The organism is Halorubrum sp. Hd13, assembly GCF_002252755.1.
In the GTDB taxonomy this organism is placed as follows: domain Archaea; phylum Halobacteriota; class Halobacteria; order Halobacteriales; family Haloferacaceae; genus Halorubrum.
Genome location: NZ_NHOY01000020.1, coordinates 1 through 54,584, shown reverse-complemented (window position 1 = coordinate 54,584; position 54,584 = coordinate 1). Strand labels below are relative to the sequence as shown.

Here is a 54,584-nt window from a genome sequence, read left to right as displayed (position 1 = left end):
GTCGACGTCCGCGTCCGCGAGCCCGACGTCGAGTCGTTCATCGACTACGTCGCGCCGGAGACCGACGAGGGCCGGCCGGTCGATCCCGTCCGGGAGTACGGCGACCGCGTCGAGCCCGACGAGGGCGACTACTGAACTCCGAGAAAACGACCGACCGCTCTTTCGACACTCTCAGTCGCTCAGCAGCGTCGCGCCCGCGCCGCCGATCGCGCCGAACGCCGCCGGGTACACCGCGCCCGCGAGCAGCACGGCCGTGAGGAGGTCGGGGGCGATCGTCGCCTCTCGGACCGCGTGCCGGAAGAGGAACGCGCCGATCACGGCCAGCGGGAGGTACCCGACGAGGACGGACGCGCCGGCCTGCGCGCCGTCGACCGGCTCCGTCGCCCCAGCGATCCGGCTCGCGACGAGTCCGGCGACGACCAGCAGGACGGGCGGAACGACGAACAGCAGCGTCAGCGAGCCGCCGTCGGCCTGCGAGATGATGTTCGTCATCTGCGAGCCGCCGACCAGCGACGGTACTCGGGTGTCGGCGAAGTGGCCGTTGTAGAACACCCACCCGACCGCCTTCCACGTCGGAATGGGATCGCCGCCGAACAGGTCGGCGAAGACGTTGAACCCCGCCAGCTGGTCCTCTATCGCGCTCCCCTGCGTGACGTACGCGAACAGGTAGCCGAGGACGTAGGCGGCGGCGCCCGCGGCCGCCCCGCCGACGATTCCGCTCGTCCCGCTCGTTCGGTCGGTGACTGACATGCACCCGCAGTCGTTTCGGCCGTGGTAAGTGTTTGTTGGCTCGCGATGAGCAAGTAAAAAACTCGTTTCAGGCGCCGAAACACCCGATGCGCGTCAGCTCGTCGCCTCGCGCCACTCCGCCTGTGAGATCGTGTAACGGACTTCGTCGTGGACGCTCCCGTCGAGGAAGGTGAGGGTGTTCCGCAGGCGGCCCTCGCGGCGGCCGCCGAGGCGCTCGATGTACTTCTCGATCGCCCGCCGCGAGTTGTCGTTGTCGGGGTGGTGGCCCACGGCGACGACCTCCAGGTCGAGGTCGTCGAAGGCGACCTCGACGAGCGCCGCGGCGCGCTCGCCCGAGTAGCCGCGCCCCCAGAACCGCTTGCGGAGCCACGTCCCGAGCTCGGCGGTTCGCCGCTCCCAGTCGACGGAGAAGCCGCCGAAGCCGGCGATATCGCCGGCGCCCTCCTCGCCCTCGCGGGGGCGGATGACGTAGCTCGCGGCCTCGTGGTCTTCCCAGCGCTCGCGGCCGCGTTCGAGGAACTCGCGGGTCTCCTTCTTCGTCTCGTGGGGGTCCCACGTGACGTGTTCGGTCACCTCGTCGATCGCGGGGTCAGACGAGCAGATCCGGTAACAGGCGTCGAGGTCGACGTTCTCGGGCCGTCGGGGCTCCAGTCGCAACCGGTCCGTCTCTATCGTCTCGGGGAACATGGCGGCCCGTCTCGTGGGAACGCCTAAAAGGATCGCCGAGTGTGAGGGCTGTTCGCATCCCCCGGCGGCGGGCGGGAGAGCGGCCGGGAGCGCGACCTCACGCGGCGATCCTGTACTCGCGGAGCGCCGACCGCAGCGCCGCCCGCTTCACGAGGGCGAACCCGACGCAGATGATCAGGAAGCCGGCGACCGTGTTGACCGTGATCCCCTCGCTCAGGAACACCCACCCGGCGAGCGCGGCGAAGATCGGGGCGACGTAGGAGACGAGGTTGATCTCGATCGGTCCGAGCCGGTCGAGCAGGTCGAAGTAGATGAGGAAGCCGAGCCCGCTGGCGGCGACCGACAGGTACGCCAGCGCCAGTACGCCCTCCCTCGTCCACGCGACGTCGGCGACCGACTCGCCGAGCCCGACCGACAGCAGGTGCATCAACAGCGCGCCCGCGAGCATCGACCACGCCTCCATCGTCTCGATCGGGAGGTCGGCGTCCGACGCCCGGGTGAGCACCGATCCGAGTGCGAACGAGGCCGCCGCGAGCAACACGAGGAACTTCGCGACCGTGCCGCCGCCGGTCAGGTTCGCGGGGTCGGGCGCGGCCAGCACGACCGCGCCGACGAGGCCGACGAGGAGGCCGATCACCCCGACGACGGTCAGCCGCTCGGACGGGAGGAAGGCGCGGGCGAAGACGGTCGTCAGCACGGGCGAGAGGCTGACGATCACGGCCGCGACGGCGCTCGTCACGGCGGGGTCGCTCTCGCCGACGAAGAGGAACGCGTGGTAGCCGGCGATGATCAGCGTCGCGCCGACAGCGACGACGGCCCACTCGTCTCGCCCGCGAGGGACCGGGTCGTCGACGGCGTACGCGGCGTACGCGAGCATGACGACGCCGGCGATGTCGTACCTGAGCGCGGCGAACAGCACCGGCGGGAAGTACGCCAATCCGGCCTTGATCGCCATGAACGCGGACCCCCAGACGGCGGCGAGGACGAGGAACAGCGCGAGGTCCCGTGCTCGGCTCACACGCCCCCTCCTCCGGGCGCGGTTCAAAAGGTTCCGGAAGCGGCCGGACGTGCAGGGAGAGCCCGAAACGCCGACCCGCTACCGGACTCGGTACCGGTCGTCGTCGCCGGCGGCCTCGCGGGCGAGGACGCCGACGTCGGCGAGGCGCCCGAGCGCGTCGTCGACGGTCTCCTCGCGGGCGCCGACCTCCTCGGCCACGGCCGCGGGCGTGCCGTCCGTCTCGATCACCGCGGCGAGGATCGCGGCGTAGAATCGGCTGTCGGCCTCGGTGCCGAGCCGCTCGTCGATCTTCGCGAGCGTGTCCTCGACCCGCCCCTGCACCCACCGCTGGGCCAGCGAGAGCTCGCGGTCGAGGTCCTGAAGGCGGGCGTACTCCCCCGCGAGGTCGCCGATGTCGTTCGACGCGCCAGACCCGTCGGGCGCCTCGATGGTGAGGTGGGGACACCGGCCGGACATGTCGAGGCTGTTCTTGGCGGGGTACGCGCTCTTCGCGCCGAACCCGTACGGGGAGACGCTCACCTCCAGTCTGAGGCTGCGGGTGATCCGGAAGTACTTCCGGCGTTGGTCGTCCGTCGTCGACTCGATCAGGCCCGCCTCCTCCAGCTTCCGCAGGTGGTCGATGACGGCCTTCGGGCTCACGTCGAGGTACTCCGAGATCTCCGTGACGTAGCAGGGCTTGGTCGCGAGCAGCCGGAGGATGCGCCGCCGGTTCTCGTTCCCGAGGAGATCGAGCAGTACCGCGGAGTCCATTAACGTATAGTTAGCGTCGAGAGCGTAAAAGGCTGACTTACGGAGGGCGACCCGACCGGGTCGCCTCCCGGGGGTCGTTCCCCGCGGCCACGTTGTCGCCGACGGGCGATCGCCACGGAACAGTCGCCGCCGAACCGTCGCCGCCGGCCGGTCGCCGCCGGGAGTTCGCCCGGAGCGAAGGGTAGTTACCCCGCGGAGCGGAACGGGGGGTATGGAGACGGCACTCATCGTCCTCGACGGCTGGGGACTCGGGAGCGGCGCGGGAGGCGGCGACGGCGAGGACGGCGAGACGGTCGATCCCTCGGGGCGACCGGCCGGCCGAGACGCGGTCGCGGCCGCCGACACCCCGGCGTTCGACGACGCGAGCGAGCGGGGCGCGGACGGGCGACTCGTCGTCCACGGGCGGCGCGTGGGGCTCCCCGAGGGGCAGATGGGGAACTCGGAGGTCGGCCACTTGAACATCGGCGCGGGGCGGGTCGTCAAGCAAGCGTACACCCGGATCACGGACGCGCTCGCCGAGGGGTCGCTCTCGGACAACGACGCCATCGCGGGGGCGCTGGAACACGCGAAGTCGACCGGCGGGCGCGTCCACTTCATGGGGCTCGTCTCCGACGGCGGGGTCCACTCCGACGTCGAGCACCTGCTCGCGCTGATCGACGCCGCGGCCGACGCCGGGGTGCCGGCGACCAGCCACGCGTTCACCGACGGCCGCGACACGGCCCCGGAGATCGCCGACCGCTTCCTCGCCGAGGTGGAGGCGAAGGCCGAGGAGCGGGGGACCGGCCGCGTCGCGACCGTCACGGGCCGGTACCACGCGATGGACCGCGACGAGAACTGGGAGCGGACGAAGAAGGCGTACGACGCGATCGTCGAGCGCGAGGCGCCCCACCGGGCCGAGACGGCGGTCGAGGCCGCGACCGAGGCGCACGCGCGCGGCGAGACCGACGAGTTCATCGAGCCGACGCTCGTCGACGAGGAGCCCGCGCTCGCCGACGGCGACGCCGTGATCTTCTTCAACTTCCGGGCGGACCGCGCCCGCCAGCTCGTCCGGCTGCTCACGGACACCCGGCCCGAGTGGGGGTTCGAGGTCGACCAGCCCGACGTCCGGATGACGACGGCGACCGAGTACGACGAGACGTTCGAGTTCCCGGTCGCGTTCCCGCCGGAGATCCCCGAGAACACGATCGGCGAGGTCGTCGCCGACGCGGGGCGCACGCAGCTCCGGATCGCCGAGTCGGAGAAGTACCCGCACGTCACCTACTTCCTCAACGGCGGACGCGAGGTGGCGTTCGAGGGCGAACTCCGAGAGATCGTCGAGAGCCCGGACGTTCCAACGTACGACCTGCAGCCGGAGATGTCGGCGCCGGAGCTCACCGACGAGGCGATCGCGATCATCGACGAGGATGACCCCGACCTGATGGTCCTCAACTACGCGAACCCGGACATGGTGGGCCACACCGGCGACTTCGACGCCGCCGTCGAGGCGGTCGAGGCGGTCGACGCGGGGCTCGACCGGCTCCTCGACGCGGTCGCCGACGCGGGCGGGCACGCAGTCGTGACGGCCGACCACGGCAACGCCGACGACATGGGGACGCCCGAGGACCCCCACACCGCCCACACATTCAACCCGGTCCCGTTCGTCTACCTGACCCCCGACGGCGACGACGGCGGGCGCGCGGTCCGCGAGGGCGGGTCGCTGTGCGACATCGCCCCGACGCTCGTGGACCTGATCGGGCTCGACCGCCCCGCGGAGATGACCGGCGAGCCGCTCCTCTCGGAGTAACTCGGGGCCGTTGAACGCGGCTCAGTCGTCGTCGGCAGCCTCCGCGCCCGAGGAGTCGCCGGCGGAGCCGTCGCTCGGATCGAACGTCGGTCGCTCGACGCCGAGCAGTTCGTACGGATCCGCGTCGTCCGGCATCGGCGACTCGTACTCGTCGGCGCCGCCCTGCCGCTCGAACTCGTCGACGACGTCGGCGAGGAGCTCGGGGCCCGTGAGCAGTCGGCCCAGCGTTCCGCCGATCGACTTCGCGGCGTAGAGCATGCCGTCCACGCCGGTCGAGCCGCTGGCGGCGACCGCCTGCCACGAGTGCGCCGGCGTGCCGACCGGCCACGTCGCGGTGCGCATCCGACCGAGCGGCACGACTTGGCTCACGTCGCCGGAGTCCGTCGAGTAGGCCCCGACCTCCCCGGCGTCGGGCGCCTCGATCGGCTCGGTGAAGTACGACCGGTCCGCCGCGCGGTCCCGGACCTCCGGCGGGAGCTCCTCGAGCGCGTCGGAGACGTCCCCGAGCGAGTCGCGCAGGTCCGACGCGAGCGCCTCGTCCGAGACCGAGAAGGAGCCGATGTCGGCCATCGTCTCGTAGATGGCGTCGCCGAGCGTCTCGTTCGCTCGCACGCCGTACACCCCGCTCGTCTTCGTTATCTCGACGTCGACGTCGGCCATCAGGGCGGCGCCCTCGGCGGCGCGGCGGAACCGCTCGGTCACCGACTCGACGAGGTCGCGGCTCGGCGCGCGGACGAGGTACTCCGCGGTCGCGTCCGGCGGAACGACGTTGGGGGCGTCGCCGCCGTTGGTGATCACGTAGTGGAGCCGGACGGGGTCGGGGACGTGTTCGCGCATGTACTCGACGCCGGTGTTGAGCAGTTGGATCCCGTCGAGCGCGCTTCGCCCGGCCTCCGGCGCGGCGGCGGCGTGCGAGGAGGTCCCCTCCATGGTCACCTCGAAGGCGTCGACCGCGAGACACGACGCCTTCGTGGGCGCGTTGAACCACCCCGGGTGCCACGAGACGACCGCGTCGACGTCGTCGAACGCGCCCGCGCGGGTCAGGTACGTCTTTCCGGCGCCGGCCTCCTCCGCGGGGGTTCCGACGTACACCACGGTTCCGTCGACCCCCTCGTCGATCAGGTCGGCGACCCCGACGGCGGCCCCGAGCGATCCGACGCCGAAGAGGTTGTGTCCGCAGCCGTGGCCGTTCCCGCCCCGTTCGACCGGCTCGCGGGTCGCGCTCACGCGCTGGGAGAGCCCCGGGAGCGCGTCGTACTCGCCCATCGTTCCGACGACCGGGTCGCCGTCGCCGTACCGGGCGACGAAGGCGGTCTCGATACCGCCGACGCCGACGTCGACGTCGAACCCTCGCTCTTCCAGTGCTTCGACGAGTCGACCGGCGGCGTACGTCTCCTCGAAGGCGGTTTGCGGGTGATCCCAGATGTCCAGCGCGAGGTCGGTGAGCCGGTCCCGGCGGCTTTCGACCGACTCGACGATCGCGTCAGTTACCATGGTAACTACTTGCGAACGTAAGTAAAAAAGGCTCTGTCGAGTTCGGTCGGCGGCGTTCGGTTATCGGTCGTGCTGAATGTGTTCAAATATCAACAGATGCGATAAACCGTAAACTCCGGGTATATTTCCGCCGGTTCCATGACCATTTAAGAGCGTTACCGGTCTGTGATCGTTCATGACAGATGAGACCACGCCGGTGATCGCCGCCGCATATCGGACGCCGCAGGGGAGAGACGGAGGCGTCTACGAAGACGTCCGGAGCGAGGACCTCTCGACGACGCTCATCGACCACACGCTCGACGAGACGGGGTTAACGAGCGACCACGTCGACGACCTGATGTGGGGCGTCGCCCAGCAGCGCACCGAGCAGGACAACAACGTCGCCCGCGTCATCGCGCTCCTCTCGGAGCTCGGCGAGTCGGTGCCCGCCACCTCGATCAACCGCTGGTGCGCCTCCTCGATGCAGGCGATCATCTCGGCGTCGGACGCGATCGCCGCCGGGAATCGCGACTGCGTCGTCGCCGGCGGCGTCGAGAACATGAGCCGCGTCCCGATGGACGGCGACTCCTACCAGCACCTGCACCCCGAGCTGTCGGAGCAGTACAACGTCTTTCAGCTCCAGATGGGGATGACCGCCGAGAAGGTGGCCGAGGAGTACGGTGTGAGCCGCGAGGCGCAAGACGAGTACGCCGCCCGGAGCCACCAGCGGGCGGCCGAGGCGACCGACTCGGGCCGGTTCGACGACGAGATCGTTCCGGTCGAGACGGACAACGGACTCGTCGAGGCGGACGAGGGGATCCGCCCGGACACGACGGCCGAGAAGCTCGCCGATCTCTCGCCCGCGTTCACCGGCGACGGGACGGTGACCGCGGGGAACTCCTCGCAGATCTCCGACGGCGCGTCGCTGACGCTGGTGACGAGCAAGGCGTTCGCCGAGGACCACGGGCTCGACGTGCTCGCGGAGGTCGGCACGAACAACGTCGCCGGCGTCGACCCGACCGTGATGGGGATCGGTCCGGTACCCGCGACGCGGGGCCTGCTCGACCGCGCCGGGACGACCATCGACGACTACGACCTGGTCGAGCTCAACGAGGCGTTCGCCTCGCAGTGCGAGTACTCCCGGCGCGAGCTCGGCGTCGACGAGGAGCGGTACAACGTCAACGGCGGCGCCATCGCCATCGGGCACCCGCTCGGCGCCTCCGGCGCACGGCTCCCCGTCACGCTGCTCCACGAGATGGAGAAGCGCGACGCCGACCGCGGACTCGCGACCCTCTGCGTCGGCTTCGGGCAGGGCGCCGCGATCGAGTTCTCGCGATAGCCCGACGCGGCAGCGGTTTTTTCACCGTTCGGCGCCGTAAAACGTGTATGAGCGATCCCGACGCCGACGCGCCCGACGCGGCGGACGCCGACGACGGTCCCGCCGCCGTCCTGCTGGACGTGTTGCCGAACGGGCGGCCGGACGACGACCGGCCCCCGTCGCGGAAGTCCCCTATCGCGTACGGCCTCGGGACCGACTCGTTCCGCCTGTACGAGCTCTCGGTCGACGACGACACCGACGTCTCCGTGAGCGACCGGGTCGCGCTCGACGGCCCGGCAGTCGGCCGGTACCGCGAGGTGTCGTACGACGACCTCACCAGGAACGCGGCCGCGGAGGTGGAGTACGCCGTCGAGGCGATCGTCGAGTCCGACGAGGAGCGCTTCGTCGACTTCTACAACGAGGCCGGACCGATCACGCTCCGGCTCCACCAGCTCAACCTCCTTCCGGGGGTGGGCAAGCAGCTCCGGAACAACGTCCTCGACGAGCGCAAGCGCGGTCCCTTCGAGAGCTTCGACGAGGTGTCCGAGCGCGTCTCGGGGCTCCACCGCCCGCGGGAGGTGATCGTCGAACGCGTCGTCGAGGAGGTCCGCGAGGACGACCTGAAGTACCGGACGTTCGCCGGGCGCGAGGAGTGAGCCTCGAAACGGGACTTTTACCCGGAGCGCCGGCCTATCGCGGCCATGACCGACCTATCGACGGGTGAGGGCGCGGCGTACGGGGACCGCGACCCCGACGCCCTCGCGCGGCGCGCCGGGGAGCGCGCGAACCCCGACCGCGACCAGCATTTCCTCGTCGACGACCGCGTCCTCGACCGAATCCCGGGGTACCTTCCGGACGACGCGGACGCGAGCCACCTGCTGGAGATCGGCGGAGGCGCCGGCGCGCTCACCGACCGACTGCTGGCGGCGGCGGTCGCGGCTGACGGTGACCGTGTCGGCGACGGCGACCGCGCCGACCGCGACGGCAACGCTCCCGGCCGCCTCTCCGTCGTCGAGCGCGACGGGACCTTCGCCGACTTCCTCCGCGAGGAGTTCGCGACCGCGGTCGACGACGGTCGCCTCGACGTGATCGAGGGCGACGCGCTCGACGTGGAGCTCCCGCCGTTCACCGCCTGCGTCGCCAACCTCCCGTACGGCGTCTCCTCCGAGATCGCCTTCCGGCTGCTCCCCGAGGGGAAGCCGCTCGTGTTGATGTTCCAGGCCGAGTTCGCCGACCGGATGGTGGCGTCCGCGGGCGAGTCCGAGTACGGCCGGCTCTCCGTCTCGGCGCAGCATTACGCCGCCGTCGAGATCGTCGAGCGGGTCCCGAAGGAGGCGTTCGACCCGCAGCCCGCGGTCGAGAGCGCCGTGGTCCGGTGTACGCCCCGGGACCCCGACTACGCGGTCGGCGACGAGGCGTTCTTCCTCCGGTTCGTGAAGGCGCTGTTCACCCAGCGGCGCAAGACAGTGCGGAACGCGATCCGGAACACCGGCCACATCTCCGGGCTGGACGACCCGGACGCGGTCGTCGAGGCCGCCGACGAGGAGCTGCTCCGCCGGCGACCCGGGACGCTGGAGCCGAGCGCGTTCGCCGCGCTGGCGGAGCTGGCCCGCGAGCACGGCGCGCCGACCGAGGTGTGATCGCGGGGATGGCGCTCGTAGACGCCGTCCTGGCGGTCGGCTCACTTCCCGTTGACCCGCTCTCCGTCGGCCCGCTCTCCGTCAGCCCGCTCTCCGCCGCGACCCTCCCGGAACTGCTGACCGCCGGCGGCGACGCCGCCGGTCCGGCGGGGGGCGTGTACGACGCCCTGACCGAGAACGTCAAGCGCACTCTCGCCTCCGTCCTCATCATCGCGGCCGTCCTCGGCGTGCGGCTGCTCACCGCGTGGGCGAAGCGGCGCGACGGCGAGCTCACCTCGACCCAGCGCCTGCTGCTCTCGGCGTCGGTCGGCGCCGCCACCGCCGTCGGCGCGATCTCGCTGCTCGCGGTGTGGGACCGCAGCGGCGCGCTCCTCGACGCGTTCGAGGCGGCCGCGATCACGGACCAGCTGTCGAACGTCGTGATCGCGGTGGTGCTGCTGGCGAGCGCCTACGCCGTCACCGACTTCCTCGGCGGCGTCATCCGCGAGATCTCCGCCGACAGCACCGTCCTCACCGACCACCAAGAGGAGGTGGTCCGGCGGCTCACGCAGCTGACGGTGTACACCCTCGCGCTGCTCGTCGTGGTCGGCCTGTTCACGGACAACGTCGGCGGGCTCCTCGTCGGCGCGGGGTTTCTGGGGATCGTGGTCGGGATGGCCGCCCGCCAGACGCTCGGCGCGGTGCTCGCCGGGTTCGTGCTCATGTTCTCCCGCCCCTTCGAGGTCGGCGACTGGGTCGAGGTCGGGGACCACGAGGGGACGGTCACCGAGATCTCGATCATGAGCACGCGCCTCCGGTCCTTCGACGGCGAGATGGTCACGCTGCCGAACGACGACGTGCGGTCGGGCTCGATAATCGACCGGTCGCGCCGGAACCGCCTGCGGATCGAGGTCGAGGTCGGCGTCGACTACGCGACCGACCTCGAGCGCGCGGCGGCGGTGATCGAGGAGGCGATCGCCGGCGTCGACGACATCGCCGCGATGCCCGAGCCGGATGCCGTGACGAAGCGGTTCGACGACTCGGCGGTCGTCTTCGGCGCCCGGTACTGGATCCGGAACCCGAGCATGCGGAAGCGCTGGCGCACCCAGACGGCCGCGATGGGCGCGATCAAGTCCGCGCTGGAGGCCGAGGGGATCGTCATCCCGTTCCCGCAGCAGACGCTCTCCGCCCGGGAAGAGAGCGCGTCCGGCCCGCAGCTCGACGCGTCGGTCGAGGGGCGGGCGGCGACCCGAGGTGGCGGCAACCGAAGCGACGGCGGCGAGCCGGCCGACGGGTCGAGTGACGGAGGCGACGACGCGAGTGCAGGGTCCGGCAACGCCGCCGAGGGGGCAGACGAGTGAGCGACGGGAGCGTGCCGGACGGGGACTCCGATCCCGGGCCCGACCTCGCCGCGCGGCGCGGCGTCGACGACGCCGTCGTCTACCAGCCCGCCGAGGACTCCGGCCTCCTCGCCGAGGCCGCGGTCGAGGCCGCTCGCGGCCGCGTGCTGGAGGTCGGCACCGGCTCCGGCTGGGTCGCGGCGCGGATCGCCGCGGAGCGCGACCTGGACGTGGTCGGCACCGACCTCAACCCGCACGCGGCGCGTGAGGCCCGTAAACGCGGCGTCGAGGCCGTCGTCGCCGATCTCTGTGCCCCGTTCCGCGCGGACGGCTTCGACACCGTCTGTTTCAATCCCCCGTACCTCCCGACCGACCCCGACAACGAGTGGGGCGACTGGATGGAGCACGCGCTCTCCGGGGGCGAGTCGGGGCGGGAGCTGATCGAGCCGTTCCTCGACGACGTGGGGCGCGTCCTCGCGCCCGGCGGCGTCGTCCTGCTGCTCGTCTCCTCGCTGACCGGCTACGAGGAAGTGCTCGGGCTGATCGACGACGCCGGCTTCGACCACGAGGTCGCCGTCGAGGAGTCGTTCCCGTTCGAGACGCTCTCCGTGCTGCGGCTCGACCGACGGGAATAAGCCGCGCTAGCCGCTCGTCGAGTTCCCGACGGCACCCGAGCCGACGCGCCGCACCTTCTCGCCGTACTCCCCGAATCGGTCCGGGTGGATCACGGCCGCCAGCGCCTCCAGCGTGTCGACGACGCGGTGGCTGTGGCGGTTCAGGTAGGCGGTGCCGTCCATCGCGTACACCCGCCCGTCGCGCACCGCCGTCACGTCGCCGATCGACTCGCGCTCCAGCAGGTCGGCGGCCGCGCGCCGGGCCTCGCCGACGTCGGCGCTACAGGGACCGATCACGACGACCTCCGGGTCGAAGGCGCGCAGTTCGTCGAGCCCGATCTTCCGCGACCGTTCTCCGGCCGCGACGGGCCCGGCCTCCCCGCCGGCGATCCGTATCAGGTCGGGGACCCAGAGCCCGGCGTGGCGCAGCGGGTCGGTCCAGTCGAGGACGGCGACGCGGGGGCGGGAGGCGGTCGACGGGGTCGTGCTGGCCGAGGCGGTCGCGTCGGCCCGGGGGACCGCGCCGGCGACGGCGTCGATCCGGGCGTCGAGGTCGTCGCGGAGCGCGGCCGCGGCCGCCGGACGGCCGACGGCCTCGCCGACCCGCTCGACGTTCGCGAGGACGTCGGCGAGGTCGTCGGCGTGGACGTCGAGCACCGCCGCGTCGAGGTCGAGCCGCTCCACCGCGCGGCGCGCGAGCCCGGCGTCGAGCGCGCACACCGCGCAGACGCCCTGCGTGAGGACCGCGTCCGGGTCGGCCGCGGCGAGTCGGTCGCCGTCGAGGTAGTAGGTGTCGTCGTGGGCGGCGACTCGGTCGAGGTCGGCGGGGTCGGCATCGAGGTCGCGGACGAGCCCGGTGAGCGTCGGCCGGTCCTCGACCGCGGGCGGGCGGTCGCACTGATGCGAGACCGCGGCGGGCGTCGCGCCGAGCGCGGCCGCCAGCTCGGTCGCGGAGGGGAACAGGGAGACGACGGTCATGGGTACCGATCCCCGACCGTCGGCTTAACCGTTCGGCCGACCGCCGCTAATAACTATCGGGTATAATACGCATTAGCAAATATTATACGGCGGCATATCGAACCACTGGTGATGACTGAACGTGTCGCGGCCACGCCGGGACTGTACCCGCTCCCGGACTGGGCGAAAGAGACGCTCTCGGACCTCAAGGGTCACCAGAAGGGCGACCTACTGAGCGGCGACGAGAGCGAGGCGATCGTCGAGCAGTACGACGAGGTCCGCGCGGAGTTCGTCGACGACCAGCTGGACGCCGGCCTCGACCGGGTCGTCGAGGGGCAGGGCCGCTGGGACGACATGATCGCGCACCCGCTGACGGTGCACGACGGCGTCGAGACCGGCGGTATCGTGCGGTACTACGACAACAACAACTTCTACCGCGACCCCCGCGTGGTCGCCGACCTCGACTTCTCCGGCGACGTGGCGCGCGAGCTGGAGTCCGCGGCCGACCTGATCGACGGCGAGGCGCCCCTCGCCGCGACGCTGCCGGGTCCGTACTCGCTGGCCGACCTCGCGAGCGACGAGCACTACGGCGACGAGGCGGCGTTCCAGGCCGCGATCGCCGAGTTCCTCGCTGGCGAGGTCGAGGCGTTCCCCGCCCACGAGACGCTGTTCCTCCTCGAACCATCGCTGGTGACGAACCCGCCCGCCGAGGGAGCGGAGTCGACCGCGACGGACGCCATCGCGACGGTCGCCGACGCGACCGACGCGGACGTCGTGGTACAGACCTCGTACGGCGCGCTCGGCGAGAAGCTGTACGCGCACCTCGTCGACGAGGCCGGCGCCGACGCGCTCGGGCTCGACCTCGTCGCCGGCGACCGCGACGACACGGTGTACAACGTCCAGGAGTTCGGCTCCACCGACTCGCTCGCGCTCGGGCTCGTCGACGGGCAGAACACGCTCGTCGAGGAGCCAGAGACGGTCGCGGAGCGGGTCGAGTGGTTCGAGTCGCAGATCCCCGCCGAGGGGTTCGACCGGACCTACCTCACCCCTAATACGGAGCTGTTCTACCTGCCAGCGAACAAGTACCGCGCGAAGCTGAACGCGCTCGCCGCCGCCGCGGAGGTGCTCGACTAATGGTCCGAAACCCAGACGCCAACCGCGAACAGTTCCGCCCGAACGACCACCCGAACGACGCGTTCCTGCTGACGACCGTCGTCGGCTCGTACCCGAAGCCGAAGTGGCTGAACCGGGCGGACGAGCTCGTCGACGACCCGGACTCGAAGTTCGACGCCGCGGACCTCGAGGAGGCCCACGACGACGCCTGTCGGCTCATCACGCACGAGCACGAGCGCGCCGGACTCGACACGGTCGTCGACGGCGAGATGCGCCGCAACGAGATGGTGGAGTTCTTCGCCGACCGCATCGACGGCTACGAGTTCAACGGCCCCGTGAAGGTGTGGGGTCACAACTACTTCGACAAGCCGTCGGTCGTCGAGGAGGTCGAGTACGACGAGCCGTGGCTCGTCGACGAGTTCGACTTCACCTCGAACGTCGCCGAGCGCCCCGTCAAGGTCCCCATCACGGGGCCGTACACGCTCGGCTTCTGGGCGTTCAACGAGGCGTACCCCTCCACCGAGGAGCTCGTCTACGACCTCGCCGACCTCGTCAACGAAGAGGTCGAGAAGCTGGTCGAGGCGGGCGCGCGCTACATCCAGATCGATGAGCCCGCGCTGGCGACGACGCCGGAGGACCACGCCATCGTCGGCGAGGCCTTAGAGCGGATCGTCTCGGGTATCGACGAGGAGGTCCGCATCGGGCTCCACGTCTGTTACGGCGACTACTCGCGGATCTACCCCGAGATCAACGACTACCCGATCGACGAGTTCGACGTCGAGCTGTGTAACGGCGACTTCGAGCAGATCCCGACGTTCACTGACCCCGAGTTCGAGCCCGACCTCGCGCTCGGCGTCGTCGACGCGCACACGGCCGAGATCGAGTCCGTCGAGGAGATCAAGGAGAACGTCCGGCAGGGGCTCCGCGTCGTCCCGCCGGAGAAGCTCACGATCTCGCCCGACTGCGGGCTGAAGCTCCTGCCCCGGGAGATCGCGTACGGCAAGATGGAGAACATGGTGACCGCGGTTCGCGAGGTCGAGGCCGAGATCGATTCCGGCGAGATCGACGTCGACAACCCGCTCGACGACTGAGGCGGGGATCGATCCGCGACCGCCTCGACGACTGAGGCGGGGATCGATCCGCGACCGCCCCGGCGACACCGCCGGCCGCACCGCCAGCGCCACTACTTATAAATCTCCGCCGCACCCACCGCCGACATGGAGATCGGTCTCACCGTCGGCGACGACCTCGACCGGCTCGCGGCGTCGCCGTCGCGGTTCGACTTCTGCGAGCTCGGGGTCGGCGAGCCGACGCTCGTCCCGGGAGAGATCGACCGGGGGCGGCTGACCGACGCGCTCGCCGGCCGCGACCTGCTCGTCCACCTCCCGTACAGCCAGCGACTGGCCAGCTACGTCCCCGAGGTCAACGACGCCATCGTCGACTACCAGTGGCGCCTCCTGGAGGCGGCCGGCGACCTCGGCGCGGAGAAGGCGGTGCTCCACGCGACGTCGGCCGACCGCGACGACATCGAGTTCCGGCAGACGGCCGCCGACCAGCTCCGACGGGTCGCCGACGCCGGCCGCGAGGCGGGCGTCGAGGTCGTCGTCGAGAACGTCGGCCACCAGCACGCGGGGCTCCAGCTCTCCGTCCTCGGCGACATCGCCCGGGAGACTGACACCCCGATCTGCTTCGACGTGGGACACGCGTACATGGAGGGCGACAACAGGGCGATAACGCGGTTCCTCCGCGCCCACGGCGACCGGGTCTCGCACCTCCACTGTCACGACGTGCGCCGCCGCGGCGACACCCACCTCCCGGTCGGTGCCGGCGAGGTGGACTACGGGGCCGTCGCGGCCGAACTCGACGAGTTCGACGGCACCGTCGCGCTGGAGGTGTTCACCGACGACGACGCCCTGCTCGTCGACTCCGCGGAGCGCGTCGCCGACCGGCTCGGCGTGGACTTTTAAAAACGAACGGCGAGAGCGGCGCGGGAGGCGAGCGGGTCAGTTCGCGTCGCGGCCGTCTCCGTCGCCCTCCTCGGCCGCGTCGTCCCGGTCGTCATCGGTGGAGCCGTCGGCGTCGGTCGGGTCGCCGGCGTCCGAACCGGCACCCGCGTCATCGCTCGCGTCCGCCTCGTCAACGGCGTCGGCGTCGTCCGCCTCGTCGCCGTCGATCTGTCGCTTGATCGACTCAAGCTCGGACTCGACGTCGACCTCGGGCGCCGGGTCGTCCTCCGTCTCCTCGTCGGCCCCGCTCGCTTCGGGCTCCGCGTCGGGGTCGGTCACGTCGATCCGAACGCCGCGGTCCCGGCCGGGGGAGTCGTCGTCGCGGGCGCGGCCCCCGTCTCGGGCGTCGGACTCGGGGCCGCCCGCCCCGCGGTCCTTCCGGCGGTCGTCGTCCCGCCCGGGTCGCCGCGCGGCGTCGGCCTCCCGACGGCCCTCCTCGATCCGCGACTCGATCTCGGCGGTGAGGTCGCGGGCGTCGGTGATGATCGAGCGCGAGGCGGCCTCCTCCGGGAGGTCGGCCTCCGAAAGCGCGGTCCGGAGCTCCGAGAGCGACCGAGCGAGGCCGGCGCTCGCGCCGTCGCGGACGTCGGCGAGGCGGTCGGCAGTCGCGCCGGACTCGTCGGCGAGGCTCCGGCCGGGGTCGGCGAGCCGGAGCGTCCCCCGGAGCAGTTCGAGCGACTTGATCGTCGTCTCCAGGAGCGCGATGACCGTCGGGATCGTGTACTGCTCGGTGAACCGGAGTAGCTCGGAGAGGCGGGGCGGTCGCGGCGGCCCCCGTCGGTCCCGCTCGCTCTCCCCGAGGTCGCGCCGCAGCTCGGTCAGGACGTCTTCGAGCTCGTCGAGCCGCTCCTCGAGCTCGTCGTCGCGTCGGTCGTCGCGGGAACTCATACCACCGAGTACGCGGCGCGCGGATAAAAAGCCCGGCCGGCGCTGACGGTCGCGTCCCGGCGCGTGACGTCGCCGACGCGGCGACTCAGAACCCCTCGCGGAGGTGCGTCGTCCGCGGCGGGAACAGGCCGCGGAGCGCGGCGGCGACGCCGTCGTCGAAGTCGGTCCCGTCGCCGGCCGCGAGTCTCCCGGCACGGACCGCCTCGTCGACGGAGCGGTAGCCGACGTACAGCTGCGAGAGGGCGCCGACGTCGACGGTCGCGTCCGGGCTCGCGGGCTCGGCGTCGAACGGCTCGACTGCGACGTCTCCGTCGACGACCGCGACCCGGAACGTCGCGTCGTTCCACGCCGCGAGCGGGTCGACGACCGCGAGCGAGAGCGTCGCCTCGACGGCGGGGTCCGGGTCGAGCGCCTCCACGGCGCCGGCGACGTCGACGAGCCGGACCATCGGCCCGGTCCGGACCTCGCAGTCGACGGCGCGGGGGTCTTCGACGAGGTCGAGCAGCGGGGCGTCCGGCGGCGCTCGGACCCGGACCTCGGCGACCTGCGAGTCGTGGTTGCGGCAGAACCGCAGCAGCTGGAACCACGCCTCGTCGTCGACGGCGGCGGCGTCGGAGACGCGCATGACGGTCTCCCCGGCGTCGTCGGGGTCGTCGTCGAACTCGTACCGACAGAGCCCGCGGAGGTCCCCGTCGCGCTCCCAGCCGTAGACGAACGGGTCGGTCGTCCAGCCCGAGAGGGTCCGCTCGCGCCACCACTCCTCGGTCCAGTCCATGGTGAGGTCGTAGCGGTCCGCCGTCGCCGCGAGCACCGGCTCGACCGCCGCGAAGTCGCCCTCGTCGAGCGGGCGGAAGGCCCCGGCCGCGTCGCCCGTCGTCGCGACGAGGTCGTCGACGAAGCCGAGCTGTTCGGGGGGCGCGGTGAGATAGCGGTAGCGGCTCGCGGTCGCCCAGCCGTAGTTCGCGTAGAACGCGTACTCGAAGGGCCACAGCACCGAGACGTCGACGCCGCGGTCGCGGTACTCCGCCAGCGACTCGCGGAGCAGCCGGGCGACGTGTCCCCGGCGGCGGTGCTCGGGCGAGGAGGCGACCGCGGAGAGCCCGGCGACCTCGCGGTCGGCGCCGCGGATCCGCAGCGCGAAAAGGTGGTGCGCGCAGACCGCGACGGTGTCGTCGGCCGCGTCGAAGAGACCGCGCCGCTCGGCGATCGTGTCGTGGTCGTCGGCCTCGTCGGGGTCGTAGGGGCCGTCCGCGGGAGCGAAGGCGTACCGCATGAACGCGCCGAACTCGTCGGCGCGCTCCTCGGGAAACGGTCGGTACTCCATACGCGGTCGGCTCGCGGGAGCGGAATAAGTCTTCCCGGAGCGTGAGAGGGGGCCTCAGTCGAATCGGCCGCGACCGATCGCAGTCGACCCGGTCGGACCCGACCTCAGTCGAACCGGCCGCGGCGGTACTGCACCGGCCACTCGACGTCCGCGCCGAGCTCGTGGGCGGCCTCCAGCGGCCAGTACGGGTGCCGGAGCAGCTCGCGGCCGAGCGCGACGAGGTCGGCCCGACCGTTCCGGACGAGGGCGTCAGCGTGGGTCGGGCCCGTGATCCCGCCGACGGCGGCGACGGGCACGTCGGTCTCCTCGCGGATCGCCTCGGCGTACGGCACCTGGTACCCCGGTCCGGTCCCCGGAATCCGCTGGTCGGGGTGGATCCCGCCGCCGGAGACGTCGATCAGGTCGGCGCCGGCCTCGGCGAGCAGCGGCGCCAGCCGCACGGAGTCGTCGACGTCCCACGAGTCGCGGTCGGGGAGCCAGTCCGTCGCGGAGATCCGGACGAAGACGGGCTTCTCCTCGGGCCAGACGTCTCGGACGGTCGCGACGACCTCCCGGAGGAGTCGGGTCCGGTCCTCGAAGCTCCCGCCGTACTCGTCGTCGCGGTCGTTGGTGATCGGCGAGCAGAACTGGTGGAGCAGGTAGCCGTGGGCCGCGTGGACCTCGGCGATCTCGAAGCCGGCGTCGAGCGCGCGCGCCGCGGCGTCGGCGAACGACTCGGTCACGTCGGCGATGTCGTCACCGTCCATCCGGCGGGTCGCCGCGGATTCGCCGGTCTCGGAGCGGTCGCCGTCTGGGTACGGCTCGTCGGTCGCGGATATCGTCTCCCAGCCCGCGGGGTCGTCCGCGGGGATCGGATCGCCGCCCTCGGCCGGCGGGCGGTGGGAGGCCTTGCGGCCGGCGTGGGCCAGCTGGATACCGGGCGTCGCGCCCTGCGACCGGACGAAGTCGACGATCGGCTCGATCGCGTCGGCGTGTTCGTCGGACCAGATCCCGAGACAGCCCGGGGTGATCCGACCGCGCTCCTCGACCGCGGTCGCCTCGGTCATCACGGCGCCGGCGCCGCCGACCGCGCGGGAGCCGAGGTGGATCCGATGCCAGTCGTTCGCGAACCCGTCGTCCGCGGAGTACTGGCACATCGGCGACAGCATGACGCGGTTCCGGAGCTCGGTGTCGCGTAGCGTGAGCGGCGCGAAGAGCGAATCCGTCATCGAGACACCGGAGTGCCGCCGGCTGGTAATGCGCTCCGATTCCCCGCGCGGATCGCCGCGATCGCACCGGTGCGGGGATCGCCCCGATCGCGGCGAGGGTTTAGGCCGACCGAAACCTATAACCACCCGTGCCTCTGACAGACTGGTAATGAGCACTGGGGACCGGATCGGGCGCAGCGCCGAAGACCGGATCGAAGACGGCACAGAGGAGTCGACGGACGCACGGCCGATCGTCGCGGCGAGCCGCTGCTCGCCCGATCGAACCGTCTTCACGGAGCAGGGGAACACGGACGCGTGGATCGCGACCGACCTGACGGTCGAGTTAGAGCGGTAGCGCGGCGCGAACGACCCTCTCTCGTCTTCTCTACTCCGCATCGAGCGTCGAGTCTCTCCTTCGAAAGCGGTCGGCTCCGAGCGCGGTTTCAGCGCACCGAACGCCGCGCGGCGACGTGCGGTGGGCCGCGTCGCCGCCGACGGCGACGCGGCGGTGACGAGCCCCCGACTACTCGATGTCCGGTGCGCGCTCCCCGGCCGGGACGACGATCTCCAGCCAGTTCTCCTCGGGCGGGAGCGGGCAGGCGAACGTCTCGCTGTACGCGCAGAAGGGGTTGTACGCGAGGTTGAAATCGAGGACGACGACGTCGCCGTCGGCGAGCTCTCCCTCCGGTTCGAGCTCCATGTACCTGCCTTGGTAGTACGTCTGCTGGCCGGTCGTCTTGTCGCGGAACGGGACGAATATCTCGCCGTCCTCGCCCTCCTGTCGGTAGCCGGCGAGCGCGTGCTCCTCGCCGTCGACCTCGAACGCGAAGGTGACGACTCTGAGGTATCGGACCGGGTTGCTCGCGGTGGTCTCCATCTCGACGGGCTCGGGGTCGCCGTGGACCGTCACGGTCGCCTCGACGCGGTAGTCCTCGTCCGGCGGGAAGTAGTCGAGCCCGTCGAACCCGTCGCGGTGCTCGAGCGGGATCGGCGACTGCGGGTGCTCGGCGAAAAACTCGTCCTTCTCGCGGCGGTTGGCGCGGAGCCGCTCGGCGTACTCGTCGGTCATACGCGGTCGAAGGAGCGCCGGCGGTTTCAGGCCCGCGGTTCGGGCGGGTCAGGTCCCGAGGCCGGGAGACAGCTCGCCGGGGCGCTCAGAGCGCCTGCAGGTCGGCCAGGCAGTCGTCGAGGTCGCGCGTCGACGTCGCCAGCGAGAAGCGGTCGACGCGGGCGAGGTCGGCCGCGTGCTCCCAGAGGTCCTCGGACTCGATGCCGTGGAGGACGACCGCGTTCGGCGTCGGGCTCACGACCCGGAGGGCGACCAGCGGCGACTCGCCGCGGGTCACGCCCGTGAACACGAGCGCGCGGTTCGTCGACTGACCGTACAGCCGGTAGAACTCCTCGCTGGAGAGCCGCGTGATCGCCTCGATAGAGTTGATGACGGTGTGACCGTTGACGTGGTCCTGGTCGCCGCGAACGACCTCCGTGGCGTCCATCGCCTCGTAGAACTCCTCGACCGGCACCGCGGTCGAGTACTCGCGGAGGGCGTGGACGATGTCGCTCTCGAAGCCCGCCGAGAGCACGCGGGCGTACTGTCGGAGGCGCCCGCCTCCGCGCCGCTCGTCGATATCGAGGAGGCCGTCGACGATCCGGCGGACGATGCCGATCCCCGGGCTCTCCCGACGCCCGCTCTCGTAGTCGGAGATCACCGACGAGGAGACGTCGAGCTGCTCGGCGAGCTCGGTCTGTGAGACGTCGAAGTCGGTCCGCCACTTCCGGAGCGTCGCTCCGGGGTCGTCGCTGAGCGTTATCTCGCCGGCGATCCGGCGAGAGAGCTCCTCGCGTGCGTCGCTCATTAGGCGGTCCGAGGGCGGAGCGCCGCAAAAGGCTACCGAAAGCGGGGTTCGTCGGACGTCGACACCTCCCCCGGGATCGACGTCCATCTGGCTCGACGTCCACCGGCCCCACTTCTCCCGGCTCGACGTCGAATCCGGAGCGGCCCCGCGAGCGGGGTCACTCCACGTACAGCGAGTAGACGATGACGCCGAAGCCGACCGCGGTCAGCAGGCTGTTGATCGCGATCCCCGCCGCCAGAGACGCGCCGATGATCTGGTGAGAGACGCCGCCGATCAGCGCGCCGATCGTCACGATCCCGAAGCCGAGCCCCAGCGCGCGCAGCGAGGGGTCGCCGGTCCTGCCGTACGCGCGGAGCGCGTAGTAGGTGATGCTGCCACCGAGCACGAGGATGGCGGTCTTTGCCACGATGATGGCGAGGTCGATGTGCGTTGTCATGTTTCCTCTCGCAGTTCCGACCACAGGTCGGCCAGCCGTTCGTCCCGCGTGCGCTCCGGACGGGAGAACTCGACGGTGAGATCGCGCGACTCGTCCGCCTCGTCGTCCGCGTGGTCGATCGAGACCGTCACGGAGTCGAACGAGACGGAGTAGCGCGTCGTGTGTTGCCCGTCGCGGCGGATGTCCGTCGACTCCCGGAGCAGGGAGGCGTCGGTGAGCTTCTCCAGCTTCCGATACGTCGTCGACAGGGGGATGTCGCACTCCTCGGAGAGGTCGCTCGCCGTCTTCGGCTCGGTGAGTGCCGTCACGATCCGGCGCGCGGCGTCGTCGGCCAGTGCGTCCAGCACGTCGTCGACCGACGGCGGATCCTCCTCGCGCGACGGGTCCCGCACCATGTTCCCCAGTTGGGCCCCCCCGTGTCTTAAACCATCGAACTTCGGCCCGGCCGCGGTCGCGACCGCAACCGCATCCGTCACGCGGCCGGACGCGGCCCGTTTTTGTGGGTGGGCGGCGTACAACGGACCGATGGACTCGTGGAAGCGCCGCGTCGTCGGGTACTTCGCCTTCGTCCTCTTCGTGCTGATCTTCACCGCGATCGCCTACCGATACGGGATGCGGGTGTACGAGGGCGACCCGCGCACGATGATCGAGGCGCTGCGCTTCTCGATCGAGATGTTCACCACCACCGGATTCGGCGGCGACGCGCCCTGGGAGAGCCAGCAGTTGAACGCGTTCATCGCGGTGATGGACCTCGTCGGGATGGTCCTCCTGATCGGCGCGCTGCCGGTCGTGGTGACGCCGCTGTTGGAAGAGGCGTTCTCGACGAGCGCCCCCACGTCGGTGGACGGAGCGCTGTCGGGTCACGTCGTCGTCTGTTCGGACACCTCCCGGTCGATGGCGCTCATCGAGGAGTTCGACTCCAGGGACATACCGTACGCGATCGTCGAGCCGGACAACGACCGAGCGGTACGGCTCCACGAAGCGGGGCAGACCGCGATCCGTGCCGACCCGGAGTCGACGGACGGGTTGGCGGCCGCGAACCTGCCCGACGCGCGGGCGCTGATAACGGACGTCTCCGACAAGGTCGACGCGAGCATCGTGCTCGCCGCGAAGGAGCTGTCGCCGGAGGTGCGGGTCATCAGCATCGTCGAAGACCCGGAGCGCGAGCGGTACCACCGCCTCGCCGGCGCGGACGAGGTGCTCTCGCCGCGGTCGCTGCTCGGCGAGAGCCTCGCCGCGAAGGTGACGACCGCGCTGCAGACCGATCTCGGCGAGGCGGTCGCCATCGGCGACTCGCTGCAGCTCGCGGAGGTGTCGGTCCCGCACGGGAGTCCGCTGGCCGGGTCGGCCCTCGGCGATAGCGGGATCCGCGAACGCGCCGGCGTCAACGTCATCGGCGTGTGGTTCAACGGCGAGTTCGACGCGGCGCCCCCGCCGGACGCGACGCTGTCGGCCGGGACGGTCCTGCTCGTCTCCGGGCGGCCGGATCAGCTGGAGCGGCTCGTCGAGCTGACGAACTCCGCCACGCGGCGATTCGGCGCGGGCGAGACCGTGGTGATCGGGTACGGGCAGGTCGGCCGGACCGTCGCCGAGACGCTCGAAGACGCAGACCTGCCCGTCACGGTCGTGGACCGGGCGGACGCCGAGGGCGTCGACGTGGTCGGCGACGCCACCGAGCCGGAGACGCTGCGGGCCGCGGGCGTCGAGTCGGCGCGGACCGTCGTGCTCGCGCTGCCCGAAGACACCACGACGGAGTTCACGACGCTCGTGATCCGCGATTTAGCGCCGAACACGCAGATCCTCGCACGGGTCGAGGAGGCCGCGAGCGTCCGGAAGATGCACCGCGCGGGCGCCGACTACGTGCTCTCTCTCGCGACCGTCACCGGCCGGATGTCCGCCTCGACCGTCATCGAGGGACGCGACGTGCTCTCCCTGGACCAGCAGGTGGAGGTCGTCAAGAGCCGCGTGCCGCGGCTCGTCGGGCGGACGGTCGGCAGGGCGAACGTGCGCGAGGCGACCGGCTGCACCGTCATCGCGGTCGAGCGCGACGGAGAGACCCTGACCGAGATCGGTCCCGACACGCGGATCGGCGACGGCGACGAGCTCGTCGTCGTCGGCACCGACGAGGGGATCCGGGAGTTCGAGCGCCGGTTCGCGTGACCCCGCTCGCCGGTTCGCGCTGACTCGCGTGCCGGTCCCCGCGGCCGCGTTCGGCGCTCCCGGCGAATCCGTGCGCGGGGCCGTCGCGTCCCGTCCGACCCGTCACGCGCCGCCTCGGGACCGAGTCGAGTCGAACGGTTCAAGTATTCGCTGGCTGTTCGTACCTGTATGAAAGACCAGGGACGCTCCACGCGCAAGCGGACGGGCGGCCGACTCAAGCACGCCTCGAACAAGAAGCGCCACCAGCTCGGCCGAGAGCCCGCCGAGACCACCGTCGGCGAGACGCGGGTCCAGTACATCGACTCCCGCGGCACGGAGCGGAAGGTCCGCGCGCTCTCGACGAACGTCGCGCAGGTCGCCGACGGCGGCGAGGTCAGCGAGGCCGAGATCGAGAACGTCGTCGACAACCCCTCGAACGTCAACTACGCCCGACGGAACATCGTCACCAAGGGCGCCGTCATCGACACGTCCGCCGGCCGCGCCCGCGTCACCTCGCGTCCCGGCCAGACCGGGCAGGTCAACGCGGTCCTCATCGACTGAGCCCGTTCGCTTTCTGAACGTATTTACCGTTCGACGACGACGAGCGACGCGTGTACCTCGGCGTCGACGAGGCCGGCAAGGGGCCCGTGCTCGGACCGATGGTCTCGGCGGCCGTGTTCGCCGACCCGGCGAGCCTCCCGGCCGACGTCGACGACTCGAAGCGGCTCTCCCCCGAGCGACGCGAGGCGATGGCCGAGACGATGCGCGGAAGCGACCGCGTCGCGGTCGGGGTCGCGTTCGTGGAGCCCGCGGAGATCGACCGGCCCGACACCGACATGAACACGCTCACGGTCCGCGGGCAGGCGCGGGCGGTGCGGGCCGCGCTGGGCGAGATCGAGGGCGTCGCCGGCGGGGAACGTCCGGCGGAACCGGTCCGCGTCGTCGCCGACGCGGGCGACACCAGCGAGGCGCGGTTCGCGCGTCGGCTCGGCGAGTTCGTCGAGAGAGGTGACGACCCCGGCGGCGACGGCTCCGCGGCCGACGGGAGAGGGATCGACGACCCCGCGGTCGGCGAACGCGCCGCCCTCCCTCCGGTCGACGTCGAGGCCTTCCACGGCGCCGACGAGGACGACCCGGTCGTCGGCGCGGCGAGCGTGGTCGCCAAGGTGGCCCGCGACGCCCGGATGGCCGCGATCGACGACCGGTACCCGACGTACGACGGCGTCGGGAGCGGCTACCCGAGCGACCCGACGACGCGGTCGTTCCTGCGGGCGTACGTCGCCGACACCGGCGACGTCCCGGACTGCGCCCGTCGGTCGTGGGCGACCTGCGACGACGTGTTGGCGGCCGCAGAGCAGTCGGGGCTCGACGAGTTCTAGACGACTTCCTGGACGACGATTAAACGAGCGCCGAAGCCGCCCCGCTCACGGCGCCGATGAACGTCTCCCATACGGAGACGTTCGCGACGATCGAGAGGACCGTGTCGGCCCCGAAGAAGGCGAACAGCGCCGCGGAGGCGATGTGCGCGCGCCGCACGTCGAAGCGGTGGGCGAACGTGTGGAAGAAGTACGCGTTGGCGAGGCTGATCGGAACGATCGCGAGCATCTCGCCGACCCATATCGCGGAGGTCGCCCCGTACTGCACCGCCAGCCCGATCGTGACCAACTGCGTCTTGTCGCCGAACTCGCCGGTGGCCATGAGGGCGAATATCGGGAGGAAGCCGCCGAACGACCCCCCGTACCGGTCGAGCGGACCGGGAAGCGAGACCGAGTCGAGGTCGGCGTAGTCGGCGTCGACCGCCGGGGGGTCCGGCGTCTCGGCGCCGGCGGTCAGTGGCTCCGTGCCGCCGTCGCTGGACGCGACCCGTCCGGCGTCGCGCTCCGGCATCGACCGGTACAGGAGGTACGCGAACGCGAAGAACAGGGAGGCGGTCACGGCGTCGAGGACGACTCCCGGCAGCGCCGACTGCAGCGCCTGCCCGAAGGCGATCTCGACCGCGGTCCACCCGGCGAACGCCGACGCGGCGGCCGCGACGACGACCTTCGGGTCGTACCGCGTCGACAGCGCGGCTATCATGAACTGGACCTTCTCGCCGGGGAGCACGGCGATCTGGGCCGCGAACGCGACGATCAGTATCTCGGTGTAGGTCATTCGGTTCCGTCCCCTCGACGCTCGTCGGTCGAGCTCTCCGCCTCGAGGCGGCCGCCGGTCGTCATGGACGGTTTAGAGGACTCTAAATTAAGAATTTGTTGGCTTTTCACTCCACACGAAAGACCGAACGGCGCGGCGGAAAGGCGGTCGCGAGGCGGCGAGACGGGGGGATCGGATCGCCGCCGCGTCGTCTCACCGGATCGTCAGCAGGCGACGGAGGATGTCGCCGTAGGCGGGTCGGGTGATCAGGACGCCGATCAGGACGCCGAGGATGGTGAAGATCGCGAACCCGGAGAGGTCTCCGAGCGAGAGCACCATCAGCGGCGACATCGCGACGATCGTCGTCGCGGCGGCGGCGCCGATGACCCAGAAGGCCCGACGGAACCGGGAGTTGAACACCTTTCGTGAGTTCACCTCGCCCTCGCTCATCACCTCGTCGGCGATGATCACCAAGTCGTCGACGCCTGTCCCGACGACCGCGATGAAGCCGGCGATGACCGCCAGCTCTATCGGATAGCTCACGAGCGCGGCGAAGCCGAGCAGGGCGTACACCTCCGCGAGCGCCGTGACGATCATCGGCAGCGCCACCGCGGGCTCGCGGTAGCGCAGGAACACCATCCCCGCGACCGCGAACACCGCGAGGATCCCCGTCACCAGCGAGTAGTTCTTGTAGTTCTCCCCCTGCGCGGCCGAGATGGTGCTGGAGGTCCCCTCCCCGCTGATGTCGAGCTCGGCCGGCAGCGCGCCGGCGCGCAGGTTGACCGATATCTCCTGCGCCGTCGTGAATTCGGGCGTGGTCAGCTCGAAGTTCGGGGTGTCGGCCCACGAGCCGCTCGCCATGCTGTCGGCGAGCCCCGGGTCCATCCCGAAGGAGTTGACGACTTCGCCGTCGACCGTGAGCAGGAGGCAGGGGTTGGAGTTCCCCAGTTCGCCCGTCTCGGGGTTGTACTCGCAGCGGTCCGCCTGGGACTGGTACGCCGAGGCGAAGCCGCGGTCGGCGACGGCCTGCTGGAACTGCTCCGCGGGCGACGGCTGGCCGTCGGAGGCGGTGTTCCTGACCGTCACGGGGACGTACGATCCCGTGCCGCGGTCCCGCTGCGACGCCGTCCCGATGTTCTCGAAGTCCTCCTGCGTGAGCACCGCTTCATCGACGGCGGTGCCGTTATCGCTCGGATACGCGATGTCGATCTGGACCGTCCCCCGCTCCTGCAGCAGCGAGACGACGTCGCTCCGGCCTTCGCCAGGCACCTCGACGAGCATGAAGTACTCGCCGGTGAGCGACTGGACCTGCTGGACGCTCCCGCCCGAGAGCCCCGCCTCGTTGATCTTGCCCTCGATGATGCTCTGGGTGAGGTCGCGGGTCTCTGCGGTTACGCCGGGGCGGATGCTCTCGTAGGAGTAGCCCGAGGCGTCCATCGCCGCGCGGAACTCCTCCTCGCTCACGGACGGGTCGGTGACCTCGACGGCCTGCTCGTCCTCGCCGAAGCTCGATCCGACGTCGCGGAGCTGCACCCCGTCGAGCTCGTCGGCGACGGCCCGTTCGACCGCCGGGGGATTGTCGCCGGCGAAGTCGACGCCGGTGGCGGTGTACCCCTTCAGGGGGGCCCGGACGCGGGTGCCGCCCTCCAGGTCCAGCCCGTACTGGAGGTTCGTGATTCCCTGGCTCGCCTCGCTCTGGTTCTCGCCCGGCGCGGTCTCCGGGGCGAACTGCGGGGCGAACAGCGCGACCGACGCGCCGACCACGACGACGACGAGCAGCAGGATGCGCCAGTTGTTCTTGATCGGTTCCAACATCAGCGCTTCACCCCCTCGAACTTGTACCAGCGGAGCAGCGAGACGTTCAGCAGGTACGTGTTCATCAGGTCGGCACAGAGGCCGACCGCGAGGATGATCCCGATGTTACGCAGCAGGTCGACGCCGAAGAGGGTCGCGACGATCGCCATCACGATCATCGCGGCCATCGACGTGAGCGTCATCGTGACACCGGTCCGCATCGCGCGGCTCACCGACTCGTAGAAGTCGCCCGTCCGGCGTAACACGGAGTTGTTCAACAGGATGTCGGAGTCGACGCTGTACCCGATGATCATCAGGAGCGCCGCGATCGTCCCGAGCGTCATCTGGATCCCGAGCAGGTTCATCACCGCGACCGGGATGACCAGGTCGGAGAACGCCGAGGCGACCACCGCGAGCGAGGGGATGAACGTCCGGAACAGTGCGAACACGAGCACGCTCATCCCGAGGAACGCCAGCGCGACCCCGAACACCGCGGTCCGGGCCGTGTCGCTGGCGAAGCTCGGCGACACCTGGTCGACCGCGGTCGTGGCGAGCCCCGCGTCGTCCGCCTGTTGCGCGAGCTCCTCTGCCAGTCCCTCGGGGTCCTCGTCGGCCGCGCGGAAGGTGACGACGTACACGTCGTCGGCGGGGATCGACCGGATCGAGTCGGGCCGTCTGTCGAACTCTGTTTCGATGCGTTCCTCGACGTTACCACCGTCGTCGGCGATCCGGAGCTCGACGCCGCCCGTGAACGCCAGTCCCAGGTTCGCCGGCGCTCCCGTGACGAGATACCATCCCAAGATGATCGCGAGCGCGAGAACGAGGACGGCGAGCGGGATCGCCACGAGCTGCCGGTTCGAGTACTCGGTGTAGTTGACCTCCGGTGCCTCGATCGCTACCATAAATACCGGTTCCTGCGCGGGCGCGAATAAGCCTTCTCACTCGGCCGCGAGCCGGCGCGTTCGGTCGGTCCCGCTCGGGCGAGCGCGGCGCGGATCGCCGAAACAAACTAACCGAACGGCGTGTTACCATCACCTATGAGTACACCCGAAGCGGCCCGCGTCGTCCTCTCGTATCCCGAGGGGCTCAGCGACTGGGGCCGCGACCAGATCGAGACGGACCGCTACCGGTCGTACTTCGCGCGGGTCATGGACGATGTCGCGGTCGGCGACGTCCGCGAGGAGTTCGTCGACGTCGGGTGCTGCGGAGACAGCCTCGACGTGCCGTTCCGCGTGGAGCGGATCGAGGTCGACGGCGACCCGGTCGACGCGGCGGCCGTGACGGCCGAGACGACCGTCGACTACGAGGCGCGTACCGGCGACGTCGACGGCGGCTGGCGGGTGCAGAGCGCCGCCGGTCCGTCGGACCCGGCCGCCGGAGTCGACTGAGTCAGGGCATGTAGCGCACGCTGACCACGCCCGGCTCCGACCGGATCTCGACGCGGTTCACGCCGAGCCGGGCGGCGCGGGAGAGCGTCGCCTCGCGGTCCTCGATCACGTCGGCGACCGCGCTCTCGGTGTCCGACTCGGGCGGCGTCAACACGTGGACCTCGCCCTCGCCCGCGCGCGGCTCACGGGCGAGCTCTCCCGTCGGCGTCTCCGCCGCGAGCTCGCGCTCGTGGACGGTGGGCGGCTCCTCGCTCTCCTCGATCGAAAGGCGTCGGCGCTCCGCGACGTCGATCACCCGATACGTGACCTCCATCGGCGGATCGGGCGCGACGGTGGCCTCGACCGCATCGTCGGCCTCGAGTCCGGGGTTCGAGCTCAGCGTGTGTACCTGTCCGTCGTGGACGTCTTTCAGCACCGCCGAGCCGCTCTCGACGTGCGTGACGAGGAACGTGCTCTCCTTGCCGTCCGTCGGCTCCGTCCCGTCGGCGTCGTCCGGCCCATCCGCGTCGGTGCGCTCCGGCTCGTCGGTCATTGCTCCGTGGTAGGTGGCCGACCCTTTTCGGGGTTTCGAGCCGCGTCAGTCGTCGTCGACCGGTGGGTCGTCCGCCGAAGTCGGGGATTCGCCCGCGCTGTCCGCGTTGTCGATCGCGCCGTCGCCGGTGACACGGAGCCGGTAGTGGATCGCGAACACGGTGACCGCGGCGGCGGCCGGGGGGACGAAGCCGGCGAGCCGCGGGAGCGCGTAGAGGGCGTTCACGACCGCGGACTCGGTCGGGTCTCGCAGCGCCGCCGGCGCGGAGATCACCATGCCGACGTACAGCGACAGGAGGAACAGGAAGCCGCCGTACGCCATCTTCCGGTCGTATCCCGACCGCACGGGGTCGCCGCGGCGGTGGCGACGCGCGACGAACAGCAGCGGCGCCAGCAGCGGCGCGACCGCGGCAAAGCCGGCGATCACGTACAGCGACCGCGAGAACAGGAACGTTCCGCTCTGCACGTCGGCAGTCTCCGCCATCCAGACGACGAGCGCGAGGGTGACGACTGTCGCGATCAGCCCGGCTGTGAGCGCGCCGACCACCCCGTAGACGCGCATGGTCCACGACTCGGTGTGCCGGATCGCGTAGGGGATCGCGCCGAACACCCCGCGGTAGCTGTCTGCCATCGACGCAGATAGGGCCGACGCCGAATTAAACCCCTCGTCGGCGGACGTGGGATTTTAAATTCTCGCGACGGAAGCGTCTCACGTGGGCCTGTACGACGCGTATCTCGCCGTCCGCCACCGACTCCACGACGGGGACCCCCCCGAGCACGTCGCGATCGTCATCACGGAGCGGGACCTCCTCGCCGACGGCGCGTTCGACACCCTCTCCGAGGCGCTCGGGTGGGCGCTGGAGTACGGCGCCCGGCGCGTCACCGTCTCGGTCTCGGTGCTCGACGAGTCAGTGGTCCCGACGCTCGCGAGAGAGCTCCGGCGGCTCGACGCGCCCGCCCCGTTCGTCGTTCGCGGGCCGGACGACGCCGACGGGGAGCAGAGCGCAGGCGGCGAGGCGAGTGGCGCGGACGGCGCGGCGGGTGGCGCGGACGGCGAGGCGGGTAGCGCAGACGGCGACGACGCCCCCATCAGAATCACCGTCGGACTCGGCGGAAAGGCCGAGTTCGCGGCCGCGGTCCGCGAACTCGCGAGCGACGTCGACGTCGGCGAGCTCGATCCGGCGTCGATCGACGCGGACGACGTCGCCGACCGGCTCGTGTTCCCGGAGGAGCCGGACCTCGTTATCAAGACGGGCGCGGAGCGGCTCTCCGACTTCGCGATCTGGCAGTCGGTGTACGCCGAGCTCTACTTCACGGACGTGAACTGGCGCGACTTCAGGCGCCGCGACTACCTGCGCGCGGTCCTCGACTTCCAGGACCGACAGCGGCGGTTCGGACGGTAGCCGGGTCGGCGCGGGAAGAGCGGTCGAGCCCTACCAGACGAAGCGGAACAGGATCGTGAACGTGACGAGCGCGCCGACGGTCGAGAGGATCGGAACGACGTTCTGCATCAGGACGACGCGCGCGCTCGTGCTCGGGTTGAACAGGTCCGACGCCGAGGGGATGTCGGTCGGGTCGCCCTCGCCGATCTTGCCCGTCCCGTCCGCCTTCAGCGCGCCGACGGACACCTTCGGCTCCTTCTCGCCGCTGATCCCCTGCCGCACCGTGACGGTCCGGGTCGCGCGCCCCCAGCCGAGCCCGACGATCGACATCGTCGCGATGATGACGAACGACGCCGGGATCCCGACCGCCGAGAGGCTGATGACGATCCCGGAGGAGACGCAGGCGACGACGATCGCCGCGGTCAGCGGGAGGTCGGTGATGTCGTTGCCGAGCGTGTCGAGCGTCCGCCGGGCGATCGTGAACGCGCCGACCGCGACGGCGGCGCTCCCGAGCAGGATCATCGGCGTCATCTCGACGTTGTCGAGCGCGACGAGGGGCGCGATCGCGTTCGCGATGTTCGAGGTGCCCGACGAGAACGCCATCAGACAGCCGATGGCGATGACGACGAATCCGCCGAAGAGCTCGCGCCGGGTCGTGTTCGGGCCCGCCACCGGCTTCGGGACCAGCCCGGAGCGGTCGAACTCGAACAGCGCCCCCTCGGTGCTGTCTATCGCCACCCAGTTGTCGATGGCCGGGTAGAAGTAGCGCCCCACGACGCCCGACACCCAGAAGCCGATGATGGGCGCGACGATCCACCAGATGGCGATCTCGCCCATCACCGCCCGGTCGAGGGTGCCCGTCGCGAGCCCGAGACCCGCGATCGCCCCGACGGCCGTCATCGACGTCGACGCGGGGACGCCGGCGAAGTTCCCGACGAACAGCGCGCCGCCGATGAAGAAGAGGACCACGATGCTCGTTTCCAGCGTGAACACGTTCCCGCCGGTGACGAGGTCCTCCCCGAGCGTCGTCACGACGCGCTGTCCGAGCGTCCCGGCGCCGATGAAGAAGAAGATCGACATCAGCGCCGCGGCGCCCGACTTCGAGAGCACTCCCGATCCGACGGCCGGCCCGAAGGCCGGACCGGTCGTGGCGCCGCCGATGTTGTACCCGACGAACGCCGCGACCACGAAACCGACGAGAAGTAAGACCTCAATCATATACTCGCTACAACGACACACGTCCGGTTAAGCGGACAGGTTCGCGCCGCCGGGAGCCCCGGGTGACCGCGGGGTCGATTCGCTCGCGTAGGAGACCGAACGCTAGCTGACTGAGTTGGTGATTTCTCTCACTTCGTTCGCGAGTTCGCTGAACGGAGTGAAGCGAACGCTAACTGACGGAGTCAGTTAGAAAATGCACCGGCCGAGACTCCCCGCGAGCAGGGAGGGACCGGAGGTCCCTCTTGCAGCCGGCGCGTAGCGCCGGCGACAGCGCGAGCGGGGAGTCAGGGCGGTGCACGACCGGAGGGAGTTCGTCGAACGAAGTGAGACGAACGTCGACTGACGGAGTCAGTCGGAAGTGCACCGGCCGAGATTTGAACTCAGAATCAGACGTGCTCGCTCACTCCGTTCGCTGCGCGCGACTGATAGCGTTCAAATCACTCGGCGATTTCTCTCACTACGTTCGAGAAATGCACCGGCCGAGATTTGAACTCGGGTTGCAACCATGGCAAGGTTGCGTGATACCACTACACTACCGGTGCGTGCTTCGCACTTACAGATTGGTCGGAGGTTCACTTAAACCTGTCACATCGGGACTGCGCCGGGGTCGGACCGCTTCGCCCGCGCGGCTCACTCCGTCCGCGATGCCGCGATGTTCGCCCCGTGCGACCGGACGAGGGCGGCGAACGCCTTCGCCTCCGCGTCCGCCTGCATCGCGTCGTCCTGCCGGTCACGCACCCGTCGCTTGACCGTCCGCAGCGCGTCCGGCTTTCCGTCCGCGATGACGTCGGCGACCGCGCGCGGGTCGTCGACGACCCGGGAGACGAGCCCGGTCCGGAGCGCCTCATCGGCGTCGAGGACGCGGCCCGAGAGCGCGAACTCGAGGGCGTCGCCCTCGCGCATCACCCGCGGGAGTCGGACCGTGCCGCCCCACGCCCCGAACAGGCCGAACTCGACGCCCGGCTCGGCGAACGTCGCCGCGGGCGTGGCGGCTCGGACGTCGGCCGCGAGCGCGAGTTCGACGCCTCCGCCGCGGGCCGCGCCGTCGATCCCGCAGACGACGACCGTGTCAGCCGCCGCGATCGCCGCGGCGGTGCGCTGTCCCCGCCGAGCGAACGACGCCGCGTCGGCCTCGTCGTCTCGGTCGAGGCCGGCGACGGCGTCGAGGTCGGCGCCGGCACAGAAGGCGTCGCCGGCGCCGCGAAGGTACGTGACGGGCGTTTCGGCGCGGTCGACGGCCCGCCGGAGCGCGTCTAGGTCCTCGGGACGGAGGGCGTTTCGCCGCTCCGGGCGGTCGATCGTGACGACGCGGACGCGGCCGTCGGTGCTGGTGCGGATCACGCCGTCGTATCCCGGCGGTTTCCAAAGGTCTTTGCCCTTCGCTCGACTACCTCATGGCAATGGACGATGCCGCGCGAGCGCGTGAGGCCGCTCACGAGGCGCTCGCGGACGTCGAGCCCGAGCAACTGCGCGAGGCCCTCGAGAGCCGTATTCTGGACGCCGCCGTGACGCCCGGTGTTCTGGCGCTCGTCACGGCCCGGGCGGTCGACCCCGACGTGCGCTCCGACGAGCTCGTCGACCGGGCGGCGGGCGTGCAGCTCATCTACGAGGGACTGCGGCTCACCCGCACGGTGGCCCACGAGGAGCCGTGGCTGACCGCGCCCACCAGCGAGACCGACATCGACGCCGACATGGACGTGCTCACGGCCGACGTGCTCGTCTCGCGCGGCTTCTCGCTGCTGGCGTGTACCGACGCGGCCGGCGCCGCGGTCGAGGTCGTGCGCGCGTTCGGCCGAGACCAGACGCTCCGCGACCGCGATGGGACCGACCCCGCCGCGGCGGCCGCGCTCGACCGGAACCTGGAGGTCGACGCCCTCGAACTGGCGGTCGTCGCCGGCACCACGGCCGTCGGCGGCGACCCGCCGGAAGAGCTACTGACGTACGCCCGCGAGCTGGCGGCCGACTACGACGGCGAGTTCCCGCCGCCGGGGCGTGCGCTCCCGGACGCGACCGCCGACCGGATCGCCGACATCTCGGACCGCGCCGTGAGCGCGACGGACCGGTAAGACGGACCGGGAAGGCGGACCGGGAAGGCGAATCCCGACCCCGCGACGGCGTCGCCGGCGTCCCCTCGGATCGGGCGACGACTCGGCGGCGGATCGAAACCCATAAAGTCGAATCCGGTCAACGACTGATTGCGTGCCTGGGTAGCTTAGCGGTAAAGCGCGTCCTTGGTAAGGACGAGACCCCGAGTTCAAATCTCGGCCTAGGCTCTTTCTCCGGTCCGTTCCCGCGCGAACACGGTCCCGTCCGCGACGCGGTCGGCCCCGCTCTGCCCCGCGGCGACCGTGCGACCGTCGTCGTGGCGGGATTCACTACGGTTATGATGTGGGCCGCAGTACCACGACCATGGACCTCGACTCCGTCTCGACCGTCACCGTCGACTCGTACAGCACGCTCGTGGACATCGGCTCGCAGGAGGCGGTGCTGGAAGCGCACGTCGACGGCCTCGACGACGCCGAGAGCGTCTCGCAGCTGTGGCGCGCGCAGTACCTCCAGTACTCGATGATCGCGAACGACATCGACGCCTACCGGCCGTTCTGGGAGCTCATCGGACAGGGCCTCCGATACGCCCTCGAAGCGAACGGACACGACGTGCCGGAGGCGACCCGCGACGAGATCCGGCGCACGGTGTACGAGGACGAGCTGTCGATCTTCGACGACGTTCGGGACGGGATCGGGCGGATCACCGACCTGGGGTACGAGGTGTACATCGTCTCGAACGGCTCGCCCGAGATGCTGGAGCACCTGGTCGCGGCGGCGGACCTCGGCGACGTCGTGACGGACGCGATCAGCGCCGACGAGGTGGAGACGTACAAACCGGAGGCGGGGATCTACGAAAACGCGGCGGAGCGGACCGACACGCCGATCGGGGAGATACTGCACGCCTCCGGCGGCGGGATGCGCGACGTCTGGGGCGCGAAACACGCCGGCATGTCGACCGCGTGGGTCTCCCGCCCCGGGGAGACGCTCCCGACGGAGGAGCTGGGTCCCGAGCCGGACCTCGTCATCGAGGGGTTCCACGACCTCGCGGACCGGCTCGAGTGAGCGGTCCGGTCCTGCCGATCAGGACGCTTTCGACGGACGTCGCGGGCGTCGCGGGCGACCGACGGCTCGCGCAGTCGCAACGCCGATACCCGTGGCGGACCACGGTCCGGCCATGACCTTCGCCGACCTGTTCGAGCGGGCCGCCGACCGCGACGCGACCGAGGACGCGGTGCGCGTCGCGCTCGCGGATCGCCGATCTGGCTCCGGGAGCGGGGGAGAGTCCGACGACGGCGACGCCGAGAGCGACGCCGACGTCTCCCCCGCCGACCGCGAGCCGAGCCCCGCCCGCGTCGTCGCCGACGCGGACGTCCTCGCGACGGACCTCCTCGTCGGCGGCGCGGCCCGCGAGGCGCTCGACGCGCTTCGCGCGCACTCGTGGACGACGCTCGTCGCCAGCGACGCCCTGCTCGACGACGCCGAGGCGGTGATCGCCGAGATCTCCGACGCCGACCTCGCGGCCGACTGGCGCGACGCGGTCGAGGCGTGGCGCGAGCCGACGGCGCATCCCGCGGGCGACCACCCTGCGCTGGCGTCGGCGTACCGCGGCGCCGCGATGCAGGTCGTGAGCCTCGACCCGTCGCTCACGGGGGCGGAGGCCGCCGCCGGGCTCCGCGACCGCCTCCCCGTGAGCGTCCGGGAGCCGCGGGCGTTCGCGGCGGTGTTCTCGGCCGAGAACCTCTATCCCGAGGCGGTCGGCGGCGAGTATCCGGGGCCGGACCGCGACCCGCGCTCGATGGCTCCGGTCGGACGCGGCGAGGACCAGCACCGATAAACGACCGCCGCCCCGACTGACGGTAATGAGCGATTCGGACGCGACCGCGGGAGAGGGGGGCGGCACGGAGGGGCTCGCCGAGGGCGACGCCCCCGAACTGCCGGCCGACCTCGGCGCGGTCCGCGAGGCGCTCGTGGAGTGGTACGAGGCCGACCACCGCGACTTCCCGTGGCGGCGCACCGAGGACCCCTACGCGGTCCTCGTCAGCGAGGTGATGAGCCAGCAGACGCAGCTCGATCGGGTGGTCCCCGCGTGGGAGGACTTCCTCGACGAGTGGCCGACGACGGTCGACCTCGCCGCCGCCGACCGCGGCGACGTGGTCGCGTTCTGGTCCGACCACTCGCTCGGCTACAACAACCGCGCGAAGTACCTCCACGAGGCGGCCGGACAGGTCGAGGAGGAGTACGGCGGCGAGTTCCCGCAATCGCCCGGCGAACTGCAGGAGCTGATGGGCGTCGGCCCGTACACCGCGAACGCGGTGGCGTCGTTCGCGTTCAACGACGGCGACGCGGTCGTCGACACCAACGTGAAGCGCGTCCTCCACCGCGCGTTCGCGGTGCCGGACGACGACGCGGCGTTCGGTCGGGTCGCCTCGCGGGTCATGCCCGACGGCGAGTCCCGCGTGTGGAACAACGCGATCATGGAGCTCGGCGGCGTCGCCTGCGGCACGACCCCGCGCTGCGACGAGGCGGGCTGCCCGTGGCGGGGGTGGTGTCACGCGTACGAGACCGGCGACTTCACCGCGCCCGACGTGCCCGAGCAGCCGAGCTTCGAGGGGAGCCGGCGGCAGTTCCGCGGGCGCGTGGTCCGGACGCTCGGCGAGTACGACGAGCTGCCGCTCGACGATCTCGGACCCCGGATCCGGGTCGACTACGCGCCCGACGGCGAGCACGGGCGAGAGTGGCTCCGCGGGCTCGTCGACGACCTCGCCGACGACGGGCTGGTCGACGTGGACGAGGGAGACGACTGTGCGATCGTTCGCCTGCGGGACTGAGTCCTCGGCGTGCCCGCTCGCCGCCCGGAGAGGTGCCGAACGTGTGAACCGTCACCCGTTTATCACCGGAGCCGGAACGAACGGGTATGAGCGAAACCGTCGACTCCGACCTCTACACGCGGACGAAGGCCCTGCTGGAACCGGGCGACATCGAGCTTCTTGGCTGTATCGTCCACACGACGCTCGGCGGCCAGGAGGACTTGGAGATGCACGATCTCACGGTCGCCGCCAACGACGTCATCGCCGACCACGCCGACAAGGGCGAGGCGTACATCGAGGCCGGCAACGACGACACGAACTTCTCGTCGAACCAGTTCCAGGGGCTCACCCTCGACGGCGAGGAGTTCGTCTGGGAGTGCCAGCAGCTCCTCCGTGACGGCACCTTCGACCTGGTGTTCTACTACGAGGCCGGCGTCGATCAGGAGGCGCTCGCCGCGGACCTGACCGCGCTCGATAACGTCGACCGCGTGACGCAGGTTCCCTGACGCGGCGGTGCATCCGCCCCTACCCCTGCGCCCGTGAGCGAAACCGTCCTCATCCCCGGCGGCCGCGACGTTCGAGCCACGCTCGACACCGCCGCGAGCGACGGGAGTCGCGCCGACGCGGTCGTCGTCGCCTGTCCCCCGCACCCGCAGCAGCGCGGCCGCCGCGGCGACGAACGACTGACCGCCGTGAGCGACGCGCTGACCGGCCGCGGGATCGACTGCCTCCGGTTCGACTACGGCGACTGGGACGAGGGGTACGGCGAGAGCACGGACGCCGACAACGCGGTCGCGTGGGCGGCCGAGCGCTACGAGCGGGTAGGCTTGTTCGGCTTCTCGTTCGGGGCGGCGGTCGCGCTCGTGACGGCCGCCTCGCGCCCCGGTCTCGCCGGCGTCTGCGCGCTCGCGCCGACCGCTCGGCTGAATCCCGACGTGGACGCGGTCGCGGCGCTCGACGACCTCGTCGACCTCAGCGTGCCGACGCAGGTCCTGTACGCGACCCGCGACTCGACGGCGGACTGGGAGCCGGTCGTCGAGCGGGCGAAGGAACTGGGAATCGAGACGAAAACGTTCGAATCGGACCACTTCTTCGTGGGGCGCTCGGGGGACGTGGGTGAGGCGGTAGCGGCGTTCTTCGAGCCGCGGCTGGTGGCTGACGGTGAATAGAGGTTAGTCGGAAACCGCCGCGGTGCGACGAGCCCCTCGCCCGAGATTTTTATTCCGTTCGTCCCCAAGGCCATGGGTATGAGTTCGGCAGGTCCCCAAGGACTCCAAGCCGTCCCCGAAGAACTACAGGACCGCGAGTCGTGGCTGGATCCCTTCGACTGGTACGAGCGGATGCGCGAACGGTCGCCAGTCCGGTACGATCCCGACCGTCGAACGTGGGACGTCTTCCGGTACGAGGACGTGAAGCGCGTGTTGGACGACGACGACGTGTTCTCGGCGGACCCTCGGGAGGCGGACGACTTCGTCGAACCCGAAGGACCGGGGGAGGGGTTGATCCTCGACACGATGTTGTTCGAGGACCCGCCCCGCCACGACGAACTCCGAGGTGTCGTCGACGAGTGGTTCCAACCGCGGACGCTCGCCGACCGCGAACCCCACTTCCGAGAGCTGGCGGGCGAGTTGCTCGACGATGCCGTCGGGACCCACGGAGAGATGGACGTCGTCGAGGACCTCGCGTACCCGTTCCCGGTGACGGTGATCGCCGAACTGCTCGGAGTCCCGCCGTCGGACCGCGACCGGTTCAAGACGTGGTCGGACACGATCGTGGAGGCCGCAAGCGACGATGAGGGCGCGGACGCCTTCGCCGAACGCCAGCAGCAGACCCAGATGGAGATGGCCCAGTACTTCCTGGAAATGATCGAAGATCGCCGCGAGAACCCGCAAGACGATCTGCTCTCCGTTATCGTCACTGCCGAGTCCGACGCGGGGGGACGGCTCTCCCGCGAGGAGGCGCTCGGGATGTGCATCCTGCTGCTCGTCGCGGGGAACATCACGACGACGAACCTCATCGCGAACGCGGTGCGGTGTTTCGCCGAGGCGGACCCGGATCTGGTCGACGAGTTGCGCGGGGACGACCGCGCGCTCACGAGCGCCGTCGAGGAAGTGCTGCGATACCGGTCGCCGGTGCAGGCCATGAGCCGGGTCGCTACAGAGGACGTGACCATGCGCGGCGAGACCATCGAAGCGGGCGACCGGGTCATCGCTTGGATCGGCTCCGCGAACCGCGACGAACGCCGGTTCGACGCAGCCGACACGTTCCGACCTGACCGCTCGCCCAACCAGCATATCGCGTTCGGCCACGGCACCCATTACTGTCTGGGGGCACCGCTCGCTCGGCTCGAGGCCAAAGTCGGGCTCTCGGAGCTACTCGACCGCGTCGATCGCGTGCGGCTCACGGAGACGCCCCTCGAGCCGACGCGAAGTTCGTTCATCTACGGCGTCGAATCGCTACCGATCCGATACGACGAGCGACGGTAGATCGCCCGCCCGAAGCGACGGTGTCCCGTGCGGGACCGACCGTCGGTGTCGCCCGGTGAACGAAGGGGCAATTATAAGCCCGCTACAGACGACGATCGTGACCCGTGAGAACACTTCTCGATGAACTGAAGGGGCGGGTCGCGGATCTCGTACCGGCGCGAGCCTATCCCTTACTGAAGGGCGCGTACGCCTCGATATATTACGAACCGGATCGGGTCAAGACCCCTCACGCGAGGGACTCCGTCCCCGAGACGCTCTCGGAGGAACACGTCCGAGACGCCGAGGTCGTCCCGGCTCGAGAGGACATGCTGGAAGCGTTCCCGCGGGGCGGACGAGTCGCGGAGTTGGGGACAGACGAGGGGGATCTCTCCGAGAAGATTCTCTCGATAACGGACCCCGACGAACTGTACCTGATCGACGTCTGGGGGTCGAAGGAGTTCAGTGACCGGAGCGTGGAGGAGGTGGAAAACAGATACGCGGACCGGATCGCGGACGGAACCGTGGAAGTCCTGCCGGAGCGGCCGGACGTCGCGCTCGACCGCTTCGAGGACGGCTTCTTCGACTGGGTGTACATCGACACCACCCACACGTACGAGCAGACACAGAGGGAACTGGAGATCGCCAGGGAGAAAGTGAAATCCGACGGCGTCATCGCCGGACACGATTACTGCCTCGGCGACGTCCCCGCGGGGCGGTGGTACGGCGTCATCGCCGCGGTTCACGAGTTCTGCGTCGAGTACGAGATGAAGCTGACGCACCTGTCGCTGGAAACGCACGGCCACAGCAGTTTCGCGATAGAGCGGATCGACCCGTAGACCGGTCCGGTCGGCGTCCGTCCGACGCCCGGTCGGCGTTCCGTCTCAGTTGTAGCCGCGCCAGCGACGCCCGCACTCCTTGCACTTGAAGAAGCGCGTCGGCGGTTCGTCGGCGGCGCCGGTCTGTTTGATCGTGTACCACGCCTCGCCGTGGCCGCACTCGTCGCAGACCACGTCGGTCGCGGTCGGCTTCCCCTCGAAGTTCGCGCCCTCCTCCGTCTCGATCACCTCGTCGCCGGTCTGTTCCGTGGTCGACTCGAAGTCGGCGGCGAGCGCCTCGTCGCGCTCGGCGGTGCCGCCGCAGTCGTCGCTCTGACACACCATCTCGCCGTCGACGGAGACCATCATCGAGCCGCAGTCGTCACAGAACTGCATATATGTATCTCAGTAGGGTATCGAGCGGTTTAGCTCTCCTGACTGCGCTCGGTACGCGTATGCTGTTCGCTTAAAAACAGTCGGTGTCGACGGCGCGGTGAACGCTTCCAAAGCCCCAGCCGCTCGGCGATACGTGAGTGTTTCCCACTCAACGGTGAACGCTTCCAAAGCCCCAGCCGCGAGGCGGACGCACGCTCGTTGCGCGCTTCAGTCGCTCGCGGTGCTCGCTCCTTCCAGTGCTTCCGTCGCCTGCGCCCGCCTCGCGACTGCCCCTTTGAGTCCCGCCCGACCGCACGGCACCGAACCTCACGCCTCCCCAGCCTCGTCGCTGGCGCGTTCCGCGCCAGCGACTCCCTCGCGCGTGCCCCTCGCGCCCTTATCAGGGCGCTCGGCGGCACGCGCCGCCGCACCGCCGTTCATTTATCAGTCGTCGCCGGTGTCTCCGACGCGCTCCCACGCGAGGTGGGCGACGATCCCGAGCAGGAACGCGACGCCGAGGTTCGTCGCCAACGCGACGAGACCGATCGCGACCGAGAGCGCGACGTTCTCGGAGTCGAGGGCGTTGCGCGCGAGCGAGACGGCGACGATCGCAAGGAGCGCGCCGAGCATCGCCACCGGGAACGCGCCGAGGAGGCCGGGCGTCGCGAACGGGACGGCGAGGAGGTAGCCGACGCCGAGGACGACGTTCGCGCCGCCGGTGCGCGCGCCGAACGCGTGCTTGCCGGCGACGCCGTCGCAGCCGTGACACATCGGGATCCCGCCGAGCGGCACCGCGAGCAGGTTCGTCGCGCCCATGCTCGCCGACAGCTCGTCCGGCGTCACCTCGGCGTCGAACAGGTCGGCGAAGAGGAGCGACGTCGCGAGCGCGGCGTTGCCGATCGTCATCGCGAGCTGCGCGACGACCCCGTCTGCGGTCGACCGGGTGACCGCCGCGGCGAGCCCCGACGGCGACGGGGTCGGCGGCGCCCCGGGCCACTGCGGCGCCGGCACGCCGACGGCCACGACCGCGATCGCGACGCCCGCGACCGCCACCGCGAGCGCGCTCGCCGTTCGGTGACCGGCGAGGGCCGCGAGCGCGGCGATCGCCACGCCGACGGCCGCGAGGAATGGGTCGCCGATCGCGAGGTCGACCCCGGTCTGTAGGAGGATCAGCCCGACCGCGAGCTGCACCCCGCGGATCACCGGCTCGCCGATCCAGCGCTCCACCCGCGCGAGCGTCCCCGTGAGCCCGATCGCAAGGAGGAGCCCTCCGAGGATCAGCCCGGCGAGCGCGAGCTCGGCGTACGTCAACGCGCCCGCGATCGCCAGCGCCGCCAGCGCCTTCATCGGCTCGACGGACACCGGCAGTCCGTACCGGACCCCCCAGACGATCTGGAAGACGCCGAAGCCGGCGAGCGCGTGCGGCAGCGACGCGCCGGTCAGCAGCGCCAGCGCGACCACGAGCGGGATAACGGTAATCGAATCCCCTATCGCCCCGGTGAGCGATCCCGGGCCGAACTCGATCCCGCGCCGGCGCGTCGCCTCGACGATTCCCACGATGTAAGCCGACTCGCGCCGAAGGCGCTTGAGAGTGTTCAGAAACCGTTGCCGGGATCGCTCGGCGTCGGCGTAACTGGTTTCAGTTCACTCGCCCGAGTCGAACGTCGGGTCCTCTTCGGAGACCATCGGGCAGTTCCGCACGCGGAACTCGTCGAAGCCGACTGCCTCGAGGATGCTCGTCCCCTCGTGCGCGCACGCCACCTCGGGCGGCGAGGTGAAGTGCGGGCACTGCTGGCAGTACGTCCGCTTGGAGACGACGTGTTCGGTTTCTCCGCCGCCGGAGACGAACGCCGCGTCTCCGAACGCGTCGCCATCCTCCGCGTCCGCGTCGAGGGACTCCCAGACGTCTTCCTCGGCCGGGCCGGCGACGTCCATCCGCTCGAACGCGTCGTCGAGGTCGGCCCCGGAGTCGGCGGGACCGAGCTCGTCGAAGGGGTCGTCGCGCCGCGTGCCGGAGGCGTCTCCGGGCGGAGACGAGTCGGACCCGAGATCGACAGGGTCGGGGTCGACGGGGCCCCGCTCGACGTGGTCGTCGACGGAGTCGACGGTGGCTCCCTCGTCCGGGTCGTCTCCCGCGACGCCCGCGCCGAGGTCTGCGAACGGATCGTCGACATCGGTCGCGGGCTCGTCAGTATCGGTAGCGGGCTCGTCGAGGGAGTCGAACGGGTCGCCCTCCCCGCCCGCGTCCGCGTCCCCCGCCCGACCGTTGCTCTCGTCGCTCATCGGCTTCCTCCGCCGTCGCGGGTGCTCACGCCGCCCGTCGCGTCGTCGACGTCGCCGTCGAGGGCGGGCTGCTCCCCGACGACGAGCCGCGAGGTGCCGAGGAAGCCGGGGTTCGGCTCCAGCTCGGCGAACTCTTCCCCGCAGTGCGGGCATTCGGGGGCCGTCAACAGTCCGATATCGACGGTCTCTCGACAGTCGGTGCAGGCCGCCTTCCGGACCCCGTCGCGGTTGGCGGTCGCCGTCAGCGCGTCGAGGCGCTCGCGGTCGGCGCGGTCGCGCTCGGCCGCCTCCAGCCGACGCCGGACCCTGACGACCGCGCTCGCGACGCGGGAGAGCTTGTCGTCGAGCTCTTCGACGTCGTCCGCGTCGACGGTGTCCTCCGGATCCGCGAGGTCCTCCACGCGGCCCTCGACGCCGGCCAGCCGGTCGTCGAGGTCGTCGACCCGTCCCTCGACCGCCTCGTCAACGGTCGACCGAGCCGCCGCGTCCGCTTCGAGTTCGTCGAGTCGCTCCGCGGTCCGTTCGAGGTCGGCCGCGATCGCGTCCAGCCGCTCCGCCGTCTCGGCGTGCGCGTGGTCGGCCGGCGCCTTCGCCTCCAGGTCGCGGTAGAGCTCGACGAAGCGCTCTCGGAGGTCCTCGACCTTCTCGTCGACCTCGGCGTCGAGGTCGTCGAGCCGCGACTCGATCGCGGCGACCTCCTCGCGGTCCGGCACGTCGATCCCCTCCTCTTCCGCGAGCGCGACGATCGCGCGCTTCAGCAGCTCCTCGCGGTCGACGCCGGTCTCGTCGGCGGCGGCCTCGGTCGCGGCGTCGACCGTCCTATCGGCCGGATCGAGGTCGCTCATCGAAGGTCCCCCGCCATTATGCTCTGTTTAACGGGGAGACTTAAGTAATCTGTCGCGTCATTCTCTGAAACGATAGTTAGCGGTGAGACCGGAGCGCGGTTCGCGTCCCGTTCTGTCCCGTTCCGTCACGTGTCCTGTCCCGTTCCGTCACGTCCTGTCCCGTTCCGTCACGTCCTGTCCCGTTCCGTCACGTCCTGTCCCGTTCCGTCACGTCCCATTCAGTCACATTTAGGCCTCCCCTCCCGTCCAGTCCCATCACCGGATCTTCCGAACGTCGCTGATGTCGAATCCGCCCTCGTGGATCTCGGTCTCGAACCGGACGATGTTCTCCGCTTCCAGTCGAGAGAGGACGCCGCGGAACTCGCGGACGAACATGGTCCGGGCGCGCTGGGAGCCGCCGCTCTCCCACGTGAACTGGAGCGTGCCGCCGGCGGCGTCCATCAGGGCGCCGAACTCCCGGTCGGTGAGCGAGTCGGTGTTCACCAACACGAGGATGAGCCCGCCCCACTGGTAGGCGGCCTTCTTGAGCCCCTTCATCACCATCGACACGTCGCTCCACTTCGTGTCCTCGTCGACCATCGAGACGAGGTCGGTGACGGAGTCGATGCAGACTAAGCTGCCGTCGGCGTTCGCCGAGAGGTAGTCGCCGAACGCCGTGAGCACGTCCTCGTACTCCCCGCGGTCGCCCAGCTCGGTGATCGACGCCGTCTCGTCCTCGTACCAGTCGCGGGGGATCGGGCTCAGCTGGAAGTACTCCGGCGAGAGGTCCCGGAAATCGATCTCGCCGATCGCGGCGTCGACGATCTCGTCGGCCATCGTGAACCGCATCTCCCGGGTGAGCGCGTCCGTGTCCGCGGTGAAAGACAGGTAGTGGACCTCGTCGGGGAGCGCGGCGTCCGCCGGGAGGTCGCCGTAGTAGAGGTCGAACAGCTCCGCGTCGGCGCGCCCGAGGGCGTTCATCGCCGCGCTGGTGTACAGGAACTCGCGCGCGCCCGCCCCGGACTCGCCGGCGAGCAGCACGACGTTGCCCGGCGGCGCGCCGCCGCCGAGGATCGAGTCGAGGCGGGCGACGCCGAACGGAACGCTCGTCATGTCCCGTACGGGGTCGCCGCCCCGCTTAGTGTTGTTGCTCGTGTGGGGGTGTCGCCGGCGACCGGAGAGCCGCGGGGACGGCGACGGCTCGGTCAGTCGGTCAGCCGCGCCCCGCCCTCGGCCGCGCGGACGACCGCGACCGATCCTGCCACGCCCGCCTCGTCGAGCGCGCGCTCGCCCGCCGCCGCCGCGGCGTCGGCGTTGGCGGCGTCCGTGACGCCGTACACGGTCGGGCCCCAGGAGGACTGCCCCGCGCCGAACACCGACGCGGACGCCGACAGCGACGCCACCACGTCGCCGACGGGCGGCCGGTAGACGCCGCCCTGTTCGTCGGCGTACCACGCGCCGTTGAGCCGGCCGATCTCCGCGACCGCCGCGCCGAACCGCTCGGCGTTCCCGGTCGCGACCGCGGGGAGCGCTCGCCGCGTGACGATCCCGCCGATCCGGTCGGCGAGCCCGGGCTCCGCGCGCTCGATCGCGGTCCGCATCGCGTCGTCCTCCGCGTTCCCGTTCCGGCCCGGGTCGGCGTCGGGGCGCACGAGCAGGAATCGCCAGTCGTCGGGGACGTCGTGGCGGGCCGCCACCGGCGGGACGGTCCACTCGCCGTCCGCGGGGCGGTCGGTCGTGAACCGAGCGGTCGGGTGGCCGGCGTCGAGGACGACCCCGCCCGCCTCGAACGTCGCGACGCCGACCCCCGATCGCCCGCCGCGACCGAGCGCCGGGGCGCGTTCGCGGACGCGAGGCTCCTCCCCGTGGGCGACCGCGATCGCCGCGAGCGTCGCCGCGGCCAGCTGGGTCCCGCTTCCGAGGCCGGCGTGGCGCGGCAGCGACTCGCGGACGGCGACGCGCGCGCCGTCGACGCCGAGCAGGTCGACGGCGGTGCGGGCGTACCCGAGGACGTCGTCGCGGACGGCGGAGTCGGTCGACGGAGCGTCGCCCCCGTCGGCCGCCTCGACGCTGACCCGACCGGCCGGCTCGGCGTCGACGACGACGCGAGGCTCCGCGAGACCGAGGCCGAGAGCGCCGTACAGCCGCTCGTGCGAGAGGCTGAGGTTACAGAAGCCGAAGTGGAGCCGGGCGCCGGCGCTCGCGCGTGCCATCGTTGCCCGCGTTTGGGAGTCGATTGATAAAGGGTGCGTGACAGTGGCGGGAGTTGCCCCTGACCGCGTTCGGTAGGGTTCAGTCGGTTCAGAGACAGCAGGAACGAGCGAAGCCCCAGCCGCTCGCTTATAAATCGTTGACCACGGACTGACGATGAACAACTCCAAAGCCCCAGCCGCGAGGACTCGCGCGGCTTGCTGTGCTCCTCGGTCGGTCGCTCGCGCTCCCTCGCTGCGGTGCTTACTGCGCCGTGCTTCGCCCTCGCGGCTGCCCCTTTGAGTCCCACCCGACCGCGACCGCACCACACCTCACGCCTCCCCAGCCTCGTCGCTGGCGCGTTCCGCGCCAGCGACTCCCTCGCGCGTGCCCCTCGCGCCCGATGGGCGCTCGGAGGCACGCGCCACCGCCGTCTATTTATAAATAACCGCGTCGCCGCTCACAGAGGAACAATGAGGAAGCCCACGGCTTCAGCCGTGGGAAGAATCCGCCACTACTCGTCACAAACTACGAGCGAGAGCAACCTGACTCCCCGAGATCAGCCGTAGAATTAATAAATGAATAGATTAAAATGTGATACACAGATGGGGGATGTGATCCGCACCGTCAAAGTCAAACTCGACGTGCCCGACGAGCGGTGCGACGACCTCCATCAGACGAAAGACCAATTCCTCCACTGTGCGAACACCACGGCGGACTGGGCGTGGAGACACCCAACCGACTACTGTGTCACCTCGAAACAGAAAGCCGAGACCGCTCTCTACGACCGACTTCGCAACGAGACGGAGTTGACCGCGAACCTCGTTCAGAAAGGGATTCGACGCGCCATCGAAGCCACGAAGAGCGGTGTCGCCCGACTCAAAAACGACGAGACCACCAGTCAACCGCACTTCGACGCGTGGAGCGTCGTCTACGACAAACGCTCCGCGACGTTCCACCGCGACCACGTGTCCCTTTCAACGGTACACGGGCGTGTCGAGTGTCAGTACGTAATTCCTGACGACCCCGAGGAAACACCGATTGGCGAGTACCTGCTGAACACAGACTACGAGTTTCGGATGTCCACGCTCCAGTACGATCGCTCGACCGAGTCGTTTTACCTCCACGCGCGAATGCGCGGCACCACAGAGGGACACGAGCAGTCCACGGCTGCTTCTTCTGACGCCAAGCACAGAACAGTCCTTGGCGTTGACCTCAACGTGGACTGCTCGCTCGCCGTGACTTCTACGGGCGCGTTCATCGGGAACGCCGACGAGATGAATCATCGACGCCGCGAGTTCGAAAAGGCCCGCGGGTCAATGCAACAGACGGGTACGCGGTCAGCGCACCTGTCGATCCAGTCGATGGACGACCGCGAACACCGCTGGATGCGAGACGAACTCCACCGCGCTTCGAACCAGATTCTCGACGAAGCCCGCGAGCACGAGTGTACCCATATCGCGTTCGAGAATCTGACCGACATTCGCGAGCGGATGGCTGGTGCAAAGCGATTCCACGCGTGGGCGTTCCGCCGCTTGTACGAGTACGTCGAGTACAAAGCAGAGATACTCGATATCGTGGTCGAGCAGGTGAGTCCGGCGTACACGAGTCAGCGGTGTTCGAAGTGCGGATTTACACACGAGACAAATCGGCGGTCGAAACACCAGTTCGTCTGTCAAAAGTGCGGGTACGAACTGAATGCGGACTACAACGCGAGCAAGAACATCGCTCGGAAACTATTGAAACGTCTCCGCTCGGGGCAGAAGTCTTCGAGTGGAGGCGCACCCTGTCAGTGTGCGCTGAAGTCAGGGACGCTGAACCTGAACGGCGAATTTATCGCCTCCGTCAATTCGACGACAGAAGGGGAGTCCACTGACAAGCCCACGACTTCAGTCGTGGGTCACTGACTCCTGCCAGTCCGGGTTCGCGCGGGGCGGCGAGAAGATGTCGTACCCCACGACCGTCTCGTCACCGTCGTTGCGCGCCCCGTGCGGCTCGCCTCCGGGGATGCTGTAGGTGTCGCCCGCCTCGACGACCAGCTCCTCCCCGTCGACGACGAAGGTGAGCGCACCCTCGGTGACCGCGCCGATCTGCTCGTGCGGGTGGTCGTGCTCGGGCACTTCGGCGCCGGGATCGATGACGAACCGCTGGATGCTGGTGTCCTCGCCGACCGCGCCCTGCGTGAGGAACACGTCGTCGACCGCCTCGACCGCCTCGACGTCCGCGTCGGATACGACGTCCATGAGAGAGTCGGCGGCCGGGACCGACTTAAATAGGGCGGGTGGGGCAGGCGGGGAGGGGGCGAGCGGAGCGCCGGACGGCGGAAGCAGACGGAGCGCCGGACGGCGGAAGCGACGCCGCCGGCTACGGGAACGGGTGGTACGTCCGATCCAGGTCGGGCTCGAACCCCATCGACCGGGGCACGTCGCGGGCGCGGTCGCCGAAGAAGGGCTCGCCGGTGAACAGGGGCTGCGCGCCCGGGACCAGCACCCGGACCGCCTCGAACCCCATCCCGGCGAGGTCCCGCGTCGTGATCCGGGCGACGTACGGTTCCGGTCCAGCCGTCTCGACGCGGTCGACGACGGCCTCCAGCTCCGGGGTCCCGGAGAGCTCCGGCTCGCCGAGCGCGTCGGCGGAGACGCTCGCGTCCGGGTCGAAGAACGCCCGCGTCTCCGCCGGGAAGTCGGCGTGGTGTCCGATCGCGGCGCCCTCCTCCGCGGCCGCCTCCGGTCCCATCGACCGGAGCTCCGTCCAGTTCTGGAGCGCCTCCGCGAGCGCGCTCCGGGCCGCGGCGACCGGGTCGAGGTCGGCGCCCGAGCCGGCCGCGAACCGGGGCCAGTCGCCGTCGCGGTGGACCCCGACGGCGACGACGGGCACGTCGACGTCGGTCGTCACGAGCAGCGGCGTCACCGCGAGCGACTCGGCCCGCGCGCGCTTCTCCAGCTCGGCGAACGTCGCGTCCTCGACCTCCAGCCCGAGCGGCTCCGTCGTCGAGTACCAGCTCGTCATCGTCGCGTCGCGCTCGATCGCCTCGTACAGCCCAGACAGCGCGGCCTCCGGGCCGGAGTTCCCCAGGCCGAGCCCGGTCGTGATCGCGGGCCGGTACCGGCGCTCCGGCGGCGGGAACTGCACGAACTCCGCCGGGAGGCTCGCTGGCTCGCCGGTCGCGAGGGCCTCGCCGGTCACCCACGCGAGGGCGTCGTCGCGGTCGTACGGCTCGGCGTCGTCGGGACGGACGAACGCGTCCGGCGGCACCGGGTTCGGGACGTTCGCTGCCGGCGCGCGCGTGAACGCCGACTCGCGGTAGACGCCCGCCGCGTACCGCTCTAACCCCTCGCCGAGCGCCTTCATGAACGCCGCGTCCCAGCCGGCGTCGACGCCGCCGCCGAACTCGGCGGCCCGCGCGTCGGAGAACGGCGTCGTGTCGGCGACGCGCGCGACGTAGTACGGCACCGGGAACGACTCACGCTCGCCCACCTCCGAGAGCGCGCCGATCCGAGGGTCGACCGCCCGCTCGGCGCGGTCGATCGAGTCGTCGAGGGCGCGGTCCGCGTGCTCCCGCGGGAGCACGTCGCCGGGGGCGTCGCCGCAGTCGCAGCCGGGGGCCGGGAGGAGCGTCCGCTCCGGGCCCGGCACCTCGACGACCGTGTCGGCGACCGGGTCGCCGGCGAGCAGCCGGATGACGCGGCGCCCGGCCAGCGCGCCGGCGTAGCGCACCGCCGACCGGCGGCCCTGGGTGGCGTCCGCCGGCTCCGCGCCGCCGCTCGCGACCCTGGCTCGGAGGCAGTCGTAGCAGGCCTCGCCGAAGACGGTCACCGCGGCGTCGACGTCGGCGAGCGGGACGCCGCCGACGCCGCCGACCTCGATCCCGACCCATCGGTCGAGGGCGTCGTTCGCGGCCGCGAACGCGTCCGACCCGGCGGTGTCGACCACGACCGCGAGGTCGAAGCCGTCCAGCAGCCCCGGCTCGACCGGCATCACGTTCACGTCGACGTCACCGAGCGCGGTCGCGACGGCGTCGACCGCGGGCCCCTCGCCGACAAGTCCGATGTCCATGTCCCGGTCGACGCGAAGGAGCGAAAAAAAGCCGCGGGTAGGAGCGTCGCGGGCGGAGACGGTGTCCCGGTTACGCCATCAGGTCGCTCGCGACCGCCGCGAGCTCGTCGGCGTCGACGCCGTGGAGCCGCTCGTCGCCGAGCTTGAGCCGGAGGCGGGGTCGACCGACGTCGATCGGGACCTTCTCGGTGTCGATGATACCGAGGTCCTCCAGTCGGGTCTTCGTCCGGGAGAACGTCGCCTTCGAGGCGATCCCGACGTCCTCGCCCCACTTCGAGATGTCGTAGAGGAGGACGTCGTTCTTCGCGGCGACGAGCAGCGAGACGGTCACCTCGTCGAGCGCGGCGTCCGCCGACTCCATCGACGCGAGGACGGCGTCGAAGTCGTCGCGGGTGGCCTCGCCGATCTCGGCGGCCATCGTCTCGCGGACGCGGCTGAGCGCCGGAGTCCGGAGCCCGTACGTCTCGGCCGCCTCGAAGGCGTCGCGGTGCGTCGCGAACACCTCGTCGACGAAGTCGTCCTCCTCGGTCGAGAGCGCGGCGACGTGCTCGCCGGCGCTCACGAGGACCACGACTCGCGACGGGGAGACGAACAGCGCGTTGTCGACGTCGGCGGAGAGCACGCGGAGCCCGAGCGACCCGTCGGCGACGAGGTCGGCGGCCTTCGACGCGACGAGGAAGTCGTCCGTCACCGCCTTCAGCGTGCGTTCGTCCGCCAGCATCGACAGGGTCGGTAAGTCGTCTCGGCCGGTCGCCGCCTCGACGAGCGATACGATCGTCTCCGCGGACGGGTCGACGACGAGGAGCTCGTCGTCGTCGCCGGCGAACGCCGTGTCGAGGACGTTCTCGACGTCCGTCTCCAGTAAATTCGACACCATCTATCTTCCCGGATAAAAGCCAGATATCTATTTAATATTAACGGGATTGGAGGAGTGAACAACGGGTTTTCAGCCGCCAAAACGGCCGAAAACGGCGGATTCAGCGATCTGGCTCGGGATCGGGCGGCGGAACGGGTCGCCGCGGGCGCGGGCGAAACGGCGAGCGGGTCGCGGGTCCGGCCGAGCGAGAGACCCGAGAGCGGCGGAGCGGGGATCGCGGGCCCCGCGGAGCGAGGATCGCGGGCGCGGCGGAGCGGGGATCGCGGGCCCCGCGGAGCGAGGATCGCGGGCGCGGCGGAGCGGGAATCGCGGGTCCGACGGAGTGGGGGGCGGAGACGCCGTCCCGGGAGCCGCGAAAGCGACGCCGCGACGGAAGGATTAATGCGCGATCGCACCGGCATTCGTACATGGACAACGAGCACGTCCGAGAGGTCGATCCGGTGGTCGCCGACGCGCTGGCCGGCGAGCGCGACAGACAGGAACAGACGCTCGCGATGATCGCCAGCGAGAACCACGTCAGCGAGGCGGTGCTTGAGGCGCAGGGGAGCGTCCTCACGAACAAGTACGCCGAGGGGTACCCCGGTGAGCGCTACTACGCCGGCTGCGAGTACGCCGACGAGGTCGAGGAGCTCGCGATCGAGCGCGCGAAGGAGCTGTGGGGCGCCGAGCACGTCAACGTCCAGCCCCATTCCGGGACGCAGGCGAACCAGGCGGTGTACTACGCGACGCTCGACCCGGGCGACAAGATCCTCTCGCTGGAGCTGAGCCACGGCGGTCACCTCTCGCACGGTCACCCCGCGAACTTCACCGGGCAGATGTACGATGTCGAGCAGTACGAGGTCGACCCCGAGACCGGGTACATCGACTACGAGGACCTCCGCGAGACGGCCGAGGAGTTCGAGCCCGACATCGTGGTCTCCGGCTACTCCGCGTACCCGCGCACCGTCGACTGGGAGGAGATCCAGGCCGCGGCCGACGCGGTCGACGCCTATCACCTCGCCGACATCGCGCACATCACCGGGCTCGTCGCCGCCGGCGTCCACCCCTCGCCGGTCGGCGTCGCGGACTTCGTCACCGGCTCGACCCACAAGACGATCCGGGCCGGCCGCGGCGGGATCGTGATGTGCGACGCGGAGCACGCCGACGACATCGACAAGGCGGTGTTCCCCGGCGGGCAGGGCGGTCCGCTCATGCACAACGTCGCCGGCAAGGCGGTGGGGTTCAAGGAGGCGCTCGAACCCGAGTTCGAGGAGTACGCGCGACGGGTCGTCGACAACGCCGAGACCCTCGCCGAGACGCTTCAGGGCCACGGCCTCTCCCTGGTCTCCGGCGGCACCGACAACCACCTCGTGTTGGTCGACCTCCGCGACTCGCACCCGGACCTGCCGGGCGGCGACGCCGAGGACGCGCTGGCGGCCGCGAACATCGTGCTCAACGGGAACACCGTCCCCGGCGAGACGCGCTCGCCGTTCAACCCCTCGGGGATCCGCGCGGGGACCGCCGGGCTCACGACCCGCGGGTTCGACGAGGCGGCGATCGAGGAGGTCGGCGACCTCATCTACCGCGTCGTCGACGAGGTCGACAGCGACGACGTCATCTACGAGGTCGGCGAGCGGGTCGTCGAGCTCTGCGAGGAGCACCCGCTGTACGAGTAGACGACGCGGCGGGCGGCGGGCGACACGGCGGTCGGCGGGCGATGTGGCGGTCGGCGGGCGACGCTCGCCGGCGCGGCGACCGCCCGACCGAATCCGTGCGTACAAAGTAGGGGCGCCGCGGAGTGGTCGGCATGGCCGACTCGTCGTTCCTCTCGAATCGCCTCGACCGCGCCGCCGCGCCGCTCCTAGTCGGCGACCTGATCGCGCTGATCGTCATGTTGACCATCGGGACGCTGAACCACACCTCGGTCGAGTTCCTCACGGCGAACCCGCTGTACCTGCCCGGCGTCTACGCGCCGTTCCTGATCGCCTGGGCCCTGATCGCGCCGGTCGTCGGCGCGTACTCCGCCGGCGCCGCGGAGACGGCGAAGTCGTCGGTGCCGCTCGCGATCCGGTCGTGGATCCCGGCCGCCGTCGTCGGACTCGGGCTCCGCGCGTTCGTCTTCCGCGGCGGCGCCGAACTGAGCTTCGCCGTCGTCATGCTCGTGGCGGGGTCGGCGTTCCTCGGCGGCTGGCGCGCCCTGTACTTCAAGCTCCGATAGAGACGCGCCCCGGCGGTTCGACCGCCGCGCCCCGATCCCCTTCTCAGTCCGATTCCGTCGCTTCTCCGACCGCCTCGAACCCGGTCCGAAAGCCGCCGGATCGGCGGTTCGCCGGCCCGCGTCTGCCGCGGTGATGATTTCCATAACTTATGCACAGCTTCAAGATGATCAGCGAAGGTGTCACGCCGAACCCTGAGAAAAATTTAATAGTGATTTTGTCGTAGATCGTGGTAGAGTATGACTGGGTACTACGACTACGTCCTCGGGCTTATTCCGGCCGCGTTGATCGGTGTGACCGCCGTCCTGAACCTGGTCGGACTGTCGTTGACGGCCGCGCTTCCCGGGGGCGCCCTCGTCGCGGGGGGCGTCATGTTCCACGCGATGTTCGTCCGGAACCCGGTCACCGGCGTCCCCGGGGAGGCCGATCGCCCTCGCGACGAGTCGGCCGGCGACTCGATCGACCGGACGGTCGACCGTTCGCGGACCGGCCGGTCGCGGACCGGTCGATCGGGAGCCGGCGGTTCCGACTGACCCGCTCGGTAGCGGGACGCCGGTCGACCCGTGCGACCGTCGATCGGCGCCGCCGCGTTCCGTGCCGCTTTCCTGCACGGTTTAGTTCCCCGCTCCCGAGAGGGGCGGTATGACCGAGACGCTGTTCCTCGCGAGCGCGGACGTCGACGACCTCGCCGAGCCGGCGGAGTACGTCGCCGCCGTGCGCGACGCGTACCGTCAGATCGGTGAGGGCGCGGCCGCGGAGCCGCGGACGAAACTGCTCAGCCGCGACCCGCCCGGCATGTTGACGACGTACGCCGCGATCCTCCCCGAGACGGGCGCGATGGGCGGGTACACCTACTCCGCGGGCTTCGGCGCGGGCGACGCGTGGTTCATGACCCCGCTGTTCGACGCGGAGTCGGGGGAGCCGCTCGCGGTGCTCGACGGCGCCTCGATGAACCCGTTTAAGACGGGCGCCGCGGGAGCGACGGCGGTCGACGCGCTCGCCCGCCAAGACGCGACGGAGGTCGCCGTGATCGGGAGCGGCGCGCAGGCCCGGGGCCAGCTCGCGACGACCGCGACTGTCCGGGAGTTCGAGGCGGTCCGCGTCTTCTCGCCGACCGTCGAGAACCGCGAGGCGTTCGCCGAGGAGTTCGCCGACCGGATCGAGCCAGATGTCACGGCGGTCGCGAGCGCGAGCGAGGCGGTCGCCGGCGCCGACGTGGTGATCACGGCGACGAGCGCGAGCGACCCCGTCGTCGACGACGCCGACGTCGAGCCCGGCACCCACGTCACGGCGATGGGGCAGTACACGCCGGGGAAGAACGAGCTCCCGCCCGAGCTGGTCGCCCGGGCGACGTACGTCCCCGACATCCGCGAGCGAGCGACCCAGGACGCGGGCTCGTTCCTCGCGGCGGTCGAGGCGGGGCTCGTCGACGAGGACCACGTCGCAGCCGACCTCGGCGAGGTCGTCGCCGGCGAGCATCCGGGGCGGACGAGCGACGACGAGGTCACCGTGTTCGACTCCGGCGGGACCGGGATCGAGACGGTCGCGGCCGCGTATATGCTTTATAAACGGGCGAGCGAGGCGGGTCGGGGAGAGACGATCGACTTCGCGCCCGCGAGCGAGGCGCTTACTGGCAAATAAGCGGTCGATGGTGTCGGTCCGGTGGCTGTGAGGCCGTTCCGAGTGGTCATTTATAAATCGCTCATACTGGATCGACGGCGAGCACCTCCAAAGCCCCAGTCGCGACGGCTCGCGTGACTCGCTGTCGTTCGAAAGGCGCTCCGCGCCTTTCGTGATGACGAGAGAGCGAAGCTCTCTCGAACCACGCTCCTCGTCACTCGCGTTGCTCGTTCCTGCGGTGCTTGCGTCGTCAAGCGTCGCCCTCGAGACTGCCCCTTTGAGCCCCACCCGCCCACAACCACACCGCAGCCTCACACCTCCCCAGCCTCG

General features: G+C 70.5%; 58 protein-coding genes and 2 tRNA genes (1 of these 60 running past the window's edge). 30 read left to right on the top strand and 30 right to left on the bottom strand.

Features of this window, described 5'->3' with window-relative positions:
* Positions 1-135: the 3' end of an RNA-binding domain-containing protein gene (locus DJ81_RS03020; protein ID WP_094588388.1), read on the top strand. The gene continues 318 nt to the left of window position 1, outside the view; 135 of the gene's 453 nt are visible here — the last part of the coding sequence; its start codon lies beyond the left edge, outside the window; the stop codon is at positions 133-135.
* Between the two features lie 36 nt (positions 136-171).
* Here the strand turns inward: DJ81_RS03020 and DJ81_RS03015 are convergent, their stop codons facing one another.
* The 4 genes from DJ81_RS03015 to DJ81_RS03000 all read right to left on the bottom strand — a co-directional run bounded on the left by DJ81_RS03015 (position 172) and on the right by DJ81_RS03000 (position 3,205).
* Complete coding sequence (locus tag DJ81_RS03015; protein WP_094527372.1) at positions 172-750, bottom strand: transporter; 579 nt, start codon at positions 748-750, stop codon at positions 172-174.
* 93 nt (positions 751-843) lie between these two features.
* A complete protein-coding gene (locus DJ81_RS03010) occupies positions 844-1,437 on the bottom strand; it encodes a GNAT family N-acetyltransferase (protein WP_094525734.1) in 594 nt (197 codons plus the stop codon).
* Positions 1,438-1,534: 97 nt separating this feature from the next.
* Positions 1,535-2,455 carry a DMT family transporter gene (locus DJ81_RS03005; RefSeq protein WP_094588386.1) on the bottom strand — a complete coding sequence of 307 codons (921 nt, stop codon included), beginning with the start codon at positions 2,453-2,455 and terminating at the stop codon, positions 1,535-1,537.
* Positions 2,456-2,533: 78 nt separating this feature from the next.
* On the bottom strand, positions 2,534-3,205 hold the full coding sequence (locus tag DJ81_RS03000; protein WP_094525732.1) for an ArsR family transcriptional regulator: 672 nt from the start codon (positions 3,203-3,205) through the stop codon (positions 2,534-2,536).
* A gap of 211 nt (positions 3,206-3,416) precedes the next feature.
* Between DJ81_RS03000 and gpmI the strand changes: the two genes are divergently transcribed.
* Positions 3,417-4,988 carry a 2,3-bisphosphoglycerate-independent phosphoglycerate mutase gene (gene gpmI, locus DJ81_RS02995; RefSeq protein ID WP_094588384.1) on the top strand — a complete coding sequence of 524 codons (1,572 nt, stop codon included), beginning with the start codon at positions 3,417-3,419 and terminating at the stop codon, positions 4,986-4,988.
* Between the two features lie 21 nt (positions 4,989-5,009).
* On the opposite strand, the gene DJ81_RS02990 is transcribed toward gpmI, so the two are convergent.
* The gene (locus DJ81_RS02990; protein ID WP_094588382.1) at positions 5,010-6,482 is read right to left on the bottom strand and encodes an amidohydrolase; all 1,473 of its coding nucleotides are present in this window, start codon (positions 6,480-6,482) and stop codon (positions 5,010-5,012) included.
* Between the two features lie 175 nt (positions 6,483-6,657).
* On the opposite strand from DJ81_RS02990, the gene DJ81_RS02985 reads away from it, so the two are divergent.
* From DJ81_RS02985 to DJ81_RS02965, 5 genes are read left to right on the top strand one after another with little or no spacing between them, the layout of a single operon-like run.
* On the top strand, positions 6,658-7,800 hold the full coding sequence (locus tag DJ81_RS02985) for a thiolase family protein (RefSeq protein ID WP_094527367.1): 1,143 nt from the start codon (positions 6,658-6,660) through the stop codon (positions 7,798-7,800).
* A 47-nt stretch (positions 7,801-7,847) separates the two neighbouring features.
* Positions 7,848-8,435, top strand: coding sequence for a DUF655 domain-containing protein (locus DJ81_RS02980; protein ID WP_094525728.1), 588 nt, complete (start codon positions 7,848-7,850; stop codon positions 8,433-8,435).
* A 45-nt stretch (positions 8,436-8,480) separates the two neighbouring features.
* Positions 8,481-9,419 carry a 16S ribosomal RNA methyltransferase A gene (locus DJ81_RS02975; protein WP_094557809.1) on the top strand — a complete coding sequence of 313 codons (939 nt, stop codon included), beginning with the start codon at positions 8,481-8,483 and terminating at the stop codon, positions 9,417-9,419.
* Between the two features lie 8 nt (positions 9,420-9,427).
* A complete protein-coding gene (locus DJ81_RS02970; RefSeq protein WP_094588380.1) occupies positions 9,428-10,759 on the top strand; it encodes a mechanosensitive ion channel family protein in 1,332 nt (443 codons plus the stop codon).
* Entirely contained in the window at positions 10,756-11,373 is a 618-nt protein-coding gene (locus DJ81_RS02965; RefSeq protein WP_094525725.1) for a HemK2/MTQ2 family protein methyltransferase, read from the top strand. Before DJ81_RS02970 ends, DJ81_RS02965 begins: the two co-directional genes overlap by 4 nt.
* 6 nt (positions 11,374-11,379) lie before the next feature.
* Here DJ81_RS02965 and DJ81_RS02960 read toward each other — a convergent pair whose 3' ends face one another.
* Positions 11,380-12,330, bottom strand: coding sequence for an ABC transporter substrate-binding protein (locus DJ81_RS02960; protein ID WP_094527364.1), 951 nt, complete (start codon positions 12,328-12,330; stop codon positions 11,380-11,382).
* A 111-nt stretch (positions 12,331-12,441) separates the two neighbouring features.
* Between DJ81_RS02960 and DJ81_RS02955 the strand changes: the two genes are divergently transcribed.
* From DJ81_RS02955 to DJ81_RS02945, 3 genes are all read left to right on the top strand, one after another.
* Positions 12,442-13,443 (top strand): 5-methyltetrahydropteroyltriglutamate--homocysteine methyltransferase, encoded by a 1,002-nt coding sequence (locus DJ81_RS02955; protein WP_094527363.1) that lies wholly within the window; start codon positions 12,442-12,444, stop codon positions 13,441-13,443.
* Positions 13,443-14,513: a methionine synthase gene (locus DJ81_RS02950; RefSeq protein WP_094557808.1), complete on the top strand. Its 1,071-nt coding sequence runs from the start codon at positions 13,443-13,445 to the stop codon at positions 14,511-14,513. Before DJ81_RS02955 ends, DJ81_RS02950 begins: the two co-directional genes overlap by 1 nt.
* Positions 14,514-14,639: 126 nt before the next feature.
* Entirely contained in the window at positions 14,640-15,389 is a 750-nt protein-coding gene (locus DJ81_RS02945) for a sugar phosphate isomerase/epimerase (RefSeq protein WP_094588378.1), read from the top strand.
* 36 nt (positions 15,390-15,425) lie between these two features.
* Here the strand turns inward: DJ81_RS02945 and DJ81_RS02940 are convergent, their stop codons facing one another.
* The 3 genes from DJ81_RS02940 to DJ81_RS02930 form a co-directional block, all read right to left on the bottom strand.
* Positions 15,426-16,316 (bottom strand): hypothetical protein, encoded by an 891-nt coding sequence (locus DJ81_RS02940; RefSeq protein WP_094525719.1) that lies wholly within the window; start codon positions 16,314-16,316, stop codon positions 15,426-15,428.
* An 85-nt stretch (positions 16,317-16,401) separates the two neighbouring features.
* The gene (eis, locus tag DJ81_RS02935; protein WP_094588376.1) at positions 16,402-17,640 is read right to left on the bottom strand and encodes an enhanced intracellular survival protein Eis; all 1,239 of its coding nucleotides are present in this window, start codon (positions 17,638-17,640) and stop codon (positions 16,402-16,404) included.
* Between the two features lie 104 nt (positions 17,641-17,744).
* Positions 17,745-18,848, bottom strand: a complete 1,104-nt coding sequence (locus DJ81_RS02930; RefSeq protein WP_094588374.1) for an NADH:flavin oxidoreductase/NADH oxidase — start codon at positions 18,846-18,848, stop codon at positions 17,745-17,747.
* A gap of 148 nt (positions 18,849-18,996) precedes the next feature.
* On the opposite strand from DJ81_RS02930, the gene DJ81_RS02925 reads away from it, so the two are divergent.
* Positions 18,997-19,182: a hypothetical protein gene (locus DJ81_RS02925; RefSeq protein WP_094525714.1), complete on the top strand. Its 186-nt coding sequence runs from the start codon at positions 18,997-18,999 to the stop codon at positions 19,180-19,182.
* Between the two features lie 168 nt (positions 19,183-19,350).
* Here the strand turns inward: DJ81_RS02925 and DJ81_RS02920 are convergent, their stop codons facing one another.
* The 4 genes from DJ81_RS02920 to DJ81_RS02905 all read right to left on the bottom strand — a co-directional run bounded on the left by DJ81_RS02920 (position 19,351) and on the right by DJ81_RS02905 (position 21,514).
* Complete coding sequence (locus tag DJ81_RS02920; RefSeq protein WP_094588372.1) at positions 19,351-19,896, bottom strand: DUF1684 domain-containing protein; 546 nt, start codon at positions 19,894-19,896, stop codon at positions 19,351-19,353.
* A gap of 85 nt (positions 19,897-19,981) precedes the next feature.
* Complete coding sequence (locus DJ81_RS02915) at positions 19,982-20,683, bottom strand: helix-turn-helix domain-containing protein (RefSeq protein WP_094525710.1); 702 nt, start codon at positions 20,681-20,683, stop codon at positions 19,982-19,984.
* Positions 20,684-20,840: 157 nt separating this feature from the next.
* Positions 20,841-21,119, bottom strand: coding sequence for a hypothetical protein (locus DJ81_RS02910; RefSeq protein WP_094525708.1), 279 nt, complete (start codon positions 21,117-21,119; stop codon positions 20,841-20,843).
* Entirely contained in the window at positions 21,116-21,514 is a 399-nt protein-coding gene (locus DJ81_RS02905) for a helix-turn-helix domain-containing protein (RefSeq protein ID WP_094525706.1), read from the bottom strand. Before DJ81_RS02905 ends, DJ81_RS02910 begins: the two co-directional genes overlap by 4 nt.
* Before the next feature lie 130 nt (positions 21,515-21,644).
* On the opposite strand from DJ81_RS02905, the gene DJ81_RS02900 reads away from it, so the two are divergent.
* From DJ81_RS02900 to DJ81_RS02890, 3 genes are all read left to right on the top strand, one after another.
* On the top strand, positions 21,645-23,279 hold the full coding sequence (locus DJ81_RS02900) for a TrkA family potassium uptake protein (protein ID WP_094588370.1): 1,635 nt from the start codon (positions 21,645-21,647) through the stop codon (positions 23,277-23,279).
* A 168-nt stretch (positions 23,280-23,447) separates the two neighbouring features.
* On the top strand, positions 23,448-23,819 hold the full coding sequence (locus DJ81_RS02895; protein ID WP_094527355.1) for a 30S ribosomal protein S8e: 372 nt from the start codon (positions 23,448-23,450) through the stop codon (positions 23,817-23,819).
* Positions 23,820-23,869: 50 nt separating this feature from the next.
* Positions 23,870-24,637, top strand: coding sequence for a ribonuclease HII (locus tag DJ81_RS02890; protein ID WP_094588368.1), 768 nt, complete (start codon positions 23,870-23,872; stop codon positions 24,635-24,637).
* A gap of 19 nt (positions 24,638-24,656) precedes the next feature.
* Here DJ81_RS02890 and DJ81_RS02885 read toward each other — a convergent pair whose 3' ends face one another.
* The 3 genes from DJ81_RS02885 to secF form a co-directional block, all read right to left on the bottom strand.
* Positions 24,657-25,409 (bottom strand): TMEM165/GDT1 family protein, encoded by a 753-nt coding sequence (locus tag DJ81_RS02885; protein ID WP_094588366.1) that lies wholly within the window; start codon positions 25,407-25,409, stop codon positions 24,657-24,659.
* Positions 25,410-25,601: 192 nt separating this feature from the next.
* On the bottom strand, positions 25,602-27,203 hold the full coding sequence (locus DJ81_RS02880; protein ID WP_094525698.1) for a preprotein translocase subunit SecD: 1,602 nt from the start codon (positions 27,201-27,203) through the stop codon (positions 25,602-25,604).
* On the bottom strand, positions 27,203-28,084 hold the full coding sequence (gene secF / locus DJ81_RS02875; RefSeq protein WP_094588364.1) for a protein translocase subunit SecF: 882 nt from the start codon (positions 28,082-28,084) through the stop codon (positions 27,203-27,205). The genes DJ81_RS02880 and secF overlap by 1 nt, the downstream gene beginning before the upstream one ends.
* Before the next feature lie 135 nt (positions 28,085-28,219).
* On the opposite strand from secF, the gene DJ81_RS02870 reads away from it, so the two are divergent.
* A complete protein-coding gene (locus DJ81_RS02870; protein ID WP_094527353.1) occupies positions 28,220-28,570 on the top strand; it encodes a hypothetical protein in 351 nt (116 codons plus the stop codon).
* 1 nt (position 28,571) lies between these two features.
* Here DJ81_RS02870 and DJ81_RS02865 read toward each other — a convergent pair whose 3' ends face one another.
* Both DJ81_RS02865 and DJ81_RS02860 read right to left on the bottom strand, forming a co-directional pair.
* The gene (locus tag DJ81_RS02865) at positions 28,572-29,102 is read right to left on the bottom strand and encodes a DUF5812 family protein (protein ID WP_249269059.1); all 531 of its coding nucleotides are present in this window, start codon (positions 29,100-29,102) and stop codon (positions 28,572-28,574) included.
* 45 nt (positions 29,103-29,147) lie between these two features.
* On the bottom strand, positions 29,148-29,732 hold the full coding sequence (locus DJ81_RS02860) for a hypothetical protein (RefSeq protein ID WP_094588362.1): 585 nt from the start codon (positions 29,730-29,732) through the stop codon (positions 29,148-29,150).
* Positions 29,733-29,814: 82 nt separating this feature from the next.
* Between DJ81_RS02860 and DJ81_RS02855 the strand changes: the two genes are divergently transcribed.
* The gene (locus tag DJ81_RS02855; protein WP_094588360.1) at positions 29,815-30,504 is read left to right on the top strand and encodes an undecaprenyl diphosphate synthase family protein; all 690 of its coding nucleotides are present in this window, start codon (positions 29,815-29,817) and stop codon (positions 30,502-30,504) included.
* A gap of 30 nt (positions 30,505-30,534) precedes the next feature.
* Here the strand turns inward: DJ81_RS02855 and DJ81_RS02850 are convergent, their stop codons facing one another.
* The 3 genes from DJ81_RS02850 to DJ81_RS02840 all read right to left on the bottom strand — a co-directional run bounded on the left by DJ81_RS02850 (position 30,535) and on the right by DJ81_RS02840 (position 33,042).
* Complete coding sequence (locus DJ81_RS02850) at positions 30,535-31,701, bottom strand: inorganic phosphate transporter (RefSeq protein ID WP_094525690.1); 1,167 nt, start codon at positions 31,699-31,701, stop codon at positions 30,535-30,537.
* A gap of 471 nt (positions 31,702-32,172) precedes the next feature.
* A tRNA-Gly gene (locus tag DJ81_RS02845) sits at positions 32,173-32,243 on the bottom strand.
* An 88-nt stretch (positions 32,244-32,331) separates the two neighbouring features.
* Complete coding sequence (locus DJ81_RS02840; protein WP_094588358.1) at positions 32,332-33,042, bottom strand: enoyl-CoA hydratase/isomerase family protein; 711 nt, start codon at positions 33,040-33,042, stop codon at positions 32,332-32,334.
* A gap of 59 nt (positions 33,043-33,101) precedes the next feature.
* On the opposite strand from DJ81_RS02840, the gene DJ81_RS02835 reads away from it, so the two are divergent.
* The 9 genes from DJ81_RS02835 to DJ81_RS02795 all read left to right on the top strand — a co-directional run bounded on the left by DJ81_RS02835 (position 33,102) and on the right by DJ81_RS02795 (position 39,855).
* A complete protein-coding gene (locus DJ81_RS02835; protein WP_094525686.1) occupies positions 33,102-33,767 on the top strand; it encodes a hypothetical protein in 666 nt (221 codons plus the stop codon).
* A 135-nt stretch (positions 33,768-33,902) separates the two neighbouring features.
* Positions 33,903-33,974 (top strand) — tRNA-Thr (locus DJ81_RS02830).
* 136 nt (positions 33,975-34,110) lie between these two features.
* On the top strand, positions 34,111-34,809 hold the full coding sequence (locus DJ81_RS02825; protein WP_094588356.1) for a haloacid dehalogenase type II: 699 nt from the start codon (positions 34,111-34,113) through the stop codon (positions 34,807-34,809).
* Between the two features lie 112 nt (positions 34,810-34,921).
* Positions 34,922-35,581, top strand: coding sequence for a hypothetical protein (locus DJ81_RS02820; RefSeq protein WP_094557801.1), 660 nt, complete (start codon positions 34,922-34,924; stop codon positions 35,579-35,581).
* Positions 35,582-35,606: 25 nt separating this feature from the next.
* Complete coding sequence (locus tag DJ81_RS02815; protein WP_094588354.1) at positions 35,607-36,575, top strand: A/G-specific adenine glycosylase; 969 nt, start codon at positions 35,607-35,609, stop codon at positions 36,573-36,575.
* Between the two features lie 86 nt (positions 36,576-36,661).
* Positions 36,662-37,060, top strand: a complete 399-nt coding sequence (locus DJ81_RS02810; RefSeq protein WP_094525678.1) for a DUF5778 family protein — start codon at positions 36,662-36,664, stop codon at positions 37,058-37,060.
* A 33-nt stretch (positions 37,061-37,093) separates the two neighbouring features.
* The gene (locus tag DJ81_RS02805; protein ID WP_094557799.1) at positions 37,094-37,723 is read left to right on the top strand and encodes a dienelactone hydrolase family protein; all 630 of its coding nucleotides are present in this window, start codon (positions 37,094-37,096) and stop codon (positions 37,721-37,723) included.
* A gap of 78 nt (positions 37,724-37,801) precedes the next feature.
* Positions 37,802-39,040 (top strand): cytochrome P450, encoded by a 1,239-nt coding sequence (locus DJ81_RS02800; RefSeq protein WP_094525674.1) that lies wholly within the window; start codon positions 37,802-37,804, stop codon positions 39,038-39,040.
* Between the two features lie 104 nt (positions 39,041-39,144).
* Complete coding sequence (locus tag DJ81_RS02795; protein ID WP_094588352.1) at positions 39,145-39,855, top strand: class I SAM-dependent methyltransferase; 711 nt, start codon at positions 39,145-39,147, stop codon at positions 39,853-39,855.
* A 45-nt stretch (positions 39,856-39,900) separates the two neighbouring features.
* Here DJ81_RS02795 and DJ81_RS02790 read toward each other — a convergent pair whose 3' ends face one another.
* From DJ81_RS02790 to DJ81_RS02765, 6 genes are all read right to left on the bottom strand, one after another.
* Entirely contained in the window at positions 39,901-40,230 is a 330-nt protein-coding gene (locus DJ81_RS02790) for a transcription factor S (protein WP_094525670.1), read from the bottom strand.
* 423 nt (positions 40,231-40,653) lie between these two features.
* On the bottom strand, positions 40,654-41,766 hold the full coding sequence (locus DJ81_RS02785) for a putative sulfate/molybdate transporter (protein WP_094588350.1): 1,113 nt from the start codon (positions 41,764-41,766) through the stop codon (positions 40,654-40,656).
* A gap of 87 nt (positions 41,767-41,853) precedes the next feature.
* The gene (locus DJ81_RS02780) at positions 41,854-42,492 is read right to left on the bottom strand and encodes a hypothetical protein (RefSeq protein WP_094588348.1); all 639 of its coding nucleotides are present in this window, start codon (positions 42,490-42,492) and stop codon (positions 41,854-41,856) included.
* A complete protein-coding gene (locus tag DJ81_RS02775; RefSeq protein ID WP_094588346.1) occupies positions 42,489-43,337 on the bottom strand; it encodes a hypothetical protein in 849 nt (282 codons plus the stop codon). The genes DJ81_RS02780 and DJ81_RS02775 overlap by 4 nt, the downstream gene beginning before the upstream one ends.
* Before the next feature lie 255 nt (positions 43,338-43,592).
* The gene (locus tag DJ81_RS02770; RefSeq protein WP_094525235.1) at positions 43,593-44,429 is read right to left on the bottom strand and encodes an HTR-like protein; all 837 of its coding nucleotides are present in this window, start codon (positions 44,427-44,429) and stop codon (positions 43,593-43,595) included.
* A 92-nt stretch (positions 44,430-44,521) separates the two neighbouring features.
* Complete coding sequence (locus DJ81_RS02765; RefSeq protein WP_094588344.1) at positions 44,522-45,529, bottom strand: beta-ribofuranosylaminobenzene 5'-phosphate synthase family protein; 1,008 nt, start codon at positions 45,527-45,529, stop codon at positions 44,522-44,524.
* A gap of 582 nt (positions 45,530-46,111) precedes the next feature.
* On the opposite strand from DJ81_RS02765, the gene DJ81_RS02760 reads away from it, so the two are divergent.
* A complete protein-coding gene (locus DJ81_RS02760) occupies positions 46,112-47,413 on the top strand; it encodes an RNA-guided endonuclease TnpB family protein (RefSeq protein WP_094588342.1) in 1,302 nt (433 codons plus the stop codon).
* Here the strand turns inward: DJ81_RS02760 and DJ81_RS02755 are convergent.
* From DJ81_RS02755 to tbsP, 3 genes are all read right to left on the bottom strand, one after another.
* Entirely contained in the window at positions 47,396-47,749 is a 354-nt protein-coding gene (locus DJ81_RS02755; RefSeq protein WP_094588340.1) for a cupin domain-containing protein, read from the bottom strand. The two genes, DJ81_RS02760 and DJ81_RS02755, sit on opposite strands and share 18 nt — an antisense overlap.
* Before the next feature lie 121 nt (positions 47,750-47,870).
* Positions 47,871-49,562, bottom strand: a complete 1,692-nt coding sequence (locus tag DJ81_RS02750) for a YcaO-like family protein (RefSeq protein ID WP_094524069.1) — start codon at positions 49,560-49,562, stop codon at positions 47,871-47,873.
* 70 nt (positions 49,563-49,632) lie between these two features.
* The gene (gene tbsP / locus DJ81_RS02745) at positions 49,633-50,439 is read right to left on the bottom strand and encodes a transcriptional regulator TbsP (protein WP_094524070.1); all 807 of its coding nucleotides are present in this window, start codon (positions 50,437-50,439) and stop codon (positions 49,633-49,635) included.
* Positions 50,440-50,846: 407 nt separating this feature from the next.
* Here tbsP and glyA point away from each other — a divergent pair, with 407 nt between their 5' ends.
* The 4 genes from glyA (at position 50,847) to DJ81_RS02725 (ending at position 54,275) form a co-directional block, all read left to right on the top strand.
* Complete coding sequence (gene glyA / locus DJ81_RS02740; protein ID WP_094588338.1) at positions 50,847-52,094, top strand: serine hydroxymethyltransferase; 1,248 nt, start codon at positions 50,847-50,849, stop codon at positions 52,092-52,094.
* Between the two features lie 131 nt (positions 52,095-52,225).
* Positions 52,226-52,636 (top strand): DUF3054 domain-containing protein, encoded by a 411-nt coding sequence (locus DJ81_RS02735; protein WP_094524073.1) that lies wholly within the window; start codon positions 52,226-52,228, stop codon positions 52,634-52,636.
* 237 nt (positions 52,637-52,873) lie between these two features.
* On the top strand, positions 52,874-53,167 hold the full coding sequence (locus DJ81_RS02730) for a hypothetical protein (protein ID WP_094588336.1): 294 nt from the start codon (positions 52,874-52,876) through the stop codon (positions 53,165-53,167).
* 109 nt (positions 53,168-53,276) lie between these two features.
* Positions 53,277-54,275, top strand: coding sequence for an ornithine cyclodeaminase family protein (locus tag DJ81_RS02725; protein ID WP_094588333.1), 999 nt, complete (start codon positions 53,277-53,279; stop codon positions 54,273-54,275).
* Positions 54,276-54,584: the final 309 nt, after the last annotated feature.

Bases quoted from the DNA above. Each gene is read 5' to 3' on its own strand.
- DJ81_RS03015 (WP_094527372.1), bottom strand. From the start codon at position 750: ATGTCAGTCACCGACCGAACGAGCGGGACGAGCGGAATCGTCGGCGGG.
- DJ81_RS03010 (WP_094525734.1), bottom strand. From the start codon at position 1,437: ATGTTCCCCGAGACGATAGAGACGGACCGGTTGCGACTGGAGCCCCGA.
- DJ81_RS03000 (WP_094525732.1), bottom strand. From the start codon at position 3,205: ATGGACTCCGCGGTACTGCTCGATCTCCTCGGGAACGAGAACCGGCGG.
- gpmI (WP_094588384.1), top strand. From the start codon at position 3,417: ATGGAGACGGCACTCATCGTCCTCGACGGCTGGGGACTCGGGAGCGGC.
- DJ81_RS02990 (WP_094588382.1), bottom strand. From the start codon at position 6,482: ATGGTAACTGACGCGATCGTCGAGTCGGTCGAAAGCCGCCGGGACCGG.
- DJ81_RS02985 (WP_094527367.1), top strand. From the start codon at position 6,658: ATGACAGATGAGACCACGCCGGTGATCGCCGCCGCATATCGGACGCCG.
- DJ81_RS02980 (WP_094525728.1), top strand. From the start codon at position 7,848: ATGAGCGATCCCGACGCCGACGCGCCCGACGCGGCGGACGCCGACGAC.
- DJ81_RS02975 (WP_094557809.1), top strand. From the start codon at position 8,481: ATGACCGACCTATCGACGGGTGAGGGCGCGGCGTACGGGGACCGCGAC.
- DJ81_RS02970 (WP_094588380.1), top strand. From the start codon at position 9,428: ATGGCGCTCGTAGACGCCGTCCTGGCGGTCGGCTCACTTCCCGTTGAC.
- DJ81_RS02960 (WP_094527364.1), bottom strand. From the start codon at position 12,330: ATGACCGTCGTCTCCCTGTTCCCCTCCGCGACCGAGCTGGCGGCCGCG.
- DJ81_RS02955 (WP_094527363.1), top strand. From the start codon at position 12,442: ATGACTGAACGTGTCGCGGCCACGCCGGGACTGTACCCGCTCCCGGAC.
- DJ81_RS02950 (WP_094557808.1), top strand. From the start codon at position 13,443: ATGGTCCGAAACCCAGACGCCAACCGCGAACAGTTCCGCCCGAACGAC.
- DJ81_RS02945 (WP_094588378.1), top strand. From the start codon at position 14,640: ATGGAGATCGGTCTCACCGTCGGCGACGACCTCGACCGGCTCGCGGCG.
- DJ81_RS02940 (WP_094525719.1), bottom strand. From the start codon at position 16,316: ATGAGTTCCCGCGACGACCGACGCGACGACGAGCTCGAGGAGCGGCTC.
- eis (WP_094588376.1), bottom strand. From the start codon at position 17,640: ATGGAGTACCGACCGTTTCCCGAGGAGCGCGCCGACGAGTTCGGCGCG.
- DJ81_RS02930 (WP_094588374.1), bottom strand. From the start codon at position 18,848: ATGACGGATTCGCTCTTCGCGCCGCTCACGCTACGCGACACCGAGCTC.
- DJ81_RS02925 (WP_094525714.1), top strand. From the start codon at position 18,997: ATGAGCACTGGGGACCGGATCGGGCGCAGCGCCGAAGACCGGATCGAA.
- DJ81_RS02920 (WP_094588372.1), bottom strand. From the start codon at position 19,896: ATGACCGACGAGTACGCCGAGCGGCTCCGCGCCAACCGCCGCGAGAAG.
- DJ81_RS02915 (WP_094525710.1), bottom strand. From the start codon at position 20,683: ATGAGCGACGCACGCGAGGAGCTCTCTCGCCGGATCGCCGGCGAGATA.
- DJ81_RS02910 (WP_094525708.1), bottom strand. From the start codon at position 21,119: ATGACAACGCACATCGACCTCGCCATCATCGTGGCAAAGACCGCCATC.
- DJ81_RS02905 (WP_094525706.1), bottom strand. From the start codon at position 21,514: ATGGTGCGGGACCCGTCGCGCGAGGAGGATCCGCCGTCGGTCGACGAC.
- DJ81_RS02900 (WP_094588370.1), top strand. From the start codon at position 21,645: ATGGACTCGTGGAAGCGCCGCGTCGTCGGGTACTTCGCCTTCGTCCTC.
- DJ81_RS02895 (WP_094527355.1), top strand. From the start codon at position 23,448: ATGAAAGACCAGGGACGCTCCACGCGCAAGCGGACGGGCGGCCGACTC.
- DJ81_RS02885 (WP_094588366.1), bottom strand. From the start codon at position 25,409: ATGACCTACACCGAGATACTGATCGTCGCGTTCGCGGCCCAGATCGCC.
- DJ81_RS02880 (WP_094525698.1), bottom strand. From the start codon at position 27,203: ATGTTGGAACCGATCAAGAACAACTGGCGCATCCTGCTGCTCGTCGTC.
- secF (WP_094588364.1), bottom strand. From the start codon at position 28,084: ATGGTAGCGATCGAGGCACCGGAGGTCAACTACACCGAGTACTCGAAC.
- DJ81_RS02870 (WP_094527353.1), top strand. From the start codon at position 28,220: ATGAGTACACCCGAAGCGGCCCGCGTCGTCCTCTCGTATCCCGAGGGG.
- DJ81_RS02865 (WP_249269059.1), bottom strand. From the start codon at position 29,102: ATGACCGACGAGCCGGAGCGCACCGACGCGGATGGGCCGGACGACGCC.
- DJ81_RS02860 (WP_094588362.1), bottom strand. From the start codon at position 29,732: ATGGCAGACAGCTACCGCGGGGTGTTCGGCGCGATCCCCTACGCGATC.
- DJ81_RS02850 (WP_094525690.1), bottom strand. From the start codon at position 31,701: ATGATTGAGGTCTTACTTCTCGTCGGTTTCGTGGTCGCGGCGTTCGTC.
- DJ81_RS02835 (WP_094525686.1), top strand. From the start codon at position 33,102: ATGGACGATGCCGCGCGAGCGCGTGAGGCCGCTCACGAGGCGCTCGCG.
- DJ81_RS02825 (WP_094588356.1), top strand. From the start codon at position 34,111: ATGGACCTCGACTCCGTCTCGACCGTCACCGTCGACTCGTACAGCACG.
- DJ81_RS02820 (WP_094557801.1), top strand. From the start codon at position 34,922: ATGACCTTCGCCGACCTGTTCGAGCGGGCCGCCGACCGCGACGCGACC.
- DJ81_RS02815 (WP_094588354.1), top strand. From the start codon at position 35,607: ATGAGCGATTCGGACGCGACCGCGGGAGAGGGGGGCGGCACGGAGGGG.
- DJ81_RS02810 (WP_094525678.1), top strand. From the start codon at position 36,662: ATGAGCGAAACCGTCGACTCCGACCTCTACACGCGGACGAAGGCCCTG.
- DJ81_RS02800 (WP_094525674.1), top strand. From the start codon at position 37,802: ATGAGTTCGGCAGGTCCCCAAGGACTCCAAGCCGTCCCCGAAGAACTA.
- DJ81_RS02790 (WP_094525670.1), bottom strand. From the start codon at position 40,230: ATGCAGTTCTGTGACGACTGCGGCTCGATGATGGTCTCCGTCGACGGC.
- DJ81_RS02780 (WP_094588348.1), bottom strand. From the start codon at position 42,492: ATGAGCGACGAGAGCAACGGTCGGGCGGGGGACGCGGACGCGGGCGGG.
- DJ81_RS02775 (WP_094588346.1), bottom strand. From the start codon at position 43,337: ATGAGCGACCTCGATCCGGCCGATAGGACGGTCGACGCCGCGACCGAG.
- DJ81_RS02770 (WP_094525235.1), bottom strand. From the start codon at position 44,429: ATGACGAGCGTTCCGTTCGGCGTCGCCCGCCTCGACTCGATCCTCGGC.
- DJ81_RS02765 (WP_094588344.1), bottom strand. From the start codon at position 45,529: ATGGCACGCGCGAGCGCCGGCGCCCGGCTCCACTTCGGCTTCTGTAAC.
- DJ81_RS02760 (WP_094588342.1), top strand. From the start codon at position 46,112: ATGGGGGATGTGATCCGCACCGTCAAAGTCAAACTCGACGTGCCCGAC.
- DJ81_RS02755 (WP_094588340.1), bottom strand. From the start codon at position 47,749: ATGGACGTCGTATCCGACGCGGACGTCGAGGCGGTCGAGGCGGTCGAC.
- DJ81_RS02750 (WP_094524069.1), bottom strand. From the start codon at position 49,562: ATGGACATCGGACTTGTCGGCGAGGGGCCCGCGGTCGACGCCGTCGCG.
- tbsP (WP_094524070.1), bottom strand. From the start codon at position 50,439: ATGGTGTCGAATTTACTGGAGACGGACGTCGAGAACGTCCTCGACACG.
- glyA (WP_094588338.1), top strand. From the start codon at position 50,847: ATGGACAACGAGCACGTCCGAGAGGTCGATCCGGTGGTCGCCGACGCG.
- DJ81_RS02735 (WP_094524073.1), top strand. From the start codon at position 52,226: ATGGCCGACTCGTCGTTCCTCTCGAATCGCCTCGACCGCGCCGCCGCG.
- DJ81_RS02730 (WP_094588336.1), top strand. From the start codon at position 52,874: ATGACTGGGTACTACGACTACGTCCTCGGGCTTATTCCGGCCGCGTTG.
- DJ81_RS02725 (WP_094588333.1), top strand. From the start codon at position 53,277: ATGACCGAGACGCTGTTCCTCGCGAGCGCGGACGTCGACGACCTCGCC.